General features: G+C 73.0%; 41 protein-coding genes and 1 tRNA gene. 23 read left to right on the top strand and 19 right to left on the bottom strand.

The annotated features are described in order from the left end of the window. Positions 1-1,538, bottom strand: a 1,538-nt coding sequence (locus ACZ45Q_RS27340) for a homocysteine S-methyltransferase family protein (protein WP_468266063.1), incomplete at its 3' end; no start/stop codon positions are given. Positions 1,539-1,844: 306 nt separating this feature from the next. Here ACZ45Q_RS27340 and ACZ45Q_RS27335 point away from each other — a divergent pair. The 5 genes from ACZ45Q_RS27335 (at position 1,845) to ACZ45Q_RS27315 (ending at position 8,201) form a co-directional block, all read left to right on the top strand. Then, positions 1,845-2,609 (top strand): IclR family transcriptional regulator, encoded by a 765-nt coding sequence (locus ACZ45Q_RS27335; RefSeq protein ID WP_468266061.1) that lies wholly within the window; start codon positions 1,845-1,847, stop codon positions 2,607-2,609. A 340-nt stretch (positions 2,610-2,949) separates the two neighbouring features. Next, the gene (locus ACZ45Q_RS27330) at positions 2,950-3,744 is read left to right on the top strand and encodes an MIP/aquaporin family protein (protein ID WP_468266059.1); all 795 of its coding nucleotides are present in this window, start codon (positions 2,950-2,952) and stop codon (positions 3,742-3,744) included. Between the two features lie 82 nt (positions 3,745-3,826). Continuing rightward, positions 3,827-5,365 (top strand): glycerol kinase GlpK, encoded by a 1,539-nt coding sequence (glpK, locus tag ACZ45Q_RS27325; RefSeq protein WP_468266057.1) that lies wholly within the window; start codon positions 3,827-3,829, stop codon positions 5,363-5,365. 19 nt (positions 5,366-5,384) lie between these two features. Beyond that, complete coding sequence (locus tag ACZ45Q_RS27320; protein ID WP_468266055.1) at positions 5,385-7,001, top strand: glycerol-3-phosphate dehydrogenase/oxidase; 1,617 nt, start codon at positions 5,385-5,387, stop codon at positions 6,999-7,001. A gap of 207 nt (positions 7,002-7,208) precedes the next feature. Beyond that, positions 7,209-8,201, top strand: a complete 993-nt coding sequence (locus ACZ45Q_RS27315) for a PAC2 family protein (RefSeq protein ID WP_468266053.1) — start codon at positions 7,209-7,211, stop codon at positions 8,199-8,201. 90 nt (positions 8,202-8,291) lie between these two features. Here the strand turns inward: ACZ45Q_RS27315 and mshC are convergent, their stop codons facing one another. The 4 genes from mshC to ACZ45Q_RS27295 all read right to left on the bottom strand — a co-directional run bounded on the left by mshC (position 8,292) and on the right by ACZ45Q_RS27295 (position 11,774). Continuing rightward, positions 8,292-9,521 (bottom strand): cysteine--1-D-myo-inosityl 2-amino-2-deoxy-alpha-D-glucopyranoside ligase, encoded by a 1,230-nt coding sequence (mshC, locus tag ACZ45Q_RS27310; protein ID WP_468266051.1) that lies wholly within the window; start codon positions 9,519-9,521, stop codon positions 8,292-8,294. A gap of 107 nt (positions 9,522-9,628) precedes the next feature. After that, a complete protein-coding gene (locus ACZ45Q_RS27305; RefSeq protein WP_468266049.1) occupies positions 9,629-10,447 on the bottom strand; it encodes an SCO1664 family protein in 819 nt (272 codons plus the stop codon). Next, entirely contained in the window at positions 10,411-11,001 is a 591-nt protein-coding gene (locus tag ACZ45Q_RS27300; RefSeq protein ID WP_468266047.1) for a DUF3090 domain-containing protein, read from the bottom strand. The genes ACZ45Q_RS27305 and ACZ45Q_RS27300 overlap by 37 nt, the downstream gene beginning before the upstream one ends. A gap of 86 nt (positions 11,002-11,087) precedes the next feature. Beyond that, positions 11,088-11,774 carry a histidine phosphatase family protein gene (locus tag ACZ45Q_RS27295; protein WP_468266045.1) on the bottom strand — a complete coding sequence of 229 codons (687 nt, stop codon included), beginning with the start codon at positions 11,772-11,774 and terminating at the stop codon, positions 11,088-11,090. Positions 11,775-11,835: 61 nt separating this feature from the next. Between ACZ45Q_RS27295 and corA the strand changes: the two genes are divergently transcribed. Next, the gene (gene corA / locus ACZ45Q_RS27290) at positions 11,836-12,828 is read left to right on the top strand and encodes a magnesium/cobalt transporter CorA (protein WP_468266043.1); all 993 of its coding nucleotides are present in this window, start codon (positions 11,836-11,838) and stop codon (positions 12,826-12,828) included. Positions 12,829-12,876: 48 nt separating this feature from the next. Here corA and ACZ45Q_RS27285 read toward each other — a convergent pair whose 3' ends face one another. Further along, a complete protein-coding gene (locus ACZ45Q_RS27285) occupies positions 12,877-13,665 on the bottom strand; it encodes a ferritin-like domain-containing protein (protein WP_468266041.1) in 789 nt (262 codons plus the stop codon). A 233-nt stretch (positions 13,666-13,898) separates the two neighbouring features. Then, positions 13,899-14,954: an LLM class F420-dependent oxidoreductase gene (locus ACZ45Q_RS27280; protein ID WP_468266039.1), complete on the bottom strand. Its 1,056-nt coding sequence runs from the start codon at positions 14,952-14,954 to the stop codon at positions 13,899-13,901. Positions 14,955-15,067: 113 nt separating this feature from the next. Here ACZ45Q_RS27280 and ACZ45Q_RS27275 point away from each other — a divergent pair, with 113 nt between their 5' ends. Both ACZ45Q_RS27275 and ACZ45Q_RS27270 read left to right on the top strand, forming a co-directional pair. After that, positions 15,068-16,054: an aldo/keto reductase gene (locus ACZ45Q_RS27275; RefSeq protein ID WP_468266037.1), complete on the top strand. Its 987-nt coding sequence runs from the start codon at positions 15,068-15,070 to the stop codon at positions 16,052-16,054. Continuing rightward, positions 16,051-18,444 (top strand): helix-hairpin-helix domain-containing protein, encoded by a 2,394-nt coding sequence (locus ACZ45Q_RS27270; protein WP_468266035.1) that lies wholly within the window; start codon positions 16,051-16,053, stop codon positions 18,442-18,444. Before ACZ45Q_RS27275 ends, ACZ45Q_RS27270 begins: the two co-directional genes overlap by 4 nt. A gap of 462 nt (positions 18,445-18,906) precedes the next feature. Here ACZ45Q_RS27270 and ACZ45Q_RS27265 read toward each other — a convergent pair whose 3' ends face one another. Beyond that, the gene (locus tag ACZ45Q_RS27265; protein WP_468266033.1) at positions 18,907-19,731 is read right to left on the bottom strand and encodes a hypothetical protein; all 825 of its coding nucleotides are present in this window, start codon (positions 19,729-19,731) and stop codon (positions 18,907-18,909) included. A gap of 47 nt (positions 19,732-19,778) precedes the next feature. Between ACZ45Q_RS27265 and ACZ45Q_RS27260 the strand changes: the two genes are divergently transcribed. Then, the gene (locus tag ACZ45Q_RS27260; RefSeq protein ID WP_190206279.1) at positions 19,779-19,967 is read left to right on the top strand and encodes a DUF5703 family protein; all 189 of its coding nucleotides are present in this window, start codon (positions 19,779-19,781) and stop codon (positions 19,965-19,967) included. A 65-nt stretch (positions 19,968-20,032) separates the two neighbouring features. Here the strand turns inward: ACZ45Q_RS27260 and ACZ45Q_RS27255 are convergent, their stop codons facing one another. The 3 genes from ACZ45Q_RS27255 to ACZ45Q_RS27245 form a co-directional block, all read right to left on the bottom strand. Beyond that, complete coding sequence (locus ACZ45Q_RS27255; RefSeq protein ID WP_468266031.1) at positions 20,033-20,860, bottom strand: chaplin; 828 nt, start codon at positions 20,858-20,860, stop codon at positions 20,033-20,035. Positions 20,861-20,989: 129 nt separating this feature from the next. Further along, the gene (chpH, locus tag ACZ45Q_RS27250; RefSeq protein WP_416527996.1) at positions 20,990-21,223 is read right to left on the bottom strand and encodes a chaplin ChpH; all 234 of its coding nucleotides are present in this window, start codon (positions 21,221-21,223) and stop codon (positions 20,990-20,992) included. Positions 21,224-21,380: 157 nt separating this feature from the next. Then, positions 21,381-22,706: a M20/M25/M40 family metallo-hydrolase gene (locus ACZ45Q_RS27245; RefSeq protein WP_468266029.1), complete on the bottom strand. Its 1,326-nt coding sequence runs from the start codon at positions 22,704-22,706 to the stop codon at positions 21,381-21,383. 198 nt (positions 22,707-22,904) lie between these two features. Here ACZ45Q_RS27245 and ACZ45Q_RS27240 point away from each other — a divergent pair. Together ACZ45Q_RS27240 and ACZ45Q_RS27235 are read left to right on the top strand one after the other, a co-directional pair. Beyond that, positions 22,905-22,992 (top strand) — tRNA-Leu (locus ACZ45Q_RS27240). 70 nt (positions 22,993-23,062) lie between these two features. Continuing rightward, positions 23,063-23,437 carry a YchJ family protein gene (locus ACZ45Q_RS27235; RefSeq protein ID WP_468266027.1) on the top strand — a complete coding sequence of 125 codons (375 nt, stop codon included), beginning with the start codon at positions 23,063-23,065 and terminating at the stop codon, positions 23,435-23,437. A gap of 28 nt (positions 23,438-23,465) precedes the next feature. On the opposite strand, the gene ACZ45Q_RS27230 is transcribed toward ACZ45Q_RS27235, so the two are convergent. Next, entirely contained in the window at positions 23,466-24,167 is a 702-nt protein-coding gene (locus ACZ45Q_RS27230; protein ID WP_468266025.1) for a FadR/GntR family transcriptional regulator, read from the bottom strand. A gap of 137 nt (positions 24,168-24,304) precedes the next feature. Between ACZ45Q_RS27230 and ACZ45Q_RS27225 the strand changes: the two genes are divergently transcribed. The 3 genes from ACZ45Q_RS27225 to ACZ45Q_RS27215 all read left to right on the top strand — a co-directional run bounded on the left by ACZ45Q_RS27225 (position 24,305) and on the right by ACZ45Q_RS27215 (position 27,611). Beyond that, positions 24,305-24,832 carry a gluconokinase gene (locus ACZ45Q_RS27225; protein ID WP_468266077.1) on the top strand — a complete coding sequence of 176 codons (528 nt, stop codon included), beginning with the start codon at positions 24,305-24,307 and terminating at the stop codon, positions 24,830-24,832. A 143-nt stretch (positions 24,833-24,975) separates the two neighbouring features. Next, the gene (locus ACZ45Q_RS27220; RefSeq protein WP_468266023.1) at positions 24,976-26,373 is read left to right on the top strand and encodes a GntP family permease; all 1,398 of its coding nucleotides are present in this window, start codon (positions 24,976-24,978) and stop codon (positions 26,371-26,373) included. A 149-nt stretch (positions 26,374-26,522) separates the two neighbouring features. Further along, positions 26,523-27,611, top strand: coding sequence for a hypothetical protein (locus ACZ45Q_RS27215; RefSeq protein ID WP_468266021.1), 1,089 nt, complete (start codon positions 26,523-26,525; stop codon positions 27,609-27,611). A 9-nt stretch (positions 27,612-27,620) separates the two neighbouring features. Here ACZ45Q_RS27215 and ACZ45Q_RS27210 read toward each other — a convergent pair whose 3' ends face one another. Then, positions 27,621-29,165 carry an APC family permease gene (locus ACZ45Q_RS27210; RefSeq protein ID WP_468266019.1) on the bottom strand — a complete coding sequence of 515 codons (1,545 nt, stop codon included), beginning with the start codon at positions 29,163-29,165 and terminating at the stop codon, positions 27,621-27,623. A gap of 40 nt (positions 29,166-29,205) precedes the next feature. After that, positions 29,206-30,156 (bottom strand): hypothetical protein, encoded by a 951-nt coding sequence (locus ACZ45Q_RS27205; RefSeq protein WP_468266017.1) that lies wholly within the window; start codon positions 30,154-30,156, stop codon positions 29,206-29,208. Positions 30,157-30,330: 174 nt separating this feature from the next. Here ACZ45Q_RS27205 and ACZ45Q_RS27200 point away from each other — a divergent pair, with 174 nt between their 5' ends. From ACZ45Q_RS27200 to ACZ45Q_RS27175, 6 genes are all read left to right on the top strand, one after another. Next, entirely contained in the window at positions 30,331-30,837 is a 507-nt protein-coding gene (locus tag ACZ45Q_RS27200) for an NUDIX hydrolase (RefSeq protein ID WP_468266015.1), read from the top strand. Between the two features lie 37 nt (positions 30,838-30,874). Then, entirely contained in the window at positions 30,875-31,267 is a 393-nt protein-coding gene (locus ACZ45Q_RS27195; RefSeq protein WP_468266013.1) for a YidH family protein, read from the top strand. Further along, the gene (locus ACZ45Q_RS27190) at positions 31,264-31,626 is read left to right on the top strand and encodes a DUF202 domain-containing protein (protein ID WP_468266011.1); all 363 of its coding nucleotides are present in this window, start codon (positions 31,264-31,266) and stop codon (positions 31,624-31,626) included. Before ACZ45Q_RS27195 ends, ACZ45Q_RS27190 begins: the two co-directional genes overlap by 4 nt. 50 nt (positions 31,627-31,676) lie before the next feature. Further along, entirely contained in the window at positions 31,677-31,979 is a 303-nt protein-coding gene (locus ACZ45Q_RS27185; protein ID WP_468266009.1) for a hypothetical protein, read from the top strand. Positions 31,980-32,173: 194 nt separating this feature from the next. Then, positions 32,174-33,208 (top strand): phosphotransferase family protein, encoded by a 1,035-nt coding sequence (locus tag ACZ45Q_RS27180; RefSeq protein ID WP_468266007.1) that lies wholly within the window; start codon positions 32,174-32,176, stop codon positions 33,206-33,208. 5 nt (positions 33,209-33,213) lie between these two features. Further along, positions 33,214-34,428 (top strand): acyl-CoA dehydrogenase family protein, encoded by a 1,215-nt coding sequence (locus tag ACZ45Q_RS27175; protein ID WP_468266005.1) that lies wholly within the window; start codon positions 33,214-33,216, stop codon positions 34,426-34,428. Between the two features lie 51 nt (positions 34,429-34,479). Here ACZ45Q_RS27175 and ACZ45Q_RS27170 read toward each other — a convergent pair whose 3' ends face one another. The 3 genes from ACZ45Q_RS27170 to ACZ45Q_RS27160 are packed head-to-tail and all read right to left on the bottom strand — an operon-like array spanning position 34,480 to position 37,538. After that, positions 34,480-35,073, bottom strand: a complete 594-nt coding sequence (locus ACZ45Q_RS27170) for a TetR/AcrR family transcriptional regulator (protein ID WP_468266003.1) — start codon at positions 35,071-35,073, stop codon at positions 34,480-34,482. A gap of 30 nt (positions 35,074-35,103) precedes the next feature. Continuing rightward, entirely contained in the window at positions 35,104-36,777 is a 1,674-nt protein-coding gene (locus tag ACZ45Q_RS27165) for a class I adenylate-forming enzyme family protein (RefSeq protein ID WP_468266001.1), read from the bottom strand. After that, complete coding sequence (locus tag ACZ45Q_RS27160; protein WP_468265999.1) at positions 36,774-37,538, bottom strand: SDR family oxidoreductase; 765 nt, start codon at positions 37,536-37,538, stop codon at positions 36,774-36,776. The genes ACZ45Q_RS27165 and ACZ45Q_RS27160 overlap by 4 nt, the downstream gene beginning before the upstream one ends. A gap of 213 nt (positions 37,539-37,751) precedes the next feature. Here ACZ45Q_RS27160 and ACZ45Q_RS27155 point away from each other — a divergent pair, with 213 nt between their 5' ends. Further along, positions 37,752-38,990 carry an exo-beta-N-acetylmuramidase NamZ family protein gene (locus ACZ45Q_RS27155; protein WP_468265997.1) on the top strand — a complete coding sequence of 413 codons (1,239 nt, stop codon included), beginning with the start codon at positions 37,752-37,754 and terminating at the stop codon, positions 38,988-38,990. Between the two features lie 19 nt (positions 38,991-39,009). Here the strand turns inward: ACZ45Q_RS27155 and ACZ45Q_RS27150 are convergent, their stop codons facing one another. Continuing rightward, a complete protein-coding gene (locus ACZ45Q_RS27150) occupies positions 39,010-41,829 on the bottom strand; it encodes a penicillin acylase family protein (protein WP_468265995.1) in 2,820 nt (939 codons plus the stop codon). 281 nt (positions 41,830-42,110) lie between these two features. Between ACZ45Q_RS27150 and ACZ45Q_RS27145 the strand changes: the two genes are divergently transcribed. Both ACZ45Q_RS27145 and ACZ45Q_RS27140 read left to right on the top strand, forming a co-directional pair. Further along, entirely contained in the window at positions 42,111-42,716 is a 606-nt protein-coding gene (locus tag ACZ45Q_RS27145; protein ID WP_468265993.1) for a hypothetical protein, read from the top strand. Between the two features lie 457 nt (positions 42,717-43,173). Beyond that, positions 43,174-43,911 (top strand): 3-keto-5-aminohexanoate cleavage protein, encoded by a 738-nt coding sequence (locus tag ACZ45Q_RS27140; RefSeq protein ID WP_468265991.1) that lies wholly within the window; start codon positions 43,174-43,176, stop codon positions 43,909-43,911. A gap of 161 nt (positions 43,912-44,072) precedes the next feature. Here ACZ45Q_RS27140 and soxR read toward each other — a convergent pair whose 3' ends face one another. Continuing rightward, entirely contained in the window at positions 44,073-44,588 is a 516-nt protein-coding gene (gene soxR / locus ACZ45Q_RS27135; RefSeq protein WP_468265989.1) for a redox-sensitive transcriptional activator SoxR, read from the bottom strand. Between the last annotated feature and the right edge of the window lie 26 nt (positions 44,589-44,614).

Genomic DNA, 44,614 nt, shown 5'->3' with positions numbered 1-44,614 from the left:
ATGTCCTCCTCCCGGATCCCCCAGTTCCCGGTGAGATCCGCAATGAGACGTTCGGCGATCTCGACCTTCTTCTCCGCCGTCCGCGCCTGGCCCTCCTCGTCGATGGTCAGTGCGATCAGCGCCGCCCCGTGCTCCCGCGCGAGCCGCGTCACCTTCGCGAAGCGGGACTCCGGGCCATCCCCGTCCTCGTAGTTCACCGAGTTGATCACCGCGCGCCCGCCGAGCTTCTCCAGCCCCGCCCGGATCACCTCGACCTCGGTGGAGTCCAGCACCACCGGCAGCGTCGACGCCGTCGCGAAGCGGCCGGCCAGCTCGGCCATGTCGGCCACACCGTCCCGGCCGACATAGTCCACACACAGATCCAGCATGTGGGCGCCCTCGCGGATCTGCTCGCGGGCCATCTCCACACAGTCGTCCCAGCGGCCCTCGAGCATCGCCTCCCGGAACTTCTTCGACCCGTTGGCGTTGGTCCGCTCACCGATCGCCAGATACGAGGTGTCCTGCCGGAACGGCACCGACTGGTACAACGACGCCGCACCCGGCTCCGGACGCGGGTCCCGCACGGTCGGCGCCTGGCCGCGCACCCGTTCCACGACCTGCCGCAGGTGCTCCGGCGTCGTCCCGCAGCAGCCGCCCACCAGCGACAGCCCGTACTCCCGCACGAACGTCTCCTGCGCATCCGCCAGCTCCGGCGCCGTCAGGGGGTAGTGGGCGCCGTCCTTGCCCAGCACCGGGAGACCGGCGTTCGGCATGCAGGACAGGGGGATGCGGGAGTGCCGGGCGAGGTAACGCAGGTGCTCGCTCATCTCCGCCGGACCCGTCGCGCAGTTCAGGCCGATCATGTCGATGCCGAGCGGTTCCAGCGCGGTCAGCGCGGCGCCGATCTCCGAACCCAGCAGCATCGTGCCGGTCGTCTCGACGGTCACCGACACGATCAGCGGCATGTCGACGCCGAGCGCGTCCAGACCGCGCCGCGCGCCGAGCACGGCGGCCTTGGTCTGGAGGAGGTCCTGCGTGGTCTCCACCAGCAGCGCGTCCGCGCCGCCGGTCACCAGACCCTCGGCGTTCTGCTGGTAGGCGTCGCGCAGCACTCCGTAAGGTGCGTGGCCGAGCGTGGGCAGCTTGGTGCCGGGGCCCATCGAGCCCAGCACCCAGCGCTGCCGCCCGTCCCCGGCCGCGAACTCGTCGGCGACCTCACGGGCCACCCGGGCGCCGGCCTCGGACAGCTCGTGGACACGGTGCGCGATGTCGTACTCGCCGAGGGCGGAGTGGTTCGCGCCGAACGTGTTGGTCTCCACGCAGTCGACACCGGCGGCGAAGTACTCCCGGTGCACCGAGCGGACGATGTCCGGGCGGGTCAGGTTCAGGACCTCGTTGCAGCCCTCCAGCTGCTGGAAATCGTCCAGCGTGGGGTTCTGCGCCTGGAGCATGGTGCCCATCGCCCCGTCGGCGACCACCACACGGGTGGCGAGCGCCTCGCGGAGGGCGGTGACACGGGTCCGGGTGTCGGCGGACGGGGTGGGCGGCGACGAGGCCATGAAAGGGCTCCCTATGGTGCGACGGCTGTCGGCTTTGCGGCTTCCCGGGCCCGCTGCGCACAACGCCCCGGGGAGGACGCACGCCGCCAGGGTAGCCGGGACGGTCGCAGGATGGACCAAGGCGTCCACGGGCCGGGACGAGGATGTCAGGTCGGACGCCGGGGGGCGCGTCGTTCGAGGCGGGTGCTAAGAGTTGGCGACCGGGCATTAGCGGGAGGTCGGCATGGACCGGTAGTGTTCGACATTGCCGAACAGCGGCAGCGACGTCGCGGGTCGACGGTCGAAGGGGACGGAGGCAGGACGGCGATGGCACGGAACATCCAGTCGCTCGAACGGGCGGCCGCGATGCTGCGGCTCCTCGCGGGCGGCGAGCGGCGGCTCGGACTGTCGGACATCGCCTCTTCGCTGGGCCTCGCCAAGGGCACCGCGCACGGCATCCTGCGCACCCTCCAGCAGGAGGGCTTCGTCGAGCAGGACGACGCCTCCGGGCGCTATCAGCTCGGCGCGGAGCTGCTGCGGCTGGGCACGACCTATCTGGACGTGCACGAGCTGCGGGCGCGTGCCCTGGTGTGGACGGACGACCTGGCCCGCTCCAGCGGCGAGAGCGTGTACCTGGGCGTGCTGCACCAGCAGGGCGTGCTGATCGTGCACCACGTCTTCCGGCCGGACGACAGCCGGCAGGTCCTGGAGATCGGGGCGATGCAGCCGCTGCACTCCACGGCCCTGGGCAAGGTGCTGTCGGCGTACGACCCGGTGGCGCACAGCGAGGCGCTGGACGCGGACCGCAAGGCGTTCACCGATCGGACCGTCTGCGAGCCGGACGCCTTCGAGCACGTCCTGGACCTCACCCGCGCGCGTGGCTACGCGGCGGACGTGGAGGAGACCTGGGAGGGCGTCGCCTCCATCGCCGCCCCCATCCACGACCGCCGGCGGATGCCGGTCGGCTCGGTGGGCATCACCGGCGCCGTGGAGCGCGTCTGCCCGGACGGCGAGCTGCGCCCGGAGCTGGTGGCGGCGGTACGGGACTGCGCCCGCGCGGTGTCGCGGGACCTCGGCGCCGGGCGGTTCTGAGCGCGGGGCAGCGAGCGGTGGACACCGGGGCGCCGGGCGGCGTTCCGGATTTCTGCGTGCCCAAGAGCTCGGCCGGCGCGCCGACCGGCCCGGCGGCCACCGAAGATCGACGGGCGAAGGCGATCAGTAACGATCGCGTTTTCGCCAAACAGAGCTCTTGACGCACGCCTGACGCCGGGGAAAGACTCCCGTCCATCGGTCGGCATTGTCGAACACCTACCGGCAATACGCGCTACAGTGTGACAACGCCAAGGGCCGGCATCGCTCTCACCCCTGAGGGCGCCAATCCCCGGTGGGACCCGGGGGTCGGCTCCCTGGACGAAGGACAAAGGAGTCGCGGGTGTCCAGCTCCGACATCTTCATCGGCGAGACCATCGGTACCGCCATACTCATCCTGCTCGGCGGCGGAGTCTGCGCCGCCGTCACGCTCAAGGCCTCCAAGGCCCGCAACGCCGGCTGGCTCGCCATCGCCTTCGGGTGGGGTTTCGCCGTCATGACGGCGGTGTACGTCGCCGCTCCGCTCTCCGGCGCCCACCTCAACCCCGCCGTCACGGTCGGCATCGCCGTCAAGGACGGGGACTGGAGCAACGTCCCGGTCTACTTCGCCGGCGAGCTGCTCGGCGCCATGATCGGCGCGGTGCTGGTGTGGGTGGCCTATTACGGCCAGTTCCAGGCGCACCTCACCGACCGGGAGATCGTCGGCGGTCCGGGCGCGCAGGACACGATGGCCAAGTCCGTCGAGGCGCAGGAGACGGGTGCCGGCCCGGTCCTGGGCGTCTTCTCCACCGGCCCCGAGATCCGCAACACCGTGCAGAACCTCGCCACGGAGATCATCGGCACCTTCGTGCTCCTGCTCGCCGTGCTCACCCAGGGCCTGAACGACGCGGGCAACGGCCTCGGCATCCTGGGCGGCCTGATCACCGCGCTCGTGGTCGTCTCGATCGGCCTGTCCCTCGGCGGGCCGACCGGTTACGCGATCAACCCGGCCCGTGACCTCGGCCCGCGCATCGTGCACGCCCTGCTGCCCCTGCCCAACAAGGGCGGCTCCGACTGGAGCTACGCCTGGGTCCCGATCGTCGGTCCGCTGATCGGCGGCGCGATCGCCGCAGGTGTCTACAACGTCGCCTTCGCCTGAGCGGGTCCCCGCCACGCGACCATTGAGCCGCACAGCACGCGACGTACGTACCGACCTCAACCACGGAACTCAGGAGCACACAGTGACCGACGCTCACACCGCCGGCCCGTTCATCGCCGCCATCGACCAGGGCACGACCTCTTCCCGCTGCATCGTCTTCGACCGCGACGGCCGCATCGTCTCCGTCGACCAGAAGGAGCACGAGCAGATCTTCCCCAAGCCGGGCTGGGTCGAGCACGACGCCACCGAGATCTGGACCAACGTCCAGGAGGTCGTCGCCGGGGCCGTCGAGAAGGCCGGCATCACCCGCGACGACATCAAGGCCATCGGCATCACCAACCAGCGCGAGACCACCGTGCTGTGGGACAGGAACACCGGTGAGCCCGTCCACAACGCCATCGTCTGGCAGGACACCCGCACCGACGCCCTCTGCAAGGAGCTGGGCCGCAACGTCGGCCAGGACCGCTTCCGCCGGGAGACCGGGCTCCCCCTCGCCTCCTACTTCGCCGGCCCCAAGGCCCGCTGGCTGCTCGACAACGTCGACGGCCTGCGCGAGCGCGCCGAGGCGGGCGACCTGCTCTTCGGCACCATGGACACCTGGGTCATCTGGAACCTGACCGGCGGTGTGAACGGCGGACAGCACGTCACCGACGTCACCAACGCCTCGCGCACGATGCTCATGAACCTGCACACCATGCAGTGGGACGAGAAGATCTGCGAGTCCATCGGCGTGCCGCAGCAGATGCTGCCCGAGATCCGCTCCTCCGCCGAGGTCTACGGCGAGATCAAGGGCGGCCGGCTCGGCGAGCTGCTCGGCGGCATCCCGGTCGCCTCCGCGCTCGGGGACCAGCAGGCGGCCCTGTTCGGCCAGACCTGCTTCTCCGAGGGCGAGACCAAGTCGACGTACGGCACCGGCACCTTCATGGTGATGAACACCGGTGACAAGATCATCAACTCCTACAGCGGCCTGCTGACCACCGTCGGCTACCAGATCGGCGCGCAGAAGCCGGTCTACGCGCTGGAGGGCTCGATCGCCGTCACGGGCTCGCTGGTGCAGTGGATGCGCGACCAGATGGGCCTGATCTCCACCGCCGCCGAGATCGAGACCCTCGCGCTGTCGGTGGAGGACAACGGCGGCGCCTACTTCGTGCCGGCCTTCTCCGGCCTGTTCGCCCCGTACTGGCGCTCGGACGCCCGTGGCGTCATCGCCGGTCTGACCCGGTACGTCACCAAGGCGCACCTCGCCCGTGCCGTGCTGGAGGCCACCGCCTGGCAGACGCGGGAGATCGCCGACGCCATGACGAAGGACTCCGGCGTGGAGCTGGCCGCCCTCAAGGTCGACGGCGGCATGACCTCCAACAACCTGCTGATGCAGACCCTCGCCGACTTCGTGGACGCCCCCGTGGTGCGCCCGATGGTCGCCGAGACCACCTGCCTCGGCGCCGCCTACGCCGCCGGCCTCGCCGTCGGCTTCTGGAACAGCACCGACGACCTGCGCGCCAACTGGCGCCGGGCCGCCGAGTGGACCCCCCGCATGGACGCGGAGACCCGCGACCGTGAGTACAAGAGCTGGCTCAAGGCCGTCGAGCGGACCATGGGCTGGATCGACGACGAGAGCTGACGAGGAGCAAGAAACCGCAATGACCACTCAGTCCACCCTGCAGTCCATACCCGCCCTGGGGACGCGCCCGGCCTCCGGCTCGAACCCGAGCCGGGCCGAGACCCGGGAGCAGCTCTCCCAGGCGTCGTACGACCTCCTCGTCATCGGCGGCGGCATCCTGGGCATCTCCACCGCCTGGCACGCCGCGCAGTCCGGCCTCAGGGTGGCACTGGTCGACGCCGGCGACTTCGCCGGCGCCACCTCCTCCGCCTCCTCCAAGCTGCTCCACGGCGGCCTGCGCTACCTCCAGACCGGCGCGGTGAAGCTGGTGGCGGAGAACCACTTCGAGCGCCGTGCGGTCTCCCGGCAGGTGGCCCCCCACCTGGCGAACCCGCTCACCTTCTACCTCCCCGTGTACAAGGGCGGGCCGCACGGCGCGGCGAAGCTCGGAGCCGGCGTCTTCGCCTACTCGGCGCTGTCCGCCTTCGGCGACGGCGTCGGCCACCTGCTCTCCCCCGCCAAGGCGCAGGCGGACGTCCCCGAGCTGCGCACCGAGAACCTCAAGGCCGTGGCCGTCTACGGCGACGACCAGATGAACGACGCGCGGATGGCGCTGATGACGGTCCGCGCGGCGGTCGAGGCGGGCGCGGTCGTCCTCAACCACGCCGAGGTGACCGGCCTGCGCTTCACCCGCGGCCGGGTGACCGGCGCCGAGCTCAAGGACCGGCTCTCCGGTGAGGAGTTCGGTGTCAGCGCCCGGCTCGTGCTGAACGCCACCGGTCCGTGGGTCGACCACCTGCGCCGCATGGAGGACCCGAACGCCGCGCCGTCCATCCGGCTGTCCAAGGGCGCGCACCTGGTCCTGAAGCGCACCTCCCCCTGGCGGGCCGCGCTGGCGACGCCGATCGACAAGTACCGCATCACCTTCGCCCTCCCCTGGGAGGACATGCTGCTGCTCGGCACCACCGACGAGACGTACGAGGGCGACCCGGGGGACGTCGCGGTCAACGACAAGGACGTCGCGCAGATCCTGGACGAGGCCGCGTTCTCGATCCGCGACCAGCAGCTCGACCGGGACCTGATCACGTACTCCTTCGCGGGCCTGCGGGTGCTGCCGGGCGGCCCCGGTGACACGGCGAAGGCCAAGCGCGAGACGGTGGTCACCGAGGGCCGGGGCGGCATGCTCTCGGTCGCCGGCGGCAAGTGGACCACCTTCCGCCACATCGGCCGTACGGTGATGAAGAAGCTGGAGTCGCTGCCCGGGCACCCGCTGGGCGACGACTTCGAGCCCATCTCCTCGCTGCCCAGGAAGCTGCCGCTGCCCGGCGTCGCCAACCCCCGCGCGGTCGCCCACCGGCTGCTGGTGGACCGGCCGGCGCCGGGTCCCCGGATGGCGGCCGACACCGCCCGGCACCTGGCGACCCACTACGGCTCGCTGGCCTTCGACATCGCCCGCCTGGCCAACGAGAGCCCCGAGCTGGCCGAGCGCGTCCACCCGGACGCCCCGGAGATCTGGGCGCAGGTCGTGTGGGCCCGCGACCACGAGTGGGCCGAGACGGCCGACGACGTGCTGCGCCGCCGGACGACGCTGACGATCCGCGGCCTGGCCACGGACGAGGTCCGCGCCAAGGTGCAGGACCTGCTCGACAAGAAGTAACCCTCCGGGCCGCGCAGGGCGGCGGCTCCCCGCCGACGGGGCCGCCGCCCTGCGCATGCGCCGTTCCGCGCCCGTTCCCCGGGGTGTCCGGGCCCGGGGAACGGGGCAGTGATCCGTTCACTCCCCCGTGCAAGGGGGCTGCGGGCGCCCCCGCGGAACGCCGTAAGGTTGGGGCGTACGCGAGGGCACGTCGGAAGGAGGCACTGGGTGATCGAGCTCGAGGGGGTTCCCGAGCTGATCGACCCGGTCATGGTGGCCGCGTTCGAGGGCTGGAACGATGCCGGCGACGCCGCCTCCACCGCGGTCGCGCATCTGGACAGGGAATGGAAGGGCGAGGTGTTCGCGGCGCTGGACGCCGAGGACTACTACGACTTCCAGGTCAACCGCCCCACGGTGTTCATGGAAGCCGGAGTCCGCAAGATCACCTGGCCGACGACGCGGCTGTCCGTGGTGCGCGTCGGCGGTGAGAAGCCGCGTGATCTCGTCCTCGTCCGGGGCATCGAACCGTCCATGCGCTGGCGTTCGTTCTGCAACGAACTGCTCGGCTTCGCCCACGAACTGGGCATCGAACTGGTCGTCATCCTGGGCGCCCTGCTCGGCGACACCCCGCACACCCGTCCGGTCCCGATCAGCGGGACGACGTCGGACGCGGACCTGGCCCGCCGCATGGACCTGGAGGAGACCAAGTACGAGGGTCCGACGGGCATCGTCGGCATCCTCCAGGAGGCCTGCACCCACGCCGGCGTGCCGGCGGTCTCGCTGTGGGCCGCGGTGCCGCACTACGTCTCCCAGCCGCCGAACCCGAAGGCGACGCTGGCGCTGCTGAACCGGCTGGAGGACCTGATCGACGTGCGCATCCCGCTGGGCGAGCTGCCCGAGGACGCGCGCGCCTGGCAGGTGGGCGTGGACCAGCTGGCCGCCGAGGACAGCGAGGTCGCGGAGTACGTCCAGTCGCTGGAGGAGGCGCGGGACACCGCGGAGCTGCCCGAGGCGTCGGGAGAGGCGATCGCCCGCGAGTTCGAGCGGTATCTGCGGCGCCGGGACGGGGCCGGTCCGGCCGGCGGGCACGCCACGGCCGACGGCGGGGACGCAGCGCCGGGCACGCCGTATCTGCGGGACAACCCCAGCGGCCGGACGCGTCCGCCGAAGCCGCCGAAGGCGGGCGCGGGCGGGGACGACGAGGAGCCGTCGGAGGACTGACCGGCCACCCACCTACGGACGGCAGGGGCGCTTCCATCACCGGAAGCGCCCCTGCCGTCCTCTGCCGTCCGTACGTCTGGAGCCGTACGTCTAGAGCGCGACGCCGAGCAGTGCGTCGACCGCGCGGGAGACCACGCCGGGCGCGCCCGTGTCCGTGCCGCCGGTCTGCTCCTGGAGCGCGGCCCAGCGGTCGACCGCGGCGAGCGCGGCCGGGGAGTCCAGGTCGTTCGCGAGGGCCTCGCGGATCTCCTCGACGAGGGCGTCGGCGGGCGGGCCGTCGGGCCGGGAGACGGCGGCCCGCCAGCGGTCGAGGCGGGCGACGGCGTCCCGCAGCACCTGGTCCGTCCACTCCCAGTCGGAGCGGTAGTGGTGGGCGAGCAGCGTCAGCCGGATGGCGGCCGGGTCGACGCCGTCGCGGCGCAGCCGGGAGACGAAGACGAGGTTGCCCTTGGACTTGGACATCTTCGCGCCGTCCAGGCCGACCATGCCGGCGTGGACGTAGGCCTTGGCCATGGGGAACTCGCCGGTGAGCACCTGGGCGTGCGAGGCGCCCATCTCGTGGTGCGGGAAGGCGAGGTCGGAGCCGCCGCCCTGGACGTCGAAACCCATGCCGAGGTGGTCGAGGGCGATGGCGACGCACTCGATGTGCCAGCCGGGGCGCCCGCGGCCGAGGGAGCCGCCGTCCCAGCTGGGCTCGCCGTCACGGGCCGCCATCCACAGCATCGGGTCGAGGGGGTTCTTCTTGCCCGGCCGTTCCGGGTCGCCGCCGCGCTCGGCGGACAGCAGCCGCATGGCGGCGGCGTCGAGGTTCGAGACCTGACCGAAGTGGGGGTCGGACTCGACGGAGAAGTAGACGTCGCCGTCCAGCTCGTAGGCGGCGCCCGCGTCGCGGAGCCGTTCGACGAGCGGCACGATGCCGGGTATGGCCTCCACGGCGCCTATGTAGTGCCGCGGCGGGAGCATCCGCAGTGCCGTCATGTCCTCGCGGAAGAGGGCGGTCTCCTTCTCGGCGAGGGCGGCCCAGTCGATGCCGTCCCGCACGGCACGCTCCAGGAGGGGGTCGTCCACGTCGGTGACGTTCTGGACGTAGTGAACCTGCCGCTTGGTGTCGAGCCACACGCGCTGCACGAGGTCGAACGCGTTGTAGGTCGCCGCGTGCCCCATGTGGGTGGCGTCGTACGGCGTGATGCCGCAGACGTAGATACGGGCGACGGGACCGGGGTCGAGGGTGACCAGGCCGCCGGTCGCGGTGTCGTGGATCCTGAGGTCGCGGCCCTGACCGGGCAGGGCGGGGACCTCGGAAGCGGGCCAGGCATGCATGTACATGAGCCTAACCGGACGGGTGTTCCGTCCACGAACCGGACGGTGCGGGTTGGCCGGGAAGGTGGTCTTGTGCGGTGCCCCCCGGTGTGCTGGGGCTGCTCCGGTCAGACCGGAGGCCAGGGGATCGCCGGCCACTCACCGGTGGGTTCCGGATGCCGGCCGGAGGTGAGGAGCGCCTCGACACGCGCGCGCGTGGCGTCGAGTTCCGCCGGCGTGATCAGTCCGGCGAGACGGGTGGCGAGCGTCGCGCCGTCCTTGAGCTGTTCCCGGAGGGTGCGCAGCGCGGTCACGGCCTCAGGGGTCAGGGGCTCTCCGGCCCAGCCCCACAGCAGGGTGCGCAGCTTGTTCTCGGTGTGGAAGGTGACCCCGTGATCGATGCCGTACAGCCGGTCCTCGCCGGCGGGCAGCAGGTGGCCGCCCTTGCGGTCGGCGTTGTTGATCACGGCGTCCAGGACGGCGAGCCGGCGCAGGCGCACGTCGTCGGCGTGCACCAGCAGCGCGGTCCGGCCCTCGCCGACCTCGGCGAAGCCGACGGCCTTCCAGCCGGGGCCGGGCTCGTCGGCGTCCACGAGGGCGAGCAGTTCGGCCTCCGCCGTCGCCTCGACCCACAGCTGGCACATGCCCTCGCCGTAGGGCCCGTCGCGCAGCACGGTGGGCGGGACGAGCCCCCAGCCGGTGGCCTCGGAGACCTCGTACGCGGCGGCCTCCCGCTGGGCGAGGGTGCCGTCGGGGAAGTCCCACAGCGGCCGCTCCCCGGCGACCGGTTTGTAGACGCAGGCGGCCTCCCTGCCCTCGTACGTCACCGTGCAGTACAGCGCCGCGTTGGAGGCCTCGCGGATGCGGCCGCGGACGGTCAGCTCGCCCTCGGCGAGCAGCTCGGCGGTCGTCACGCTCCGCGGCGGTATCCGTTCTGGCGCGGACATACGTGTCCTTCCGGGTCGAGCGGGAGGCTGCACAGCGGGCACGGCGGCCGCCCGGCGTTGACGACGTCGAGGGCGCGCTTGGCGAAGGCCCTGGCCTGCGCGCCGGTGAGGCGTACCCGCAGCATCGGGGGGCCGTTCTCCTCGTCCTGGAGCAGCCGCTCCTCGGCCTCGGCGAGGTCCTCTTCGGAGTCGGCCTCCAGTTCCACGAGCGCCTGCGCCTCGACGATCATGCGCTGCTCCTCGCCGTCCCAGGCCAGCGCCATGGTGCCGACGCGGAACTCCTCCTCCACGGGGGTGTCGAGCGGAGCGGTGTCGGAGATCTCGGTGGGCGCCATCGCCGGGACGGCCGCGCTGCCGCCGCTGCGGCGCACGACCTCGTCGAGCAGTTCGTCCATGCGCTCGGCGAGCGCGGCCACCTGGGTCTTCTCCAGGGCCACGCTGGTCACCCGGGAGCCGGCGGTGGCCTGGAGGAAGAACGTCCGGCGCCCGGGCAGTCCGACCGTGCCGGCCACGAAACGGTCCGGTTGGTCGTAGAGGAACACCTGACGGGACACGTCCTGTCTCCATTGCGAGTCGGTGGGGTGGTGAGAGTCGGTGGGTGACTACTGCGGGGACCGCTTCACCCTACTGCGGCCGACGATCACGGTGCGCCCGCACCGCCCCCGACCGTGGCGTCGTCGCCGGGGGGCTCCTCGCGCGGCGCGAGGGACGCCAGGTCGCCGGTGTCGCCGAGGCGCACCAGGAAGGGCCGCAGCCGGGAGTGGCGGATCACGGTGACGGAGCAGGGCTCGACGGAGATGCGCTGGAAGAGGTCGAGGTGCAGACCGAGGGCGTCGGCGACGAGCGACTTGATGATGTCGCCGTGCGTGCACATCAGGTAGAGGGCGTCGGCGCCGTGGTCGCGCTCCACGCGCGCGTTCCACTCGCGCACCGCCTCGGCGGCACGGGTCTGCATGGCCCGCATGGACTCACCGCCCGGGAAGGCCGCCGCCGAGGGGTGCTGCTGCACCACCTCCATCAGGGGCTCGTCCTTGAGGTCGGCGAGCTTGCGCCCGGACCAGTCGCCGTAGTGGCACTCCCCGATCCGCTCGTCGGTGTGGGCGCGCAGGCCGGGCCGGGCCTTCAGCAGCGGCCGGATCGTCTCCTGGCAGCGCTGGAGGGGGCTGGCGACGACCTCGGCGATCGGCAGCCCGGCGAGCCGGCCGGGCAGGGCGGCGGCCTGGGCGGCGCCGCGTTCGTCCAGAGCGACGCCGGGCGTCCAGCCGGCGAGCACTCCCTCGGTGTTGGCGGTGGAACGTCCGTGCCTGACCAGGATCAGCGTGGGCATGCGCCAAGGGTAGGCGTACGGCGGCGGGCGCCGTCGCCCGGGCGAGGGGAGAATACGTTCGGTGATCGTCGACTGCGCCGTCTACCGGGACGGGCACCGCTGCGAGGGCCCCGCCGACCTCTCCGACGCGCTCGGTGGGGCCAGGGCCGCGGGCGGTTTCGTGTGGATCGGGCTGCACGAGCCGACGGAGAAGGAGTTCGACCTGGTCACCCAGGAGTTCGGGCTGCATCCGCTGGCCGTCGAGGACGCCCTCAAGGCCCACCAGCGGCCCAAGCTGGAGGTGTACGAGGACTCGGTCTTCGTGGTCCTCAAGCCGGTGGTGTACGAGCCGGAGAGCGACACCGTGACCACCGGTGAGCTGATGCTCTTCCTCGGGGACGGCTTCGTGGTGACCGTCCGGCACGGCGAGGGCGCCCCGCTGGGCGTGGTGCGCCGGCGCCTGGAACAGGAGCCGGAGCTGCTCGGCGAGGGGCCGACGGCGGTGCTGTACGCGGTCGCGGACGCCGTCGTCGACCACTACCTGGACGTGGCGACCGAGCTGGGCCAGGACCTGGAGGAGCTGGAGGCCGAGGTCTTCACGCCGGACGGCGGTTCCCGGCACACCGCGTCGCGGATCTACAACTTCAAGCGGCAGGTCCTGGAGTTCCGCCGGGCGACCGTCCCGCTGGCCCTGCCGGTGACCCGCCTGGCGGGCAACGGCACCTTCGGCGTGCCGGTGCCCTTCGTGAACGACGGGGCGCGGCCGTTCTTCGGCGACGTGCACGACCACCTCACGCGCGTGAACGAGTCGGTGGAGGGCCTGGACCGGCTGGTGTCGGACATCCTGTCGGCGCATCTGGCGCAGATGAGCGTCCGGCAGAACGACGACATGCGGAAGATCTCGGCGTGGGCGGCCATGGCCGCGGTGCCCACGATGATCGCGGGGGTCTACGGCATGAACTTCGAGCACATGCCGGAACTGAAATGGACGTGGTCGTATCCGGCCGTGATCGTGGTCATGGCCGCCCTGGAGGTGCTGCTGTTCCGGACGTTCAAGCGGCGGGGGTGGCTGTAGGCGCCGTGACCGGCGGACCGGTGGCTTCGCCGGGCCGGGCAGCGGCCGTCAGGCGAACTCGGGGGCGGCGGAGGCGGGTCCGCCCAGGGCGTCGCGGCGTTCGGGCATCCTCAGTGCGACCATGCGGCGCCAGCCGCCGAGCCGCTCGTAGAGGTACACGGCGTGGATGCCGGCCGCCAGGGCCGCCGACTTGGCCTTCGGCCAGCGAAGGACGCGGCCCATGTGGGCCATGACCGCGAGGCTGACGTCCCGGTAGACGCGGATCTCGGCGAGCGCGCACTCGCGCAGGGTGCGCTGGATGAGCCGGCCGTGCCCGGCGGCGGCGAGGCGGAGCAGTTCCTCGTGGGCGTAGGCGAGGTGGCTGTCCTCGTCGTGGGAGATCATCCGGACGGCCCTGCCGATGTCCGGGTGGTCGGCGAAGTACTTCAGGAGCATCGCCATCTGCTCGGCCGCGCGCTGCTCGGTGACCCTGCTGTGGGCGAGGTAGGTGACGATGTCGTGCACCGTGAGGGGCTGGTCGGCCTTGAGCTTGTCGTGGGCGAGACCGATGCCGTGCCGCTCCAGGAGCATGGTGTAGTCGGTCTCCGGCGGGACCTCCACCGGTTCCAGGCCGCGCTTCTTGAGCAGGGCGTTGAAGATGCGCCCGTGCTTGTCCTCGTCGGCCCCGTGCCGGCTGATCTTCGGGGCCAGGGCGCGCTCGCCCTCCGGCACCAGTGCCGCGATGCGTCCGTTCTCCCAGCCTCCTTGCGCCTCGCCGCTGGCCGCGATGGAGCAGAACAGCCGGAAGGACTCGTCGTCGTCGAGGATCTCCTGGAACAGACTCTTGGCCGAAAGCATCGGTGGCACCTCTCTGCCGCTGCCGGGTTGCGCGCAGGCTCCGCAGAGAGAGTCAAGTCCGGACCCGGGGGCCGGGCAACAGCAGTGTCGGGCAACTCCGCCGAAAGAAGGACAGGGAGGGGCACCCATGGGCGTAACCCCACGCGTGCGTGGGCGTTGTTCCCCGTGACGGCCGTGGCGGGGAAGACCCCCGAGCCCCCACCACGGCCGCGGAAACCTCCGCCGGGCGACGCTCAGGCGAGCCCGGCGCGCTCCAGGGCCTCCGCACCGGCGCGCAACGACGTGATCCGCTCCTCGAGGGTGAAGCCCGCCGGGGCGAGGCTGAGGGTGGTGACCCCGGCCGCCGCGTAGGCCTTCATCCGGTCGGCGATGCGGTCGACGGAGCCGAGCAGCGTGGTGCTGTCGATCAGGTCGTGCGGGACGGCCGCCGCGGCGCCCTGCTTGTCGCCGGACAGGTACTTCTCCTGGATCTCGGCGGCCTCCCGCTCGTAGCCCATGCGCTGGGCGAGCCGGTTGTAGAAGTTCTGCTTCGCGCTGCCCATGCCGCCGACGTACAGCGCCGTGTAGGGCCGGAAGGTGTCGGCGAGGGAGGTGACGTCCTTGTCGTCGCCGACGGCGAGCGGGAGGGTCGGGCAGACGTCGAAGCCGTCGAGGGTCTTGCCGGCCTTCTCCCGTCCCGCGCGCAGGGGCCGGATCGCGGTCTCCTCCAGGTGGTCGGCGGAGGGGAAGATCAGCAGGGCGCCGTCGGCGATCTCGCCGGTCTGCTCCAGGTTCTTCGGGCCGATCGCGGCGATGTACAGCGGGATGTGCTCGCGCTGGGGATGCACGGTCAGCTTGATCGGCTTGCCGGGGCCGCCGGGCAGCGGCAGGGTCCAGTGCTCCCCCTCGTGCGACAGCCGCTCCCGGCTCATCGCCTTGCGGACGATCTCGACGTACTCGCGGGTGCGGGAGAGCGGCTTGTCGAACTTGACGCCGTACCAGCCCTCGGAGACCTGGGGGCCGGAGACGCCGAGGCCGAGCCGGAAGCGGCCCTGGGAGAGCGAGTCCAGGGTGGCGGCGGTCATCGCGGTCATCGCCGGCTGGCGGGCCGGGATCTGGAAGATCGCCGAGCCCACGTCGATGCGCTCGGTCTGGGCCGCCACCCAGCTGAGCACCGTGGCGGCGTCGGAGCCGTAGGCCTCCGCGGCCCAGCAGACGGCGTAGCCGAGCCGGTCGGCCTCCTGGGCGACGGCGAGATTGTCCGCGTCCATCCCGGCGCCCCAGTAGCCGAGGTTGATCCCGAGCTGCATGGCCGATTCCCCTTACCGATCAGTAACGTCCCTGGTGCCCCGACCTTAGCGCGCGGAATTCGGTTGTCCACAGGACCCCACAGCGGAAGTCGTGGCCAGTAATCTCGGCGTTCATGGAGCAGAGGCATCTCGGCCGCACCGGCCTGCGCGTGTCCCGCATCGGTCTCGGCACCCTGACCTGGGGCCGGGACACCGACGAGCACGACGCGGCGGACCTCTTGAAGACGTTCTGGGAGGCGGGCGGGACCCTCGTCGACACGGCGGACGTGTACGGCGACGGAGAGGCCGAGTACCTGCTCGGCAGGCTCCTGGACGGCCTGGTCCCGCGCCGGGACCTGGTGATCTCCACCAAGGCCGGCAGCGTGCCCGATCCCGACCGGCGCTTCGACGGCTCACGCGGCCATCTGCTCTCCGCGCTGGACGCCTCGCTGGCCCGGCTCGGCACCGACCACGTCGACGTGTGGCACGTGCACGCCTACGACCCCGCGACGCCGCTGGAGGAGACCCTCCACGCCCTCGACCTGGCGGTCGCCAGCGGCCGGGCCCGTTACGCCGGGGTCTCCAACTTCTGCGGGTGGCAGCTGGCCAAGGCGGCGACCTGGCAGCTGGCCGCGCCGGGCACTCGCAACCGGCTGGCGAGCACGCAGCTGGAGTACTCGCTGCTCCAGCGCGGCGTCGAGCGCGAGGTACTGCCGGCCGCCCTCGACCTGGGCGTCGGTCTGCTGCCGTCCTCGCCTCTCGGGCGGGGGGTGCTCACCGGCAAGTACCGCGGGGAGGCCGCGCCGCCGGACTCGCGGGGTGCCTCCGAGCACATGGCGCCGTTCGTCGCGCCGTACCTCGACGACACGGCGAGCCGCATCGTGGACGCGGTGGCGACGGCGGCGGACGGGCTGGCGGTGAGTCCGTTGCAGGTGGCGCTGGCGTGGGTCCGCGACCGGCCCGGCGTGGTCGCGCCGATCGTCGGCGCGCGCAACGCGCAGCAGCTCACGGCGGCGTTGTCAGTGGAGGCCCTTAGTCTTCCTGACGAGATCTGCCGGGCGCTCGACGATGTGTCGGCACCGGTGCACCGCTATCCCGATCACGACTGGAGCACGCTGTGAGCACGGAGCCCGAGCCCGCTGAGGAAGCCGTGGACACCGGTCCGGTGCCGCCGCCGGGCGGGCCCGGGTCCGGGTCCGGGGGCACGGACGCCGGGGGGCCGGCGGAGACGGGGGGACTGGCGGAGGCCGGGGGCCTCGCGGAGGCCGGGGGACCGGCGACGGCCGAGGGACTGGCGGAGGCTGAGGGCTCGGCGGAGGGTGAGGGCCTCGCGGAGGCCGAGGAGTCGGCTGGTGCCGGCGTGGGGGTCGGCGGCGCGGACGCCGGTGCGGACGCCGGGGGTGACGAGGGCGTCGGTGCGGGCGGCGAGGCCGATGACGCGCAGGCGCAGATGTCCGAGGTCGAGGCCGAACTGGCCGCGCAGCGGATCGAGCGGGAGCGGATCGAGCGGCGCAAGGCGGAGAGCAAGGGCCCGATCGAGGCCGGGGGCAAGCTGAGCGGCACGGCCGCCGAGCTGCTCGCCGCCGTCCGGGCCGTGGAGAGCGGCGAGAAGCCACCGGCCACCGTGTTCGCGGAGGCCCAGCCCACGCCCCGGCGCCCCGCTCCGGAGGCCGCGCCGGTGCGGCGCCCGCAGCCGGTGCCGGAGCGGCCGTCCCGGGCGCCCGCCGGGCCGGCGCCGGAGGCCGTCCAGGCCGTGCGGCGCGTCCTGGCACAGGGCGGCGCCCCCGAGACGCTCGCGCCCCAGGTCGCCGGGGCGCTGGGCGAGGGGGCGGAGGAGGTGCTGCGCGCCGATCCCTGGCAGCTGCTGCGCGTCGCCGGGGTGCGCCCGGAGCAGGCCGACGGATTCGCGCGGGCGCTGCTCGGCCCGGAGTGCGGCCCGGACGACGCACGGCGCGGACGCGCGGTGACCGGCTGGCTCCTGGAGCAGGCGGCGCTGGCCGGGCACACCGCCCTGGAACTGCCGCGGCTCACGGCCGAGCTGGGCCGGCGAGGCGTGCCGGACCCCGATGCGGCCGTGCAGAGCGCGCTCGCCGAGGGAGAGGTCCTGGCCTTCCAGGACGCCCTGGAGGAGACCGGCGCCCCGGACCGCCGGGCGGACGCCGCGGCCGGGGGCGAGGACACCGGCGAGGAGGGTGCCGAGGGGCGCCCCGTGCGGGTCCTGATCGGTCTCGAGCGGTACGCGCTCGCGGAGGAGAGCCTCGCCGACGGTCTGGCCCGGCTGGCCAACTCGGTGCCCAAGCAGGACGGTTCGGCTCAGGACTGGGAGCAGGCCGCCGCCGGTGCCCGGGGCAGCGCGGCGGATCTGATCCGGGCGGTGGCGGGCCACGGGCTGGTGCTGCACACCGGAGGCGAGGCGTCCCTGGCGGAACCGGCGGCCCTGCTGACCGCCGCCGGGCGGCTCGGTCTGCGCGCCTGGGCGGCGACCCCCAGCCACCTGGGCCGCGCCCGCTTCGCCGCCCTGGCGGCCGGTGCGTCCCCGGCCTCGGACGCGGAGCCGCAGGTCGCCTCCGTATCCGGACTGCTGGCCGGTGCCGAGGGGCCGGGGCGGGACGGCGACGGCGCCCTCGATCTGGACCTGCTCGTCGTGTTCGACGCCCCGCAGCTGGACGTGGAGGCGGCGGCGCTGCTGGTGGAGTCGCTGCCGGACGGGGCGCGGCTGGTGCTGACCGGGGACCCGGCGGTGCTGTGGTCCGTGGGTCCCGGGCGGGTCTTCGCCGACCTGCTGGCCGCCGGGGTCTGCCCGCACGTCGCCTCGCGGCGGCCGGACCCGGGACCGCTGGGCGAGCTGGTCTCCGGCATCGGCATCGGTGAGCTGAACCAGGTGGAGGCGCCCGGCAAGGAGGTCGTGATCGTGCCGGTGCGGGACGCCGGCGAGGCCGTGCACCGGACCGTGCAGATCGTGGTGGACTCCGTGCCGCGCGCGCTCGGTGTCCCCGTCGAGGCGACCGTGGTGATCACGCCGGGGCACGGCGGGGCGGTCGGCACCCGTGTCCTCAACGCGGCGCTCAAGGAGCGGCTGAACCCCGGCCCGGGCCGCTTCGGCGGCTTCGACCCCGGTGACCGTGTCGTCCACTCCCCCGTACCGGGCCGGGTCGTGCCGGGCAGCGTGGTGCGGGCCGACGACGAGGGTCTGCATCTGTCCTGCGGCGGCGAGGACGTGGTCGTGCCGAAGGATCGGGTGGAGACCTGCGTTCGGCACGGGTGGGCGCTGACCGCGCACCAGGCCGTGGGCGGCCGGTGGCCCGCGGTCGTCGTGGTGCTGCCCGGCGATGCCGTAGCGGCCCTCAGCCGCCCGTGGATCTACACGGCGTTCGGCCGGGCGGAGCGTCATCTGTCCGTGGTCCACGGCGTGGAGCAGGCGCTCCCCCGTGCCGTGGCCGAGGTGACGGCCAAGCCGCGCACCACGCGCCTGCCGGTGCTGATCGCTCCGCAGGCGCCGCCGGAAGACTGACCCCGGTCGGCCCGGTCGAGCCCGGTCGGCCGGACGGCCGGTGGGCCCGGCAGCCGCCCATGCCTGCCGTGCCCGCCGTGGCCGGCCGCCGGGCCCCGGTGGCCCACCGACGTCTCCGGGGCGAGGCACCCGGCCTCGGCGGCCCGCCCAGCCCTCCGGGCGGGCCGCGCCGGAGGGCAGAGACCGAGGCAACACCTCCGGACCGGGGAGCACCGGGCGACGGAGACCGAGGCACGCCTCACAACCGGGGGACGCCGGACGACGGCGGCCGTGGCGGCGCCGGCGGGCAGCGGTCGCCGAGCGACGCCCCGGCGTGCCCAGCCTGGGCCTTCACGCGACCGGAGCTCCCCGCCCGGGCGTCGGACCGCCCCGCGTCATCGCCCGGCGTTCAGACGCCCCGGCCTTGTCGGTCGGCGTTCCGTCGGTCGGCGTTCCGTCGCTCGGGGTTCTGGCGCTCGGGGTTCAGCGGTCCGCGTCCAGGGGTTCCAGTTCCTCGTCGCCGTCCAGCTCTTCCTCCGCGTCCTCCGGATCCTCGGCGTCCTCCTCGTCCAGGGGCTCGTCCTCGTCGAGGTCCTCGTCCAGGTCGGTGTCGAGATCGTCGAGGTCCGGGGCGTCCGGGTCGCTCACGGGGCCGCCCGCACCGGCGGCGTCCTCGTCGAGATCGTCCTCGTCCTCGTCCAAGTCGTCCTCGAGTTCGTCGTCGAACACCGCGCTGACGTCGAAGCGGCACACCACCCGCTGCGGGTCGACCTGCTCGAACGGCGCCTCCAGCCACTCGCCGGCCTCGGCGGGCTCGTCCGCGGCCGTCACCCACAGCGTGGAGTCGCCCTCGTCCAGGCCGAACTCCTTGTGCCGGGAGGCGATCTCGTCCGCCTCGAACTCGCCGAACAGGACGCCGAGCGCCCCGTGGACCGTCTCGGAGACACCCGTGTCGTCGTCCGCGGCCTCGATCCGGCGTGCCTGTGCCAGCAGCCGCTGCGGCTCCACCACGGCGTAGTCCCGGCGGATCAGCACGCTGACCGCGTGCGGCTCCTCCGGCCCCAGGTACGGCGGCAGCTCGTCCTCCGCGTCGGGGATCTCGAAGGGTGTGACCTCGTCGTAGCGGTCGTAGAGCAGCTCGTCGTACACCTCGGCGGCCGCCGCGAGCTGGTTGAACGCCTCGTAGACGGCTGGATCGTCCTCCCCGGACCGGCGTTCGACCGCGGCCAGGTGGCGGTCGAGTGCGGTCTTGACCGCCTCGGCGGCGGCCCGTACCTCGGCAGCGGTGGGCTGCGCAGCATCAGACATACAGCAGACGCTATCCGTACCGGGCCCCAGCCCGCACAATAGATGCGATGCCGGAATATGAATTTGTCGATGTGTACCTGCCGCGCGGGGTCTCCCGCAAGGAGACGACACGGCTCCTGACGGACCACGCGGAGTACGGGCACTGGGAGTTGTACCGACTGAGCCTGCTGCGGGACGGCAGCCGCAGGGTGCGGTTGCGCCGTCGGATCATCCGACAGGTACGCGCCACCTGGTGACCGGCAGGCACGCGCCCCCTGTGTGACCCGGCGGCGACGGCCGGGTCACACAGGGGCCTACGCGATCACGCGGAGGTACGCGCCTTCCGGTACAGCACCGCACCCGCGAGCAGCACGCCCGCGCCGGCCGGCAGGGCCAGGCCCAGCGGCAGGTCGCTGCCGGTCTGCGCCAGCTCCGCCGATCCCTGGGACTGGCTGACGAAGTGCCCGTCGGGGCGGTCGCCGTCCGTGCCGCCGCCCGAGGTGCGGTCGTCCGGGCCGGCCGGGCCGCCGCCGTCGGCGCCGCTCCCGCCGTTCCCGCCGTCCTCCGGGCCGCCGGGGCCGTCGGGCCCGCCGGGCTTGCCGGGGCCGTCGGGCCCGCCCGGCTCCCCGGGCTTCTGCGGGGGCGTCTCGTGGCCCCCGCCCGGCGGGTCGGTGTGGCCGCCGCCTCCGCCGCCGTACCCCCCGTTGCCGCAGTCGTTGCCGGTGCTGGGGTTGCCGACGCCGATGACGTTCACGCTGTTGCCGCAGACGTTCACCGGCACGTGCACGGGAGCCTGGACGTGGTTGCCGGAGCCGACGCCGGGCGAGTCGGCGGTGTGCCCGCCGGAGTGCGAGCCCCCGGGCGTCCCGTGCCCGCCGGAGTCGCCGTACCCCCCGTGCCCGCCGCCGCTCTTGTTGGCGCACGAGTTGCCCATGGAGGGGTTGAGGACGCCCACGACGTCGACCGTGTTGCCGCAGACGTTCACCGGGGCGTGCACCGGCGCCTGCACGGTGTTGCCGGACAGCACGCCGGGTGAGCCCGAACCGGAGCCCTGGGCACCGGAGTCGGCGTGTGCGGCGCCGCCCGCGGCGGCGATCACTCCGGTCGCCGCCGCCATCGTCATCAGGCCCTTGCGGGTGACCTGTCGCATGTGCTGCATTCCCTGCCTTCGACCTTGTGCGGGCATTCTCGAGAGTTGTCAAAGGCCGGTCGGCCCCGGAGCGCATGGCGCGCGCTCCGGGGCCGACGGGCTCAGGCCCTCATCGGGCGAGGCTCAACGTCACTTGTTGATGCAGGTGTTGCCGAAGGCGGGGTTCAGCAGACCGATCACGTTGACGGTGTTGCCGCAGACGTTCACCGGGACGTGCACGGGCACCTGGACGACATTGCCGGACAGGACACCCGGGGAGTGCACGGCGGCACCCTGGGCACCCGAGTCGGCGACGGCCATGCCCGCGCCCGCGAGAACCAGCCCACCCGTGGCAGCGGCGGCAGCAACGACCCTCTTGATCATTATTCCTCCTTGTAGGCAAAGCGATCCAATGTGCGGATCACATGAGCTGTAACGAGGAGGGAGTAATGGAGCTACGAGCCTATGGTCACATTCACCCTTCCTGGGGCAGCGCCGCACAGACGGCCGATTACCGGCCGTCCAGCGGCCGTTCACCGGCTCAGGAGGCGTCGATGAACCGGTCCAGCACCCGCACGCCGAACTTCAGGCCCTCAACCGGCACCCGCTCGTCGACGCCGTGGAACATGCCCGCGAAGTCCAGCTCCGGCGGCAGCTTGAGCGGGGCGAAGCCGAAGCAGCGGATGCCCAGGTCGTCGAAGGACTTGGCGTCGGTGCCGCCGGAGAGCATGTACGGCACGGCCCGCGCGATCGGGTCCTCGGCGCGCAGGGCGGTCTGCATGGCGTCGACCAGCCGGCCGTCGAAGTCGGTCTCCAGCGCCTTGTCGGCGTGCACGTCCTCGCGCCGGACGCGCGGGCCGAGGATGCGGTCGAGGTCGGCGAGGAACTCCTCCTCGTAGCCGGGCAGGAAGCGGCCGTCGACGTGCGCGGTGGCCTGGCCCGGGATGACGTTGACCTTGTAGCCGGCGCCGAGCATGGTGGGCGCGGCCGAGTTGCGCAGCGTGGTGCCGATCATGCGGGCGATGCCGCCGAGCTTGGCGAGGGTCTCCTCCATGTTCTCGGGGTCGAGTTCGGTGCCGAGCGCGTCGGACAGCTCGTCCAGGAAGGCCCGTACGGTCTTGGTGACCCGGACCGGCCAGGTGTGCCGTCCGAGCCGCGCCACCGCCTCGCACAACTCCGTGATCGCGTTGTCGGTGTTGGTCATCGAGCCGTGGCCGGCGGTGCCGTCCACGGTCAGCCGCATCCAGTGCATGCCCTTCTCGGCGGTCTCCACGAGGTAGAGCCGCAGCTTCTCGTTGACGGTGAAGGAGAAGCCGCCGACCTCGCCGATGCCCTCGGTGACGCCCTCGAACAGCTCCGGGTGCTCGCGCACCAGGTACTTGGCGCCGTACGTGCCGCCCGCCTCCTCGTCGGCGAGGAAGGCCAGCACGATGTCGCGGGGCGGCTTGCGGCCGCTGCGCAGCCGGTCGCGGACGACCGCCAGCGTCATCGCGTCCATGTCCTTCATGTCGACCGCGCCGCGTCCCCACACGCAGCCGTCGGCGATCTCGCCGGAGAAGGGGTGGTGGGTCCAGTCGTCGGCGTTGGCGGGGACGACGTCGGTGTGGCCGTGGATGAGCAGCGCGGGCCGGGACGGGTCCTCGCCCTCGATCCGGGCCACCGTGGAGGCGCGCCCCTGGTGCGACTCGAAGATCTGCGGTTCGAGCCCGACCTCGGCGAGCTTCTCGGCGACGTACTCCGCCGCCTTGCGCTCGCCCGGACCCGAGTGGTCGCCGTAGTTGCTGGTGTCGATCCGGATCAGCTCGCGGCAGAGGTCCACGACCTCGTCCTCGCCGGTGACGCCCCTGGTCGTGCCCGTCTCGCTCACGTGCTTCCTCCCGCTGTCACTGATCGTGTCCTTGCTGGTGGGTCCTCCTCATCCTCCACCCGGCGCCGGCGGGGCCCAAGACCGGACCCGGCCCGTCACACGCCGTTCACGACGCCGGAGGGGGGTGATCGGCCACCCGCCGAAGCCTGGTAATGTTTACGTCGTCGCCGCGGGAACACCCCGCACGGCAGACACCTCGTCCGGGTGGCGGAATGGCAGACGCGCTAGCTTGAGGTGCTAGTGCCCTTTATCGGGCGTGGGGGTTCAAGTCCCCCCTCGGACACCACCACAGACCCCTGCTGAGCAGGGGTCCTGTTGTTTTTCGCGGCCCGTGCCGACCGGGCACAATGACGGTCATGACCCTGCGTTCCTGCCCGTGCGGGCTGCCCGAGGCGTACGACGAGTGCTGCGGCCGCCACCACTCCGGCGCCGCCGCGGCCCCGACCGCCGAGGCGCTGATGCGCTCGCGCTACAGCGCGTTCGTCCGCGGGGACGCCCCGTATCTGCTGCGCACCTGGCATCCGCGGACGCGTCCGGCGCGGCTCGGTCTCGACCCGCGGATGCGCTGGACCGGGCTGGAGGTCCTGGACACGGCCGCCGGGTCCGCCTTCCACTCCACCGGGACCGTGACCTTCCGGGCGTCCTACCGGGGCGGCTCGCTGCACGAGCGGAGCCGGTTCGAGCGCGTCGACGGGGCGTGGGTGTACGTGGACGGCGAGTTCCTGGACTGACGCACGCCGGCCCGGCGCAGGCCCGCCGCTACGGCGCCAGGATGTCCAGTTCCTGGAGGGCGCCCACCGTGATCTCCCGGGTGAGGCGCTCCGCGCGCTCGGCGTCGCGTTCGCGGACCGCCTCGGCGACCTGGACGTGCAGGGTGACGGCCGCCGGGTCGGGGTCGGGGAACATGACGTCGTGCTGGGTGCGGCCGGTGAGGACCTCCGCGACGACGTCGCCGAGGCGGGCGAACATCTCGTTGCCGGAGGCGGTGAGGATGACGCGGTGGAAGGCCACGTCGTGGAAGAGGTACTGCTCCAGCCGGTGACCGCGTGAGTTGGCGACCATGCCGAGGGCGCATTCGGTCAGCTCCGCGCACTGCTCCGACGTCGCGTGCTGGGCGGCCAGGCCCGCCGCCACCGGCTCCACCGCCGAGCGCAGCACGGTCAGGGAGCGCAGCTGGCGCGGGCGGTCGGCGCCGGCCAGCCGCCAGCGGATGACCTGCGGGTCGTAGACGTTCCACTCGCTCTCGGGGAGCACCGTCACGCCGACGCGGCGGCGGGAGGCGACCAGGCGCATGGACTCCAGAACGCGGACCGCCTCGCGCATCACGGAGCGCGACACGTCGAAACGCTGCGCCAGTTCGTCGGTGCGCAGCACGCTGCCCGCGGGGTAATCACCCGCGGTGATGGCGGGGCCGAGGGCGTCCAGTACGCGGCCGTGCAGTCCTCGGCCCGTTGTGCTCATGCACTCAGCGTACGGGGCGGATCACGGCAAGAAAAAGTCAGACTTATATGTCACAGGGTCTTGAATTCGTCGTACCTAATGGGTTTCAGTTGCGTCGACATCACGTGTCGACGAAGACAGCAGACAGCGAGAGCACGATGCAGCAACTGCGCACCCCCCATGTGGTCGTGGTCATGGGCGTGGCGGGGACCGGCAAGACCACCATCGGTCCCCTGCTCGCGGCCCGGCTCGGCGTTCCCTACGCCGAGGGCGACGACTTCCACCCGCCGGCCAACATCGCCAAGATGTCGGCCGGCACCCCGCTCACCGACGAGGACCGCCGGCCCTGGCTGGACGCCATCGGGGCCTGGGCGCACGGACGGGCGGGGCTCGGCGGGGTGGTGAGCAGTTCGGCGCTGAAGCGGTCCTACCGCGACCGGCTGCGGGCCGCCGCTCCCGAGGTCGTCTTCGTGCACCTCACCGGCAGCCGCGAGCTGATCGAGGAGCGGATGTCGCAACGCAAGGGGCACTTCATGCCGACGGCCCTGCTCGACTCCCAGTTCGCCACGCTCCAGCCGCTCGAGCCGGACGAGGCCGGGGTCGCGGTGGACGTCGCCGGCAGCCCCGAGGAGATCGCCGAACGAGCCGTCGAGGCCCTCCAGGCGCTGCCCGACCCGATCCGGTAACCCCACCCCCCGAACAGTCCCATCCTCCGGACAGTCCCACCTCCCCCACAGCCCCACCCCCCAACCGACGGGGCCGTGCCACCACCCCCGGGTGAGCACGGCCCCGTCCTCCCCCGCCTCCCCATCACCGCAAGGGAATCACCGTGACCAGACTCAGCGCCGAGATGCTGGCAGCGGACACCGTCGAGCCGATCACCTCGGCCGGGCACGCCCAGCTCGGCATCGCCGTGCTGTCGGGCATCGCCGTCATCGTCCTGCTCATCACCAAGTTCAAGCTGCACGCCTTCCTGGCGCTGACCATCGGCTCGCTGGCGCTCGGCGCGTTCGCCGGGGCGCCGCTGGACGAGGTCATCGCCAGTTTCAGCGGCGGTCTGGGCTCCACCGTCGCCGGTGTCGGCGTGCTGATCGCCCTGGGCGCGATCCTCGGCAAGATGCTCGCCGACTCCGGCGGCGCGGACCAGGTCGTCGACACGATCCTGGCCAAGGCGCGCGGCCGGGCGATGCCTTGGGCGATGGTGCTCATCGCCTCCGTGATCGGTCTGCCGCTGTTCTTCGAGGTCGGCATCGTGCTGCTGATCCCGGTCGTGCTGATGGTCGCCAAGCGCGGCAACTACTCGCTGATGCGCATCGGCGTCCCCGCGCTGGCCGGTCTGTCCGTGATGCACGGTCTGGTCCCGCCGCACCCCGGCCCGCTGGTCGCGATCGACGCGGTGGGCGCCAACCTGGGCGTGACCCTCGCGCTGGGTGTGCTCGTCGCCATCCCGACCGTGATCATCGCCGGTCCCCTCTTCTCCAAGTACGCGGCCCGCTGGGTGGACGTCCCGGCGCCCGAGCGGATGATCCCGCAGCGGGCGTCCGAGGAGCTGGAGCGCCGGCCGGGCTTCGGTGCCACGCTCGCGACGATCCTGCTGCCGGTCGTGCTGATGCTCGCCCGTGCGCTGGTCGAGATCGTCGTCGACGACCCCGAGTCGCTGGTGCAGCGGATCTTCGACGTGGTCGGCGACCCGCTGATCGCCCTGCTGGCCGCCGTGATCGTCGGCATCTTCACGCTGCTGCGTCCCGCCGGGTTCGGCAAGGAGCGCGTCTCCGGTCTGGTCGAGAAGGGGCTCGTGCCGATCGCGGGCATCCTGCTGATCGTCGGCGCGGGCGGCGGCTTCAAGCAGACGCTGATCGACGTCGGCGTGGGGCAGATGATCCTGGAGATCACCGAGGACTGGTCGATCCCGGCGCTGCTGCTGGCCTGGCTGATCGCCGTGGCGATCCGGCTGGCGACCGGTTCGGCGACCGTCGCCACGGTCTCGGCGGCCGGTCTGGTCGCACCGCTGGCGGCCGACATGTCGACGACGCACGCCGCCCTGCTGGTCCTGGCGATCGGTGCCGGCTCGCTCTTCTTCAGCCATGTCAACGACGCGGGCTTCTGGCTGGTGAAGGAGTACTTCGGCCTGAACGTCGGCCAGACGATCAAGACCTGGTCCGTGATGGAGACGATCATCTCGGTGGTCGCGGGTGCGCTGGTCCTGCTGTTGTCCCTGGTGATCTAGCGGCTGTCCCAGGTGATCTGGCGGCACGGCGACGGCCCGTGCGGCACGACGACGGCGTACCCCGCCGGGGGTGACTTCCCCGGCGGGGTACGCCGTTGTGATGATGGGACCCTTCGGCGCGCGGCCGGAGGGGGACGCCGGGGGGCGGCATGCGGCTGGGGACGGGGATCTCGTTCGGGGAGCGGGTCACGGCGTTCTTCGTGGCCGGGGCGGTGGCGGTGATCGCGGCCTCCTGCGCCGCCGTGGAGCAGGGACCCCGGCGGAACGACGGCGCGGGCATGAGCGTGGCCGGCGGCCTGTCCAACGGCGGCCGGGGCGGTACCCCCGGCACGGTGCCCGCCTCGCCGGACGGCGGCGCCTCACCGCCGACGGGCGACGCCGGCGGGCCGATGGGCGCGCCCGCACCGCCCGCGGTGACGCCTCCCGCGGTGCCGGCCGCGCCGGGCGTCCCCGCTCCGCGCACCACGGCTCCCCGCGCCACGGCCGCGACCGCGCCGGTCCCGGCCGCGCCCGCCTGGCTGCCGCCGGGTCCCGACTCGCCGGACGCCGACGGGACTCCCGATCCGTACAGCGTCTACGACCGCCTGCGCGCCGCCCCGGACCGGTGCGCGCAGGTCCTGCGCGGCCTCCCCGAAGAGCCGGCGGACGACGAGTGGCGGGTGCTGCGCGCCCTGGCGCACGGATGCCTGGCGGTGCAGGGCGGGCGCGGCAGTTGGGAGGAGGCGGCGCGGGAGCACGCGGCGCTGGCGGGCACGGCCCTCGGCTGCAAGGGCCGTGCCGCGTACGCCGTTCTGGGCGGCCTGCTGGAGTTCCGTCGGCTGCACCCCGCGGCGGCCGTCCGGCTCACCCCGGCGCCGAAGGGCGACGACGCGTGCGCCTACGGGATCGCCGCCGTGGACGCGGGCGAGGACGGCGCGGCCCGCCCCGGTGAGCTGGTCGCCGTGGAGCTGCGGGACACCTTCGCCGACCACGCCGAACTCCTGCGCCACGGCAGCGTGTCCGTCGGCGGGGCGGAGGCCGGGGGGCCGCTGACGGCGCTGCCGGGCTCCGGCGACCGGCTGGTCGTCTCCGTCGCCGTGCCGGTGCTGGCGGTGGACCCGGGGACGCCGGTGGAGGTCCGCTTCCGGTACGGCGGCACGGAGGCGGTCCTGCGGGACGCCTTCACCATCGCCGCCGCACCCGCGTCGGCCGAGCCCTCGGCGTCCGCTTCCGCCACCGGGTCCCCTCCGGCGGGCTGAGCTCCGGGCTCAGCCGTCCCGCTCGGCCGCCTTGTCCAGCTGGAACGCCTCGTTGCCCAGGCCGATGCGGGCGTGCCGCTCGGGGGCGCGGGCGCGCAGGACCGCTCCCTGCACCAGGCCGGCGACCACGGCCACGCCGATGATGCCCGGCAGCACCCAGCTCAGGGCGGAGCCCGGACCGGTGCCCACCAGGACGTCGAAGTCCCTGACGGTGTATCCGGCGATCACCAGCAGCGCGAGGCCGGCCAGGGTGGAGGTCACCAGCCGCAGGCCCTGGGTGCCGGCGGCGCCGCGCCGCACGAAGAAGACGACCACGGAGAACGAGGCGGCGGCCATCAGGACGATCACGCCGAGGGCGCCGATGTTGCCGCCCCAGGTGAACAGGTGCAGGACGGGCCCGGTGGGGTCGCCGACGGGCTTGTCGTCGGCGACGGCGAAGCCGATGACGACGAGCGCGGCCACGGTGGTCTGGAGCAGCGACCCCGTCCCCGGTGCGCCGCTGCTCCCGCTGGTCCGCCCGAAGGCGGCGGGCAGCAGCCCCTCGCGGCCCATGGCGAAGGCGTAGCGGGCGACGACGTTGTGGAAGCTGAGCAGGGCGGCGAACATCCCGGTCACGAACAGCACGTGGAGCACGTCGGTGAAGGTGCCGCCGAGCCGGGACTCGGTGAGGTGGAACAGCAGTCCGGCGCTCTGCTCCTGGGCGGTGCCGACGATCTTGTCGGGCCCGGTGGCGACGGTGAGCGCCCAGCTGCTGATGGCGAAGAAGACGGCGACCCCGGCGACGGCGAGGAACATCACGCGGGGCACCAGGATGTGCGGCCGGCTGGTCTCCTCGGCGTAGACGGGCGCCTGCTCGAAGCCGAGGAAGGCGGCTATGCAGAAGCACAGCGCGGTGCCGACGCCGGCCCCGCTGAGCGTGTCGGGGTTGAAGGCGTGCAGCGACAGCCCTTCGGCACTCGGGTCGGCGACGGCGGCGATGTCGAACACGACCACGAGGACGACCTCGATCAGCAGCAGCACGCCCAGGACGCGCGCGTTGACGTCGATCTTCAGCCAGCCGAGCGTGCCGACCGCGGCGACGGCGAGCAGCGCCGGTATCCACCAGGCGATCTCCAGGTCGGCGTAGGTGGCGAGGAGGCCGGAGACCTCGAAGCCGAAGATGCCGTAGATGCCGACCTGGAGGGCGTTGTAGGCGACGAGCGCGACGAGCGCGGCGCCGGCTCCGGCGGTGCCGCCGAGTCCGCGGGAGATGTAGGCGTAGAAGGCGCCCGCGTTGTGCACGTGCCGGCTCATCTCGGCGTAGCCGACGCTGAACAGGATGAGCACGGTTCCCAGCAGCACGAACAGCAGCGGCTGCCCGACGATGCCCATCACCGCGAAGGTGGTGGGCATGACCCCGGCGACCACCATGAGCGGGGCGGTGGCGGCGAGGACGGAGAGCAGCAGGCCCGCGGTGCCGAGCCGGTCGGCGCGCAGGGCGCGCTCCTGTCCCTTGAACGTGCTGATGCCGCCGTCGGTCGGGGGCGGGCTCGTGCGCGAACTGCCCGTGGTCATCGCGGGGAACCGTCCTTCGCTGGGATCCGGTGGGGGACTGTCATGCCGTACCGAGCGCGAAGGCGCGGGCGGTACGGAAGGCGGGGTGCGGGTCGCGGTCCGGGTAGGACCACGGAGTGGGCGTCATGTGCTCGCCGATGCGCAGGAACAGGGCGGCGGCCTCGGCTCCGCGGCCCTCGCAGAACTTGGCGTGCGCGAGGAAGTTGAGGTCGATCAGGCGGCGCGGGTGGCCCTCCTGTTCCCACTCCAGCCACCAGTCGAAGGCGGCCTTCATCACCAGGCGGGCGCGCCGGCCGACCCAGTGCCCGGAGGCGCGGGGGTCGGCGGGTTCGTGCCCGGCGGCGGCGAGCACGCGGTAGCGCTCGGCGTGGGCGACGACCGGCAGGATGGCCAGCGGGGAGTCGGCGGGGGCCTGTTCGGCGGCCCAGTTGGCGAAGTCGTAGACCTCGTGCAGCGGGTCGGGGCCCAGGTCCGTACGGCGCTCGGCGAGCCGGGCGACCATCAGGTGGTGGGCGTGGTGGTGGTCGGCGTGGCGGGCGCGTACGGCCTCGAAGGCCCGCTCGACCTCGTCCTCGGCGCCCAGCGCGCGTTCGAGCATGAGCAGTCCGAGCCAGGGCGTCGGATCCTCGGGGACCCGCTCGGCGGCCTCCCGGCAGGCCTGGCGTACCGGCCCCGGCTTCTCCTTGCCGCGCAGGGCGCGCCGCACCAGGGCGAGGGCGAGCAGGACGTGGGCGTCGGCGGACTCCGGTTCGGCGAGCAGCCATTCGCGGGCCCACGGGGCGCAGTAGGGCTCGTGGGCGAGGACGGTGATCCGGTGTCCGCGGCGGTCCCAGTCGTCGCCGGTGTGCACCAGCAGCGAACGGGCGCTCTGCCATCTGCCCTGGGCGAGGTCGGTGCGGGCGGAGACGAGGGCGGCGTCGTCGAGGGCCTCGTCGAAGGTCTGGGCCGCGCGTCTGCGGGCGCGGCCGAGGGGAGGCGGAGGTGGGGACACCGCAGGAACATCCTTCATGCGACGCGGTTGGTCGGGCCGGTCGCTGATTGCCATGAACGGATCACGCACAGCAAACCGGCAGCCAACGCTTGGCGTCAAGTGACGCCAGAGTGTTACACGCGTCAACTGGGGTCACGATTCGGGTACTTGGGGCCGCGCTGCTTGGATGGGCCCATGAGCGCTGACGAGATCCTCGACGTCGTCGACGAGCACGACCGTGTGGTGGGCCGGGCCCCGCGCGGTGAGGTGTACGCGAAGGGGCTGCGCCACCGGTGCGTGTTCGTGCACGCCCGGGACGCGGAGGGGCGCGTCTTCGTCCATCGGCGGACGCCGGGGAAGCTCGTCTTTCCCTCCTTGTACGACATGTTCGTCGGCGGGGTGGTGGGCGCGGGTGAGTCCTACGACGACGCGGCGCTGCGTGAGGCGGAGGAGGAACTGGGGGTGACGGGGCTGCCCCGGCCCCGCTTCCTGTTCAAGTTCCTGTACGAGGGCGGGGGCGGGCGGGCGTGGTGGTCGGCGGTGTACGAGGTGCGGTGCGAGGTGCCGGTGCGGCCGCAGGTGGAGGAGGTGGAGTGGTACGGCTTCCTGACGGAACGGGAGGTCGAGGAGCGGTTGGCCCGGTGGGAGTGGGTGCCGGACGGTTTGGCGGCGTACGAGCGGCTACGGGCGGGAGGGGCGTGAGGTCGGGGTCTCCCCGGGGGCCGATACTGTTGACGGCGTGATCGAGTTTGTGAGGAACGTCCGGCTCTGGTTCGCGCCGCAGGAGGTGCGGCAGGAGGGCAGTACGCCCGACTACCGGTTCTCCCTCGCGAACGAGCGCACCTTCCTCGCCTGGCTGCGCACCGCCCTCGCCCTGATCGGCGGTGGCTTCGCGGTGGACCAGTTCCTGCCCGACCTGCGCTGGGGCTGGCGCGTCGGGCTCGCGCTCGCTCTGCTGGGGGCCGGCGTGCTGTGCTCCCTGCGCGCCGTCAACCACTGGGTCCGCTGCGAGCGGGCCATGCGCCGCGGTGAGGACCTGCCCGCCACCCGCTTCCCGGCCCTGCTCGGCGTCGTCGTCGCGATCGTCGCCGTAGCCATGGTCCTCGTCGTGCTCCTCGGCTGGGCCGGATGACCCCCGACGGCACCTCCGACGGCACCCCCGGCAGCGCCCCCGACGGCACCCCCCACCGCGACCCCGGCCTCCAGCCCGAACGCACCCGGCTCGCCTGGCGCCGCACCACCCTCGCGGGCGCCGTCGCCGCCGTCCTCGCGGCCAGGACCGCACTGCACGGCGGCGCCTCCACCGCCGCCACCGTCACCGCCGCCCTGTGCGCCGCCCTCTGGGTCGCCCTCCTCGGCCTCGCCCACCACCGCATCGGCACCCTGTCCGCGAGCGCCGCTCCCCCGGCCCTCGCCCCCGCGGCCGCCACGGCCGCCGCACTGTGCACCGTGGCACTGGCCGCCGCCGGAGCCGGCCTCGTCCTCCTCTGATCGGGGTACTCGGACTGCACACCCGCGGAACGTCCCCGAAGGTGAGCACCATGACGACCACTCCGCACCGCGAACACATCGACCACGCCGACCACACCCACTCCCCCGACTGCGGCCACACGCGCGTGCCGCACGGCGACCACACCGACTACGCCCACGACGGCCATCTGCACCGCGAGCACGACGGCCACTGGGACGAGTGCGAGCCCTCGGCCCACGTCGCCCACGAGAACCACGCCCACCGGCACGACCAGGACTGCGGGCACGCGCGCGTCCAGCACGGCGACCACGTCGACTACCTGCACGACGGCCACCGCCACGCCGCCCACGACGGGCACTGGGACGACCACTGAGTCGACCGACCGGCCGACCCCACGCCGAACCCACCACGGCACCCCTGCGCACACCCCACCGCACAGCCCTCCGCCCCCCACGCGGAGGGCTGTCGCCCGTCGTGGCGCCGATCACGTTCCGCACGCCCACTGGACGACATACCGACTGGTCGGCATCATGAGCGGGTACCGTTCACCTGCCCGTAGGAGCGACGATGAGCCCCGACCACCCGCCCGGACTCGATCTCGACCGGCTGCGCGGCCTGCTCGACCGGGAGCGGCCCGGCCTGGTCACCGGCCCGCTGACCGGCCGGCTGATCGAGGGCGGACGGTCGAACCTCACCTACGCGGTCTCCGACGGCACCTCCCGCTGGGTCGTCCGGCGCCCCCCGCTCGGCCACGTCCTGGCCACCGCGCACGACATGAAGCGCGAGCACCGGGTGATCAGCGCCCTGCACCCCACCGCCGTACCCGTCCCCCGCACCGTACTGCTGTGCGAGGACGAGGAGGTGCTCGGCGCCCCCTTCTACGTCATGGAGTTCGTGGCGGGCACCCCGTACCGCACCGCCGACCAGCTCGCCCCACTGGGCCCCGAGCGCACCCGGGGCGCGGTGCTCAACCTGGTCGACACCCTCGTCGAGCTGCACGCGGTCGACCCCGCCGGGGCCGGCCTCGCGGACTTCGGGCGCCCCGAGGGCTTCCTCGACCGCCAGCTGCGCCGCTGGGGCAAGCAGCTGGACGCCTCCCGCAACCGCGACCTGCCCGGCATCGACGAGCTGCACGCCGCGCTCGGCCGGGAGCTGCCCGGCTCACCCGCCCCGGCGGTCGTGCACGGCGACTACCGGCTGGACAACGTCCTGATCGGCGACGACGACGAGATCAAGGCCGTCCTCGACTGGGAGATGTCCACGCTCGGCGACCCGCTCACCGACCTCGGGCTGCTGGTGATGTACAGCCAGCCGCTGGAGCTGCCCGACTCCCCCGTCTCCACCACCGCGCAGGCGCCCGGCCACCCCTCCCCGGCCGAGCTGATCGAACGCTACGCCGCGCGCTCGGGGCGCGACGTCTCCGCGGTCTCCTGGTACACGGCGTTCGCGTGGTTCAAGCTCGCGGTGATCCTGGAGGGCATCCACTACCGCTACACCCTGGGCCAGACCGTCGGCCGCGGCTTCGACCGCATCGGCGACCTCGTCCCGGTCTTCATCGAGCACGGTCTGACGACACTGCACACGGGCCTTCAGGAGGGCTGATCGGCATGGACTTCGCCTTCGACGCACGCACCGAGGAACTGCGCGACAAGCTGCTCGCCTTCATGGACGAGTACGTGTACCCCGCCGAGCAGGTGGCGCACGAGCAGCGCGAGCGCCTCGCCTCCCCCTGGGACACCCCGCAGGTCGTGGAGGACCTGAAGGCCGAGGCCCGCCGCCAGGGCCTGTGGAACCTCTTCCTGCCCGACGCGGAGCACGGCGCCGGCCTCACCAACCTCCAGTACGCCCCGCTCGCGGAGATCACCGGCCGCAGCCCGCAGCTGGCCCCGACGGCGACGAACTGCGCCGCGCCCGATACCGGCAACATGGAGGTGCTCGCCCAGTTCGGCGACGAGGCGCAGAAGAAGCAGTGGCTCGAGCCGCTGCTGGCCGGTGAGATCCGCTCGGCGTTCGCGATGACCGAGCCGGACGTGGCCTCGTCCGACGCGACGAACATCACCACGCACATCCGGCGCGAGGGCGACGAGTACGTCATCACCGGCCGCAAGTGGTACATCTCCGGGGCGATGAACCCGGACTGCCGGATCTTCATCGTGATGGGCAAGACCGACCCGGACGGCGACGACATCCGCCGCCAGCAGTCCATGGTGCTGGTCCCGCGCGACACCCCGGGCGTGACGGTGACGCGGGCCATGCAGGTGTTCGGCTACGAGGACCACTACCACGGCGGTCACGCGGAGGTGGTCTTCGACGAGGCGCGGGTGCCGGTGGGCAACCTCGTCGGCGAGGAGGGCGGCGGCTTCGCCATCGCGCAGGCCCGGCTGGGCCCCGGCCGGATCCACCACTGCATGCGGCTGATCGGCATGGCCGAGCGGGCGATCGAGCTGATGTGCCGGCGGGCTGCGTCCCGCACGGCCTTCGGCAAGGCCCTCGCCCAGCAGGGCGTGGTGCACAACTGGATCGCGGACGCCCGGGTCACCGTGGAACAACTGCGCCTGCTGGTGCTGAAGACGGCCTGGCTGATGGACACGGTCGGCAACAAGGGTGCCCATACCGAGATCCAGGCGATCAAGATCGCCACCCCGCGTGCGGTGGTCGGCATCCTCGACAAGGCGATCCAGCTGCACGGCGCGGGCGGTGTCAGCCAGGACCTCCCGCTGGCCGAGCTGTACGCCGGGGCCCGCACCCTGATGATCGCCGACGGTCCCGACGAGGTGCACCAGCGGTCGCTGGCCCGCCGGGAGCTGAAGAAGTACCTCTGAGGCGGGAGCCGAAGGCGGGCCCCGGAGCAGTCGCTCCGGGGCCCGCCTCGTTCACGGCCGCAGCGCCCTCAGCAGCAGGTCGGCGAGGTGGTCGGCGACCTGCTGGGGACTGAGCGGGCCGTCGGGGCGGTACCAGGTGGACAGGTGGTGGATGGAGCCGAAGTGGTAGTCCACCACCAGGTCGGCCGGGGTCGCGGTGGAGAAGACGCCGGTGCGCTGGCCCTCCTCGATGAGCGCGCGGAAGCGTTCGTGGTAGCGCCGGCGCTCGGCGCGCACCTGCTTGTTCTTCTCCGGGCTCAGATGGTGCATGGAGCGGAAGAAGATCGACGCGTCGTCGAGGTTCTCGATGGTGGTGACGACGACGTCGGCCGCGGCCCCGCGGACCCGCTTCTCGATGGGCTCGTCGGCGTCCGCGAAGGTGTCCAGGCGCTCCTGCTGCAGGCGCAGCACGCGCGCGTACACCTCGTGCAGGAGGTCGTCCTTGGAGCCGAAGTAGTGGTAGAGCGCCCCCTTGGTGACGCCGGCCGCCTCGACGATCTCCTGCACCGACGTGCGGTCGTAGCCCTGCTCGGCGAAGAGCCGGGTGGCGGCCGCCAGGAGCCGCTGCGGCACCGGTGTGGCGTCGCCGTCCGTCTTCTGGGGCACTGCCGCCACCTGCCTTTCCGTTCCGTTTCGCTACTGGTCCTGATGGGTGCGGGAACGCAGTTCCCGACGGAGGATCTTCCCACTCGCGGTCTTGGGCAAGTCGGGCAGGATCTCCACGTGGCGCGGATACTTGTAGGCGGCCAGTCTCTCCTTGCAGTACGCGGCGAGTGCGTCCGGGTCGGTCTCGGCGCCCGGCCGGAGGCTGATGTAGGCCTTGACGGTCTCGCCCCGGTAGCCGTCGGGCACCCCGACCACGGCGGCCTCGCGCACCGCCGGGTGGGTGTAGAGGACGTCCTCGACCTCGCGCGGCCAGACCTTGAAGCCGGACGCGTTGATCATGTCCTTCTTGCGGTCGACGACGTAGAGCCACCCCTGGGGGTCCATGAAGCCGATGTCGCCGGTGCGCAGCTCACCGCCGGGGAAGGTCTCGGCGGTGGCGTCCGGGCGGCGCCAGTAGCCGGGCACGACCTGCGGCCCGGCGACGACGATCTCGCCCTGCTCGCCGAAGGGCACCTCGGCGCCTTCGTCGTCGACGATCCGTACGACCGTGTCCGGTCCGGGCACGCCCACCGCCAGCGTCCCCGAGGCCGGGTCGACGGGCGCTTCGAGGTGCGGAGGCACGGAGGCGCAGGGGGCGGTGCACTCGGTGAGCCCGTAGCCGTTGCGGATGTACGGCCCGAGGCCCGCGCGGAACTTCTCCACCAGGGCGGGCGGCAGCGGGGCGCCGCCGGAGGAGATGACCGCGAAGGACGCGAAGTGCTCGCGGGTGACGGACGGGTGGGCGGCCAGGGCCATGAAGGCGGTGGAGGGGCCGACGGTGTAGTGCGGCCGGTGCTCGGCGAACGCGTCCAGGACGACGCCCGCCTCGAAGCGGTACGCGAGGACGAGTGTGCCGGTGCTGTTCAGGCAGGCGCCGAGCTGGCAGACCATGCCGGTGATGTGGAACAGCGGCGCCAGCGCGAAGTAGACCGGCGCCTCGGGCAGCCCGAGGCCGGTGCGCTGCCGCTCGGCGTTGTACATGATGTTGCGGTGGGTGTTGGTGGCGCCCTTGGGGGTGCCGCTGGTGCCCGAGGTGTAGCTGATCAGCGCGATGTCGTCGGGGGCGGGGTCGCGGCCCTCGGGCGCCTCGTGGCCGGCGCGGGCCGCCTCGGCGAGGTCGTCGGTGTCCACCGGCTGCCGTTCGAAGGTCAGGACGCGCGTGTCCCCGCGGCTCTGGAAGTCCAGCTCGCAGCCGGTCAGCACGATCCGCACCGGCGAGTCGGCGGCCGTCTCGCGCAGGTACGCCTCCCAGGCCCGGTCGGAGCAGATCAGCGCGGCCACCTCGCCGTCCCGCAGGACGTGGCGGACCTCCCCCGACTTGTACATGGGGTTGACGGGGACGACGGTCGCGCCCGCCTTCCAGGCGCCCAGCACCGCGAGCACGAAGTGCGGGGAGTTCTGGAGCAGGACGGCGACCCGGTCGCCGCGCTCCAGGCCGCGCGCGGCCAGGTACCCGGCGACGGAGTCGCTCAGCTCGTCCACCTCGCGGTAGCCGAGCCGGCCGTCGAAGTAGGCGAGGAAGGTGCGGTCGGGGGCCTCGGCGGCGGACCGGCGCAGGGCGTGCACGAGGGAGGCGTCGGGGCTCACCGGGGCCTTCTGGGCGTCGGTCAGCAGGTCCAGCCAGGGCTTGTCGCGGTACCCGAGGTCGTGGCGCGCTGCGGTCACTGGTCCGCCTCCCACTGCTGCTGGAGGCGGTTCATGCCGGCCAGCCAGCGGTCCGGCTCGGTGGCCCGCGCCCGGTAGTACTCGGCGACCTCGGGGTGCGGCAGGATCAGGAAGCGGTCCTCGGCGATGCCCTTGAACAGCGCGTCGGCGACGTCCTCGGGCTCGATGGCGGTGGGCCGCAGCACCAGGTCGCCGGCGCTGCCGCTGGCGGTGAGCATGTCGGTGCGCACGCCTTGCGGGCAGATGGCGTGCACCTTGACGCCCCGGTGGCGGTAGGTCAGGGACAGCCACTCGGCGAAGGCGTAGGCGCCGTGCTTGGTGACGCTGTAGGGGGCGGCGCCGATCATGGTGAGCAGTCCGGCCGCCGAGACGGTGGAGACGAACCGGCCGCGGCCGCGCTCCAGCCAGTCGGGGAGCAGTTCGTGGGCCGCGCGGACGTGGGACATGACGTTGACGTCCCAGGCGAGCGCCCAGACGGCCTCCTCGGCGGCCTCGGAACCGCCGCTGGCGACGCCCGCGTTGGCGCAGTAGACGTCGACGGTGCCGCCGAGCGCCTCCCGGGCCCGGGTGACGATCGCGGAGGCGTCGCCGGGGACGGCGATGCCGCCGATCTCGCCGGCGACCGCCTCGGCGCGCGCGGCGTCCAGGTCGTTGACCACGACCCGGGCGCCCTCGGCGGCGAAGCGGCGGGCCAGCGCGGCCCCGATGCCGCCCCCCGCTCCGGTGACGACGACTCCGGCGTCCTGCAGGGCTTCCACCATCGGTCTCCTTCGACACGGCTCGGGCACCGCGCGGCGCGGCACTGGGCGGCCGCCGCTCGGCTCGGCACTGCGCGGGCCCCGGTTGCAGCGCCAGACTAACCAGTCGGTATGTACGACGGAAGAGGTCTCCCGCGGTTCGCCTCGTTCCGCCCGGCCGCGACGGGCGCTAGCGTGCGTGCGCATGACACCCGCCGCGATCACGGAGGTCACCGCATGACGCTGTCCAGACGGACCCTGCTCGCCACCTCGGCCGCGGTGGCGGCCACCGCCGGCACCGCGCAGGCGGCACCCGCGCACGGCGGCCGACGGCTGCGCACCGGATTCGAGCGACTGGTCGCCGACGGCTACGCGCCGCTGGACGGACAGCGGGTGGGCGTGGTCACGAACCCGACCGGCATCACCCGGGAGGCACGGCACATCGTCGACGTGATGCACGCCGACGACCGGGTGGACCTGATCGCCGTCTTCGGGCCCGAGCACGGCTTCCGGGGCACCGCGCAGGCCGGCGGGTCCGAGGGCCGCTACGACGACCCGGCGACCGGACTGCCCGTCTACGACACGTATCTCAAGAGCGGGCAGCCGCTCGCGGACATCTTCACGGCCTCGGGCGTGGACACCGTCGTCTTCGACATCCAGGACGTCGGCGCGCGCTTCTACACGTACATCTGGACCATGTTCGACTGCATGGAGGCGGCCCGGCTGGCCGGGAAGCGGTTCGTGGTCCTGGACCGGCCGAACCCGGTGACCGGGCGGGCGGCCCTCGGGCCCGTCCTGCACCGCGAGTTCGCCACGTTCGTCGGACGGCAGCCGATCGCGCAGGCGCACGGCATGACGGTCGCGGAGCTGGCGCTGCTGTTCAACGGCGAGTTCCTGACGTCGCCGGTGCCGCTGGAGACGGTGCGGATGAGCGGCTGGAAGCGGTCGGAGTTCTACGACGCCTCCGGGCTGCCCTGGGTGCCGCCGAGCCCGAACATGCCGACGCCCGAGACCGCTCTGGTGTACTCCGGCACCTGTCTGTTCGAGGGCACGAACCTGTCGGAGGGGCGCGGCACCACCCGCCCGTTCGAACTGCTGGGCGCGGAGGGGATCGACGGGCGCTGGGCCGCCGCGGCGAACGGGCTGGAGCTGCCCGGAGTCCGTCTCAGGGAGGCGTACTTCGCGCCGACCTTCTCCAAGTTCCAGGGGAAGACCGTCGGGGGCGTCCAGCTCCACGTGCACGACCGGGAGGCGTTCGACCCCGTGCGCACCGGGATCGGGCTGCTGGTGACCGCCAGGCGGGTCTGGGACGGTTTCGCCTGGCGGTCCGACAACTGGATCGACAAGCTGACCGGGTCGGCCCGGGTCCGCACGATGATCGACGCGGGCGCGGACACCGACGAGGTGGTGGCCGGCTGGCAGGAGGACCTGGCGGCGTTCCGCGCGACGCGCCGCCGGTACCTGCTCTACCGCTGACCGACCGGGTGCCGGCGGCCTACCGGTGCGAGGTGAACTCCACGACCTGCTGGTAGGTCGGCCGGTTCTGCCAGGAGACCGGCCCGTGCCCGATGCCGCCGAGGGCACGGTGGACGACCGCGTCGGCGCACCACTGGTCACCCGCCGCGCAGTGCTCGTCCCCGGGGTAGACCTGTGCGGCGGTCCGGCCGGCGGCCTCCTTCAGGGTGCTCAGGAGGATGTCCCGGCAGGCGGCCGGATCGCCGTCACCGCAGTACGCGCGCGCGAGCGGCCCGGCGACCGGCTCGCCGAGCACGGCCCGGACGTCCTTGTCGACATGGCCCCACCAGCCGTACTGGAAGGCGCTGCCCGCGTGTCCGCCGGTGGGGCCGTGGTCGGCGGACGGGGGTTCGTCGACGGGCAGGTTGCGGGTCAGGGCGGTGTACAGGTCGCCGCCGAGGCCGGGTTCGAACACGGCCCGCACCAGCAGCGGCCACCAGGCGTCCAGGACGCGGACGGCGTCGGCATGGGCGTACGTCCGCGAACCGGCCGTGGTCTCGGTGCGTTCACCGCCCGCCGACAGCCAGGCCCGCAGCCGGTCGACGGCCGCCGCGGCGGCGGGGTCGGTGACCGGGGCGGTGCCGATCACCTTCAGCAGCTTCGGCAGCACCGCCTCGGCCCGCAGGTCGGTCACGCCCGCGTCGGCCATCGCCTGCACGAGCGCGGCGCGGGTCACCCCGCCCGCGGCGACGAGTCCGCGCACCCGGTCGTCGAGCAGATCGCCGCGGTGGACGGAACCGCTGCCCCAGGAGCCGGCGGTGTAGTCGCGGGCCGGCTTGTTGTTCCAGGAGACGTAGTAGTCCTGGCCGACGGACCCGGGATGGGCCGAGGCCGGCGTGTACGCGGCGGTGTTCCCCGCCGGGTCCCAGTCCCGCCACTCATGCGCCGGTCGCGCCCACACCGGGAACTCGGCGTCGACGCCGGCCGCGCGGACCGGGTTGTCGCCGCTGTTGTAGTACGCGGTGTGCTCGGAGTCGGCGTAGAACCAGTTGAACGTGTAGTTGATGCGCTCCACCGCGCTGCGGAAGCCCTCGGGTCCGGTGACGTGGTCCGGGTCGTTGAGCATCTGGAAGCCGACGAGGGAGTCGGCCTCGTGCAGGAAGGACGAGCGCAGGGTGGTGTAGGCGACCTTCTTGCCGCCGACCGTCGCCCGGTACTCGACGGGGCCGTACGCGGTGCGCCAGACCCGCATGGTGTAGGAGCCCGCCGGGGTGCCGTCGGCGACGGTGGGCTTCCAGGCGTTGGTGCGCTCGACCTTCTCCATCGGCGTGCAGGTGCCCCGATGGAGATAGTGGTGGTCGTCCCGGCACAGTTCGACGGCGTAGGTGTCGATGACGTCCTGGCCCGAGGTGGTGGCGCTCCAGGCGTAGTCCCGGCCGCGGCCCAGTTCGACGTACATGCTCAGGCCCGCGAAGGAGGCGCCGCGGGCGCTGATGCCGGGGCCCTGGATCTCCTGGAGCATCAGCAGCTGGGGGGCGAAGTAGCCGGTCTGCGGGCCGAAGACGGCGATCGGGTGGCCGCCGGCGGTGTGTTCACCGCTGACGACGAGGGCGTTGGACATGCCGCGTCCGGCGGAGGTGACGGCGGCGGCCGACCGCTCGGAGGCGCGGGCGGCACCGGCCGCCGCCGCGCTGCCCGTGCGGTCGTGCACCAGCGGTTCGCGGACCACCGAGCCGGCGTCGGGCAGGGCCCGCCCCCGCGGGTCCTCGGGCCTGGGCAGGTACGGGAAGCTGCCCGTGTGCTGGGTGAGGACCGCTTCGGGGTCGTTGCGCTGGCGGAAGGACTCCCAGACCTCCGTGCCCTCGACGAGGCCGTACTTCTGCTGGGCGGCGAGCAGGGAGAGCGCGTTGTTCACCTCGCCGCCGCCTCCCGAGCCGAAGAGGGCGCCGATGACGGAGGCCAGCGCGATCAGGTCGGTGGGCTTGAAGTGCTCGATGGTCCCGGCGTTGGTGAGCGCGTCCTTGTGCCCGGTCAGCACGTACTCGCCGGGGAAGTAGCGGCCCCGGTCGGCGGCGTCGATGTAGGCGTTGATGCCGTCGACGTAGGCGTGCACGTCGGCCAGGGCCAGCTCGCCGCGTGCGCCGGCCCGGGCGACCGCGCTGTCGATCTGCGCCTGGAGTTCGGCCTCGGTGTACGGCGCGTTGCGCCAGAACTGCTGCTCCAGGCCCTGGTTGGCCGGGGCGCCGCCCGCGAACGGGGTCAGCTCGCCGCGCCCGACGTGGCGGAAGAGGTCCATCAGCCACAGCCGGTCCTGGGCGGCGGCGTACCCGGCCCCGAACTCGGTGCCGTAGCGGGTGGTGCCCGTGATGTGCGGCACACCGGTCTTCTTGTCGCGGACGATCGTCACGTCGGAGCGTCCGGCGGGCCGGAGGGTGGAGGCGACCTGGTCGGCGGGGACGCCGAACGAGGCGTCGTTGAAGAAGGTCTCGATCGTGTCGTCGGTGAGCGACCGGTGGCCCGTGGCGAGGGCGGCGTAGGGGCCGAGCTGGTCGCCGGCGTGCGGGGGCCTGGTGCCGAACGACTGGTGGAGCAGGATCTCGGCGAGGGTGGCGTTGCCGTTCTGGCCGGGCGGCAGGATGTCGTGGCACCGGCCGCCGCAGTGGTCGCCCGACGCCTCGGCGGCGGGGCGCGTCTCGTTGGCGGCTCGCGTCTCGGTGGTGGGGACGCCGGCCGCCGCCGGGGAGAGCGGCGACAGAAGTCCGGCAATGAGGGCGCATACGGATGCGGTCTTCAGGAACCCGTGGAATCCGCGGGGAGTTCTCAGTCCGACAAGGGCGGTGCGTGGGGTGCGCCGTGGCATGGCGGCTCCTCCCGACGAGGATGGGCCCGGACGTTACCGCCGGTATCCCCGCGATCGAAGATGAACATGCGTCACTTTTTGGAGTAGGCAGGGCAACCAGCGACCACACAGGACACGACGGTCGACCGGCGACACGTTTGGGACGGGTTATGGGGGCCATCGGAAACGGATGGAGCCGATCCGCCTGTCGGCACGTCTACTCGGCGACGTCCGTACGACGCCCGTACAGCGACGCCGAAGTGACCGGACTACAGGTGCAGGTGTGACGGAGGTGCAGGGCGATGGCCGGTTTCCGGAGTCTGGCGAGACAGGTGCGAGATCCACGGTGCGACCTGGCGCTACGGCGCTATTCGCTGCGCAAGTGCCTTGAGCGGTTCGCCCCTTACGGGCACAGGGCGACCTGGGACCATCTGTGCTCCCGCTGGGGGTTCGGCCCCGAGGACAGGTCTCCGGATCCAGCGCGGCTCGTGGCCGCACTGGAGGAACTGGAGGAGGCCCGCTCGGTGTGGCTGGCCTACGAGGTGGAGTTCGCCGAGCGGCGCAGGAAGGAGAAGCACGACGGGCTGCGCAGGCCGGGCAGTGTGGACGACTGGCACCGGCTGACCTGGGGCGGTTTCGGCGTGGCGTGGTGCGACGACCCGCGGCTTCATCCCCGTGAGCCGCTGGCCGAGGTACTGCGCCGGCTGATCGCCGCGCTGGAGCGGGAGCCCGGGTCGGCCTGCCCGGTGTGCACGGGTGAACGGCTGGTGTGGAGATACGGCCTGGACCACGAGCCCTCGGCGGGCCCGGTGTGCACGGACTGCGGCATCCTGGTGCCGCGCCCGGTGCTGACGCCGGAGGCCCTGTCGGCGACCCGCGTCGGCCGGCAGTTGCTGGTGTCGGCGTAGGCGCGCTGCCGTACCGCCGGGACTGCGGGTCGGCGGGGTCGGTGACCTCGCCACCACGCCCCGGCGGGACCGCCGAAGAGGGCGACCGCACCGCCGGAACGGCCGGACGGTGACCGCACCGCCGGAACGGCCGGACGGTGACCGCGCCGCCCGAGCGGCCGGACCGTGACCGCGCCCATCGTGCCGGGCCGGCGGGACGGGGGGCGGCACCGTCGGGACGGGGAGGGGGACGGCGAGCGTGCCGCCGTGTCCCGCGGCGTCGGGACGGCGCGTCGCCGGGGACGGCCGGGACGTCCGGGACGTCCGGGACGTCCGGGACGGCAGAAGGGTCGCCGGGGTCAGCCGGGACAGCAGACGGGTCGCCGAAGACGGCCGGGACGGCAGGAGGATGGCCTGCCGGATCCGGATTCAGGGGCGACGCAGGGCTGTTGTCAGTGGTGTGCGGCACCATCGAGACATGGTGCAGGTGTGTCTCAACGGGCCCCGGGGATCCGCCGACGGGGCGGTGGTGCCGCTCTCGCCCGAGGCGATGGCCGACGCGGCGGCCGGGGCGGTGGCGGCCGGCGCCACGGAGGTCCATGTCCATCCCAAGACGCCCTGCGGACGGGACACGTTGTCCCCCCGGGTGCTGGCGGCGACGCTGGAGGCGATCCGGGCCCGCGTGCGGGTGCCGGTCGGGGTGACCACGGGCGCGTGGGCGGAGCCGGACCCAGCGGCCCGGGTGGAGCGCGTCCGGAGCTGGACCGCCCTGCCGGACCACGCCTCGGTCAACTGGCACGAGCCGGGCGCCGAGGAGGTGGCCGCCGTGCTGCTCGACCGAGGGGTGGCGGTGGAGGCGGGCGTCTGGTCGGGGACGGACGGAGCGGCCCGGTTCGCCCGCTCACCGCTGGGACCGAAGGTGATGCGGGTGCTCGCGGAGGTCATGGACAGCGACGCGGCGACGGCTCCGGACACCGCGCGCGCCCTGCTGTCCGGCCTCGGCGGGGCACACGGCCGGCCCGTCCTGCTGCACGGCGAGGACGGCGGCGCCTGGCCGGTCCTGCGGCTGGCCGGCCGGCTCGGTCTGGCGACCCGCATCGGCCTGGAGGACACCCTGTTCCTGCCGGACGGCCGACGGGCGGGCTCCAACGCCGAGTTGGTCAGGGCCGGGCTGGCCGCATGGGCCTCGGCACGGGAGGACGGCGAGCGGAGCTGACCACTGGGGGACACGGCCACGGGACGGCGAGCGGACCGACCGCTCCCGGGGCCCGTCCACGGGACGGCGAGCGGAGCCGACCGCCCGGTGGGTGGGGGCGGCGGCCGGCCGCCCGGCCGGCCCCGGACGGCGGCGCCGCATCGGACCGGCAGCCGCCGGCCTCAGCAGGAGCCCCCCGCCTCCGCCTCGCGGGCGGCGCGCCGCGTACCCCCCGCCGACCGCGGCCGTTCGGCCATCAGACGCGACCCGGCGAGGCGTTCACCGAACGCGTCGTCCGGGTTGGACAGCACACATGTGTCCAGGGACAGGCACCCGCAGCCGATGCAGTCGGTGAGGTGGTCCCGCAGCCGGCTGAGCTGCTTGATGCGCTCGTCCAGCTCCGAGCGCCAGGCCTCGGAGAGGCGGGCCCAGTCGTCCCGGGTGGGGGTGCGCTCCTCGGGCAGCTCCGCGAGCGCGTCGCGGATCGTGGCGAGCGGGATGCCCACGCGCTGCGCGGCCCGGACGAAGGCGACCCGGCGCAGTGCGTCCCTGCTGAAGCGGCGTTGGTTCCCCGTGGTGCGGCGACTGCTGATCAGGCCCTTGGACTCGTAGAAGTGCAGGGCGGAGACGGAGGCACCGCTGCGCGCGGCGAGCTGGCCGACCGTGAGCTCGTGGATCTTCTCTGGAATCTGGGGCACTCCCGCAACCCTACCCACCCCCGCGC

This window comes from Streptomyces sp. NPDC031049 (assembly GCF_055571015.1).
This window is presented reverse-complemented; position numbering and strand designations above follow the sequence as displayed.

Bases quoted from the DNA above. Each gene is read 5' to 3' on its own strand.
- ACZ45Q_RS27335 (WP_468266061.1), top strand. From the start codon at position 1,845: ATGGCACGGAACATCCAGTCGCTCGAACGGGCGGCCGCGATGCTGCGG.
- ACZ45Q_RS27320 (WP_468266055.1), top strand. From the start codon at position 5,385: ATGACCACTCAGTCCACCCTGCAGTCCATACCCGCCCTGGGGACGCGC.
- mshC (WP_468266051.1), bottom strand. From the start codon at position 9,521: ATGCATGCCTGGCCCGCTTCCGAGGTCCCCGCCCTGCCCGGTCAGGGC.
- ACZ45Q_RS27305 (WP_468266049.1), bottom strand. From the start codon at position 10,447: ATGTCCGCGCCAGAACGGATACCGCCGCGGAGCGTGACGACCGCCGAG.
- ACZ45Q_RS27295 (WP_468266045.1), bottom strand. From the start codon at position 11,774: ATGCCCACGCTGATCCTGGTCAGGCACGGACGTTCCACCGCCAACACC.
- ACZ45Q_RS27285 (WP_468266041.1), bottom strand. From the start codon at position 13,665: ATGCTTTCGGCCAAGAGTCTGTTCCAGGAGATCCTCGACGACGACGAG.
- ACZ45Q_RS27280 (WP_468266039.1), bottom strand. From the start codon at position 14,954: ATGCAGCTCGGGATCAACCTCGGCTACTGGGGCGCCGGGATGGACGCG.
- ACZ45Q_RS27275 (WP_468266037.1), top strand. From the start codon at position 15,068: ATGGAGCAGAGGCATCTCGGCCGCACCGGCCTGCGCGTGTCCCGCATC.
- ACZ45Q_RS27265 (WP_468266033.1), bottom strand. From the start codon at position 19,731: ATGTCTGATGCTGCGCAGCCCACCGCTGCCGAGGTACGGGCCGCCGCC.
- ACZ45Q_RS27260 (WP_190206279.1), top strand. From the start codon at position 19,779: ATGCCGGAATATGAATTTGTCGATGTGTACCTGCCGCGCGGGGTCTCC.
- ACZ45Q_RS27255 (WP_468266031.1), bottom strand. From the start codon at position 20,860: ATGCGACAGGTCACCCGCAAGGGCCTGATGACGATGGCGGCGGCGACC.
- chpH (WP_416527996.1), bottom strand. From the start codon at position 21,223: ATGATCAAGAGGGTCGTTGCTGCCGCCGCTGCCACGGGTGGGCTGGTT.
- ACZ45Q_RS27235 (WP_468266027.1), top strand. From the start codon at position 23,063: ATGACCCTGCGTTCCTGCCCGTGCGGGCTGCCCGAGGCGTACGACGAG.
- ACZ45Q_RS27230 (WP_468266025.1), bottom strand. From the start codon at position 24,167: ATGAGCACAACGGGCCGAGGACTGCACGGCCGCGTACTGGACGCCCTC.
- ACZ45Q_RS27225 (WP_468266077.1), top strand. From the start codon at position 24,305: ATGCAGCAACTGCGCACCCCCCATGTGGTCGTGGTCATGGGCGTGGCG.
- ACZ45Q_RS27215 (WP_468266021.1), top strand. From the start codon at position 26,523: ATGCGGCTGGGGACGGGGATCTCGTTCGGGGAGCGGGTCACGGCGTTC.
- ACZ45Q_RS27210 (WP_468266019.1), bottom strand. From the start codon at position 29,165: ATGACCACGGGCAGTTCGCGCACGAGCCCGCCCCCGACCGACGGCGGC.
- ACZ45Q_RS27200 (WP_468266015.1), top strand. From the start codon at position 30,331: ATGAGCGCTGACGAGATCCTCGACGTCGTCGACGAGCACGACCGTGTG.
- ACZ45Q_RS27190 (WP_468266011.1), top strand. From the start codon at position 31,264: ATGACCCCCGACGGCACCTCCGACGGCACCCCCGGCAGCGCCCCCGAC.
- ACZ45Q_RS27185 (WP_468266009.1), top strand. From the start codon at position 31,677: ATGACGACCACTCCGCACCGCGAACACATCGACCACGCCGACCACACC.
- ACZ45Q_RS27180 (WP_468266007.1), top strand. From the start codon at position 32,174: ATGAGCCCCGACCACCCGCCCGGACTCGATCTCGACCGGCTGCGCGGC.
- ACZ45Q_RS27175 (WP_468266005.1), top strand. From the start codon at position 33,214: ATGGACTTCGCCTTCGACGCACGCACCGAGGAACTGCGCGACAAGCTG.
- ACZ45Q_RS27160 (WP_468265999.1), bottom strand. From the start codon at position 37,538: ATGGTGGAAGCCCTGCAGGACGCCGGAGTCGTCGTCACCGGAGCGGGG.
- ACZ45Q_RS27155 (WP_468265997.1), top strand. From the start codon at position 37,752: ATGACGCTGTCCAGACGGACCCTGCTCGCCACCTCGGCCGCGGTGGCG.
- ACZ45Q_RS27150 (WP_468265995.1), bottom strand. From the start codon at position 41,829: ATGCCACGGCGCACCCCACGCACCGCCCTTGTCGGACTGAGAACTCCC.
- ACZ45Q_RS27145 (WP_468265993.1), top strand. From the start codon at position 42,111: ATGGCCGGTTTCCGGAGTCTGGCGAGACAGGTGCGAGATCCACGGTGC.
- ACZ45Q_RS27140 (WP_468265991.1), top strand. From the start codon at position 43,174: ATGGTGCAGGTGTGTCTCAACGGGCCCCGGGGATCCGCCGACGGGGCG.